The 55,717-nt window shown below is 72.1% G+C and carries 56 protein-coding genes, 1 pseudogene and 1 riboswitch (1 of these 58 cut by a window edge); of the genes and pseudogenes, 25 read left to right on the top strand and 32 right to left on the bottom strand.

The window, feature by feature from the left end:
• Positions 1–14: 14 nt before the first annotated feature.
• The 3 genes from AB0H52_RS14345 to AB0H52_RS14355 all read right to left on the bottom strand — a co-directional run bounded on the left by AB0H52_RS14345 (position 15) and on the right by AB0H52_RS14355 (position 2,933).
• Positions 15–332, bottom strand: coding sequence for a transposase (locus tag AB0H52_RS14345; RefSeq protein WP_357947773.1), 318 nt, complete (start codon positions 330–332; stop codon positions 15–17).
• A gap of 148 nt (positions 333–480) precedes the next feature.
• Positions 481–2,544, bottom strand: coding sequence for a glycogen debranching N-terminal domain-containing protein (locus AB0H52_RS14350; protein WP_357947776.1), 2,064 nt, complete (start codon positions 2,542–2,544; stop codon positions 481–483).
• On the bottom strand, positions 2,541–2,933 hold the full coding sequence (locus tag AB0H52_RS14355; RefSeq protein ID WP_151488772.1) for an SCP2 sterol-binding domain-containing protein: 393 nt from the start codon (positions 2,931–2,933) through the stop codon (positions 2,541–2,543). The genes AB0H52_RS14350 and AB0H52_RS14355 overlap by 4 nt, the downstream gene beginning before the upstream one ends.
• Positions 2,934–3,096: 163 nt before the next feature.
• Here AB0H52_RS14355 and AB0H52_RS14360 point away from each other — a divergent pair, with 163 nt between their 5' ends.
• Positions 3,097–4,143, top strand: a complete 1,047-nt coding sequence (locus AB0H52_RS14360; RefSeq protein ID WP_151488773.1) for an NAD(P)-dependent alcohol dehydrogenase — start codon at positions 3,097–3,099, stop codon at positions 4,141–4,143.
• A gap of 18 nt (positions 4,144–4,161) precedes the next feature.
• Here AB0H52_RS14360 and AB0H52_RS14365 read toward each other — a convergent pair whose 3' ends face one another.
• On the bottom strand, positions 4,162–4,671 hold the full coding sequence (locus AB0H52_RS14365; RefSeq protein ID WP_151488774.1) for a DUF664 domain-containing protein: 510 nt from the start codon (positions 4,669–4,671) through the stop codon (positions 4,162–4,164).
• Between the two features lie 78 nt (positions 4,672–4,749).
• Between AB0H52_RS14365 and AB0H52_RS14370 the strand changes: the two genes are divergently transcribed.
• Positions 4,750–5,265, top strand: a complete 516-nt coding sequence (locus AB0H52_RS14370) for a 2'-5' RNA ligase family protein (protein WP_151488775.1) — start codon at positions 4,750–4,752, stop codon at positions 5,263–5,265.
• An 80-nt stretch (positions 5,266–5,345) separates the two neighbouring features.
• On the opposite strand, the gene AB0H52_RS14375 is transcribed toward AB0H52_RS14370, so the two are convergent.
• Positions 5,346–6,566: an MFS transporter gene (locus AB0H52_RS14375; protein WP_151488776.1), complete on the bottom strand. Its 1,221-nt coding sequence runs from the start codon at positions 6,564–6,566 to the stop codon at positions 5,346–5,348.
• A gap of 228 nt (positions 6,567–6,794) precedes the next feature.
• Between AB0H52_RS14375 and AB0H52_RS14380 the strand changes: the two genes are divergently transcribed.
• Positions 6,795–6,986, top strand: coding sequence for a hypothetical protein (locus tag AB0H52_RS14380; RefSeq protein ID WP_151488777.1), 192 nt, complete (start codon positions 6,795–6,797; stop codon positions 6,984–6,986).
• 16 nt (positions 6,987–7,002) lie between these two features.
• On the opposite strand, the gene corA is transcribed toward AB0H52_RS14380, so the two are convergent.
• Entirely contained in the window at positions 7,003–8,133 is a 1,131-nt protein-coding gene (gene corA, locus AB0H52_RS14385) for a magnesium/cobalt transporter CorA (RefSeq protein ID WP_192580168.1), read from the bottom strand.
• A 195-nt stretch (positions 8,134–8,328) separates the two neighbouring features.
• A riboswitch (SAM riboswitch) is annotated at positions 8,329–8,440 on the top strand.
• Positions 8,441–8,705: 265 nt separating this feature from the next.
• Here corA and AB0H52_RS14390 point away from each other — a divergent pair.
• Genes AB0H52_RS14390 through AB0H52_RS14400 form a run of 3 tightly spaced genes read left to right on the top strand, consistent with a single transcriptional unit; the run spans position 8,706 to position 11,125 of the window.
• A complete protein-coding gene (locus tag AB0H52_RS14390; protein ID WP_151488778.1) occupies positions 8,706–9,575 on the top strand; it encodes an ABC transporter substrate-binding protein in 870 nt (289 codons plus the stop codon).
• 39 nt (positions 9,576–9,614) lie between these two features.
• Positions 9,615–10,397, top strand: a complete 783-nt coding sequence (locus AB0H52_RS14395; protein ID WP_151488779.1) for an amino acid ABC transporter permease — start codon at positions 9,615–9,617, stop codon at positions 10,395–10,397.
• Complete coding sequence (locus AB0H52_RS14400; protein ID WP_151488780.1) at positions 10,394–11,125, top strand: amino acid ABC transporter ATP-binding protein; 732 nt, start codon at positions 10,394–10,396, stop codon at positions 11,123–11,125. Before AB0H52_RS14395 ends, AB0H52_RS14400 begins: the two co-directional genes overlap by 4 nt.
• Before the next feature lie 10 nt (positions 11,126–11,135).
• Here AB0H52_RS14400 and AB0H52_RS14405 read toward each other — a convergent pair whose 3' ends face one another.
• Both AB0H52_RS14405 and AB0H52_RS14410 read right to left on the bottom strand, forming a co-directional pair.
• Positions 11,136–12,431: a hypothetical protein gene (locus AB0H52_RS14405; protein ID WP_357947782.1), complete on the bottom strand. Its 1,296-nt coding sequence runs from the start codon at positions 12,429–12,431 to the stop codon at positions 11,136–11,138.
• Positions 12,432–12,593: 162 nt separating this feature from the next.
• Positions 12,594–14,168, bottom strand: coding sequence for a Na+/H+ antiporter (locus AB0H52_RS14410; RefSeq protein ID WP_357947784.1), 1,575 nt, complete (start codon positions 14,166–14,168; stop codon positions 12,594–12,596).
• 37 nt (positions 14,169–14,205) lie between these two features.
• Here AB0H52_RS14410 and AB0H52_RS14415 point away from each other — a divergent pair, with 37 nt between their 5' ends.
• The 3 genes from AB0H52_RS14415 to AB0H52_RS14425 all read left to right on the top strand — a co-directional run bounded on the left by AB0H52_RS14415 (position 14,206) and on the right by AB0H52_RS14425 (position 15,744).
• Entirely contained in the window at positions 14,206–14,547 is a 342-nt protein-coding gene (locus AB0H52_RS14415; protein WP_357947787.1) for a hypothetical protein, read from the top strand.
• A 355-nt stretch (positions 14,548–14,902) separates the two neighbouring features.
• Positions 14,903–15,352, top strand: coding sequence for a hypothetical protein (locus tag AB0H52_RS14420; RefSeq protein ID WP_192580169.1), 450 nt, complete (start codon positions 14,903–14,905; stop codon positions 15,350–15,352).
• Positions 15,349–15,744, top strand: coding sequence for a hypothetical protein (locus AB0H52_RS14425; protein WP_225854198.1), 396 nt, complete (start codon positions 15,349–15,351; stop codon positions 15,742–15,744). Before AB0H52_RS14420 ends, AB0H52_RS14425 begins: the two co-directional genes overlap by 4 nt.
• A 143-nt stretch (positions 15,745–15,887) precedes the next feature.
• On the opposite strand, the gene AB0H52_RS14430 is transcribed toward AB0H52_RS14425, so the two are convergent.
• From AB0H52_RS14430 to AB0H52_RS14445, 4 genes are all read right to left on the bottom strand, one after another.
• On the bottom strand, positions 15,888–16,655 hold the full coding sequence (locus AB0H52_RS14430; RefSeq protein WP_151488783.1) for a TetR/AcrR family transcriptional regulator: 768 nt from the start codon (positions 16,653–16,655) through the stop codon (positions 15,888–15,890).
• A gap of 61 nt (positions 16,656–16,716) precedes the next feature.
• Complete coding sequence (locus AB0H52_RS14435) at positions 16,717–17,091, bottom strand: hypothetical protein (protein ID WP_225854199.1); 375 nt, start codon at positions 17,089–17,091, stop codon at positions 16,717–16,719.
• A 151-nt stretch (positions 17,092–17,242) separates the two neighbouring features.
• Positions 17,243–18,874: an MFS transporter gene (locus AB0H52_RS14440; protein WP_357947791.1), complete on the bottom strand. Its 1,632-nt coding sequence runs from the start codon at positions 18,872–18,874 to the stop codon at positions 17,243–17,245.
• On the bottom strand, positions 18,871–19,566 hold the full coding sequence (locus AB0H52_RS14445; protein WP_151488785.1) for an SDR family oxidoreductase: 696 nt from the start codon (positions 19,564–19,566) through the stop codon (positions 18,871–18,873). Before AB0H52_RS14445 ends, AB0H52_RS14440 begins: the two co-directional genes overlap by 4 nt.
• A 162-nt stretch (positions 19,567–19,728) precedes the next feature.
• On the opposite strand from AB0H52_RS14445, the gene AB0H52_RS14450 reads away from it, so the two are divergent.
• The 3 genes from AB0H52_RS14450 to AB0H52_RS14460 all read left to right on the top strand — a co-directional run bounded on the left by AB0H52_RS14450 (position 19,729) and on the right by AB0H52_RS14460 (position 22,822).
• Positions 19,729–21,021 carry a sensor domain-containing protein gene (locus AB0H52_RS14450; protein ID WP_357947794.1) on the top strand — a complete coding sequence of 431 codons (1,293 nt, stop codon included), beginning with the start codon at positions 19,729–19,731 and terminating at the stop codon, positions 21,019–21,021.
• Positions 21,009–21,674 (top strand): response regulator transcription factor, encoded by a 666-nt coding sequence (locus AB0H52_RS14455; protein WP_151488787.1) that lies wholly within the window; start codon positions 21,009–21,011, stop codon positions 21,672–21,674. The genes AB0H52_RS14450 and AB0H52_RS14455 overlap by 13 nt, the downstream gene beginning before the upstream one ends.
• 86 nt (positions 21,675–21,760) lie before the next feature.
• Positions 21,761–22,822, top strand: coding sequence for a Gfo/Idh/MocA family oxidoreductase (locus tag AB0H52_RS14460; protein ID WP_151488788.1), 1,062 nt, complete (start codon positions 21,761–21,763; stop codon positions 22,820–22,822).
• Positions 22,823–23,053: 231 nt separating this feature from the next.
• Here AB0H52_RS14460 and AB0H52_RS14465 read toward each other — a convergent pair whose 3' ends face one another.
• Positions 23,054–23,212: a hypothetical protein gene (locus AB0H52_RS14465; protein WP_192580170.1), complete on the bottom strand. Its 159-nt coding sequence runs from the start codon at positions 23,210–23,212 to the stop codon at positions 23,054–23,056.
• A 228-nt stretch (positions 23,213–23,440) separates the two neighbouring features.
• Between AB0H52_RS14465 and AB0H52_RS14470 the strand changes: the two genes are divergently transcribed.
• The gene (locus AB0H52_RS14470; RefSeq protein ID WP_151488789.1) at positions 23,441–23,869 is read left to right on the top strand and encodes a GFA family protein; all 429 of its coding nucleotides are present in this window, start codon (positions 23,441–23,443) and stop codon (positions 23,867–23,869) included.
• 157 nt (positions 23,870–24,026) lie between these two features.
• Here AB0H52_RS14470 and AB0H52_RS14475 read toward each other — a convergent pair whose 3' ends face one another.
• Together AB0H52_RS14475 and AB0H52_RS14480 are read right to left on the bottom strand one after the other, a co-directional pair.
• Positions 24,027–24,191: a hypothetical protein gene (locus tag AB0H52_RS14475; RefSeq protein ID WP_357947798.1), complete on the bottom strand. Its 165-nt coding sequence runs from the start codon at positions 24,189–24,191 to the stop codon at positions 24,027–24,029.
• Between the two features lie 249 nt (positions 24,192–24,440).
• Positions 24,441–25,532: a PIN domain-containing protein gene (locus AB0H52_RS14480; RefSeq protein ID WP_151488791.1), complete on the bottom strand. Its 1,092-nt coding sequence runs from the start codon at positions 25,530–25,532 to the stop codon at positions 24,441–24,443.
• Positions 25,533–25,753: 221 nt separating this feature from the next.
• Here AB0H52_RS14480 and AB0H52_RS14485 point away from each other — a divergent pair, with 221 nt between their 5' ends.
• Positions 25,754–27,790: a glycosyl hydrolase family 28-related protein gene (locus tag AB0H52_RS14485; RefSeq protein ID WP_357947801.1), complete on the top strand. Its 2,037-nt coding sequence runs from the start codon at positions 25,754–25,756 to the stop codon at positions 27,788–27,790.
• Positions 27,791–27,835: 45 nt separating this feature from the next.
• Here the strand turns inward: AB0H52_RS14485 and AB0H52_RS14490 are convergent, their stop codons facing one another.
• From AB0H52_RS14490 to AB0H52_RS14515, 6 genes are all read right to left on the bottom strand, one after another.
• Positions 27,836–28,471 carry a hypothetical protein gene (locus tag AB0H52_RS14490; protein ID WP_151488793.1) on the bottom strand — a complete coding sequence of 212 codons (636 nt, stop codon included), beginning with the start codon at positions 28,469–28,471 and terminating at the stop codon, positions 27,836–27,838.
• A gap of 14 nt (positions 28,472–28,485) precedes the next feature.
• On the bottom strand, positions 28,486–29,556 hold the full coding sequence (locus AB0H52_RS14495) for an SRPBCC family protein (protein ID WP_151488794.1): 1,071 nt from the start codon (positions 29,554–29,556) through the stop codon (positions 28,486–28,488).
• Between the two features lie 61 nt (positions 29,557–29,617).
• On the bottom strand, positions 29,618–30,667 hold the full coding sequence (locus AB0H52_RS14500; RefSeq protein ID WP_357947805.1) for a nitronate monooxygenase: 1,050 nt from the start codon (positions 30,665–30,667) through the stop codon (positions 29,618–29,620).
• Positions 30,668–30,714: 47 nt separating this feature from the next.
• Positions 30,715–31,824 (bottom strand): hypothetical protein, encoded by a 1,110-nt coding sequence (locus AB0H52_RS14505; RefSeq protein WP_225854200.1) that lies wholly within the window; start codon positions 31,822–31,824, stop codon positions 30,715–30,717.
• 118 nt (positions 31,825–31,942) lie between these two features.
• A complete protein-coding gene (locus AB0H52_RS14510; protein WP_225854204.1) occupies positions 31,943–32,161 on the bottom strand; it encodes a ricin-type beta-trefoil lectin domain protein in 219 nt (72 codons plus the stop codon).
• Positions 32,061–32,867 carry an SGNH/GDSL hydrolase family protein gene (locus AB0H52_RS14515; protein WP_225854201.1) on the bottom strand — a complete coding sequence of 269 codons (807 nt, stop codon included), beginning with the start codon at positions 32,865–32,867 and terminating at the stop codon, positions 32,061–32,063. The genes AB0H52_RS14510 and AB0H52_RS14515 overlap by 101 nt, the downstream gene beginning before the upstream one ends.
• On the opposite strand from AB0H52_RS14515, the gene AB0H52_RS14520 reads away from it, so the two are divergent.
• A complete protein-coding gene (locus AB0H52_RS14520; RefSeq protein WP_225854202.1) occupies positions 32,843–33,562 on the top strand; it encodes a hypothetical protein in 720 nt (239 codons plus the stop codon). The two genes, AB0H52_RS14515 and AB0H52_RS14520, sit on opposite strands and share 25 nt — an antisense overlap.
• Positions 33,563–33,633: 71 nt before the next feature.
• On the top strand, positions 33,634–33,906 hold the full coding sequence (locus AB0H52_RS14525; RefSeq protein WP_278123368.1) for a hypothetical protein: 273 nt from the start codon (positions 33,634–33,636) through the stop codon (positions 33,904–33,906).
• Between the two features lie 52 nt (positions 33,907–33,958).
• Here the strand turns inward: AB0H52_RS14525 and AB0H52_RS14530 are convergent, their stop codons facing one another.
• Positions 33,959–35,227, bottom strand: coding sequence for an Nramp family divalent metal transporter (locus AB0H52_RS14530; RefSeq protein WP_357947810.1), 1,269 nt, complete (start codon positions 35,225–35,227; stop codon positions 33,959–33,961).
• Between the two features lie 206 nt (positions 35,228–35,433).
• Here AB0H52_RS14530 and AB0H52_RS14535 point away from each other — a divergent pair, with 206 nt between their 5' ends.
• The 3 genes from AB0H52_RS14535 to AB0H52_RS14545 are packed head-to-tail and all read left to right on the top strand — an operon-like array spanning position 35,434 to position 37,729.
• Positions 35,434–35,841: a GntR family transcriptional regulator gene (locus AB0H52_RS14535; RefSeq protein WP_151488798.1), complete on the top strand. Its 408-nt coding sequence runs from the start codon at positions 35,434–35,436 to the stop codon at positions 35,839–35,841.
• A 20-nt stretch (positions 35,842–35,861) separates the two neighbouring features.
• Positions 35,862–36,752: an ABC transporter ATP-binding protein gene (locus tag AB0H52_RS14540; protein WP_151488799.1), complete on the top strand. Its 891-nt coding sequence runs from the start codon at positions 35,862–35,864 to the stop codon at positions 36,750–36,752.
• Positions 36,749–37,729, top strand: a complete 981-nt coding sequence (locus tag AB0H52_RS14545) for a transporter (RefSeq protein ID WP_151488800.1) — start codon at positions 36,749–36,751, stop codon at positions 37,727–37,729. The genes AB0H52_RS14540 and AB0H52_RS14545 overlap by 4 nt, the downstream gene beginning before the upstream one ends.
• 49 nt (positions 37,730–37,778) lie before the next feature.
• On the opposite strand, the gene AB0H52_RS14550 is transcribed toward AB0H52_RS14545, so the two are convergent.
• From AB0H52_RS14550 to AB0H52_RS14575, 6 genes are all read right to left on the bottom strand, one after another.
• The gene (locus AB0H52_RS14550) at positions 37,779–38,867 is read right to left on the bottom strand and encodes a crosslink repair DNA glycosylase YcaQ family protein (RefSeq protein ID WP_151488801.1); all 1,089 of its coding nucleotides are present in this window, start codon (positions 38,865–38,867) and stop codon (positions 37,779–37,781) included.
• A 150-nt stretch (positions 38,868–39,017) separates the two neighbouring features.
• Positions 39,018–40,223 (bottom strand): ROK family transcriptional regulator, encoded by a 1,206-nt coding sequence (locus AB0H52_RS14555; RefSeq protein WP_225854205.1) that lies wholly within the window; start codon positions 40,221–40,223, stop codon positions 39,018–39,020.
• A 169-nt stretch (positions 40,224–40,392) separates the two neighbouring features.
• Positions 40,393–41,496, bottom strand: coding sequence for a sugar-binding protein (locus AB0H52_RS14560; protein ID WP_151488803.1), 1,104 nt, complete (start codon positions 41,494–41,496; stop codon positions 40,393–40,395).
• 51 nt (positions 41,497–41,547) lie between these two features.
• Positions 41,548–42,846, bottom strand: coding sequence for a multiple monosaccharide ABC transporter permease (mmsB, locus tag AB0H52_RS14565; protein WP_151488804.1), 1,299 nt, complete (start codon positions 42,844–42,846; stop codon positions 41,548–41,550).
• On the bottom strand, positions 42,843–44,390 hold the full coding sequence (mmsA, locus tag AB0H52_RS14570; protein WP_151488805.1) for a multiple monosaccharide ABC transporter ATP-binding protein: 1,548 nt from the start codon (positions 44,388–44,390) through the stop codon (positions 42,843–42,845). The genes mmsB and mmsA overlap by 4 nt, the downstream gene beginning before the upstream one ends.
• A gap of 681 nt (positions 44,391–45,071) precedes the next feature.
• Positions 45,072–45,368 (bottom strand): hypothetical protein, encoded by a 297-nt coding sequence (locus AB0H52_RS14575; RefSeq protein ID WP_151488806.1) that lies wholly within the window; start codon positions 45,366–45,368, stop codon positions 45,072–45,074.
• 86 nt (positions 45,369–45,454) lie between these two features.
• Between AB0H52_RS14575 and AB0H52_RS14580 the strand changes: the two genes are divergently transcribed.
• Positions 45,455–46,912: an aminotransferase class V-fold PLP-dependent enzyme gene (locus AB0H52_RS14580; RefSeq protein ID WP_151488807.1), complete on the top strand. Its 1,458-nt coding sequence runs from the start codon at positions 45,455–45,457 to the stop codon at positions 46,910–46,912.
• 15 nt (positions 46,913–46,927) lie between these two features.
• Here AB0H52_RS14580 and AB0H52_RS14585 read toward each other — a convergent pair whose 3' ends face one another.
• Entirely contained in the window at positions 46,928–47,326 is a 399-nt protein-coding gene (locus tag AB0H52_RS14585; RefSeq protein WP_151488808.1) for a hypothetical protein, read from the bottom strand.
• 277 nt (positions 47,327–47,603) lie between these two features.
• On the opposite strand from AB0H52_RS14585, the pseudogene AB0H52_RS14590 reads away from it, so the two are divergent.
• A pseudogene (locus tag AB0H52_RS14590) lies at positions 47,604–48,856 on the top strand (family 16 glycosylhydrolase).
• 180 nt (positions 48,857–49,036) lie between these two features.
• Positions 49,037–50,059: a DUF4331 family protein gene (locus AB0H52_RS14595; RefSeq protein WP_151487952.1), complete on the top strand. Its 1,023-nt coding sequence runs from the start codon at positions 49,037–49,039 to the stop codon at positions 50,057–50,059.
• An 84-nt stretch (positions 50,060–50,143) separates the two neighbouring features.
• Here the strand turns inward: AB0H52_RS14595 and AB0H52_RS14600 are convergent, their stop codons facing one another.
• A complete protein-coding gene (locus AB0H52_RS14600; protein WP_225854123.1) occupies positions 50,144–50,413 on the bottom strand; it encodes a DUF2188 domain-containing protein in 270 nt (89 codons plus the stop codon).
• Between AB0H52_RS14600 and AB0H52_RS14605 the strand changes: the two genes are divergently transcribed.
• From AB0H52_RS14605 to AB0H52_RS14615, 3 genes are read left to right on the top strand one after another with little or no spacing between them, the layout of a single operon-like run.
• A complete protein-coding gene (locus tag AB0H52_RS14605) occupies positions 50,376–52,778 on the top strand; it encodes a PEP/pyruvate-binding domain-containing protein (protein ID WP_151487951.1) in 2,403 nt (800 codons plus the stop codon). The genes AB0H52_RS14600 and AB0H52_RS14605 overlap by 38 nt on opposite strands.
• Positions 52,779–52,806: 28 nt before the next feature.
• Positions 52,807–53,472, top strand: a complete 666-nt coding sequence (locus tag AB0H52_RS14610; protein ID WP_357947819.1) for a hypothetical protein — start codon at positions 52,807–52,809, stop codon at positions 53,470–53,472.
• A 51-nt stretch (positions 53,473–53,523) separates the two neighbouring features.
• Positions 53,524–54,090, top strand: coding sequence for a TetR family transcriptional regulator C-terminal domain-containing protein (locus tag AB0H52_RS14615; RefSeq protein WP_151487949.1), 567 nt, complete (start codon positions 53,524–53,526; stop codon positions 54,088–54,090).
• A gap of 155 nt (positions 54,091–54,245) precedes the next feature.
• On the opposite strand, the gene AB0H52_RS14620 is transcribed toward AB0H52_RS14615, so the two are convergent.
• Both AB0H52_RS14620 and AB0H52_RS14625 read right to left on the bottom strand, forming a co-directional pair.
• Entirely contained in the window at positions 54,246–55,562 is a 1,317-nt protein-coding gene (locus AB0H52_RS14620) for a hypothetical protein (RefSeq protein WP_151487948.1), read from the bottom strand.
• Between the two features lie 14 nt (positions 55,563–55,576).
• On the bottom strand, positions 55,577–55,717 hold the 3' end of the coding sequence (locus AB0H52_RS14625; RefSeq protein WP_225854122.1) for an alkaline phosphatase D family protein. The gene runs 273 nt beyond the window's last position; only the last 141 of its 414 coding nucleotides appear in the window; its start codon lies beyond the right edge, outside the window; it ends in the stop codon at positions 55,577–55,579.

Here is a 55,717-nt window from a genome sequence, read left to right on the forward strand (position 1 = left end):
GACGAAGTCGACCCTCATCGCGACGGACGGTCCAACTCCGCCGCGAAGAAAGACGCCGCGGACCTCAGGATCTGGTTCGCCCGCCGCAGCTCACGGACCTCCCGTTCCAACGCGGCGAGGCGTTGTGCGTCACTGCTGGTCATGCCCGCACGCTCACCGGCGTCGACCTCGGCCTTCTTCACCCATGTCCGCAACGCCTCCGGATGAACCCCGAGCTGACCCGCGATCCGACGGATCGCACCGACCGCCGACGCCGGATCCCGACGGGCCTCGACCGCCAACCGGGTCGCACGCTCACGCAACTCATCGTTGTACTTCTTCGGTGCAGGCATCGCCGGTGTTCCTCCAGGATTCGATGTCTCCATCTAACCCGGGGCGGAACACCTCCCGGCCACGGCCGACAGATCCCGTTCAAGACCCGAAGTCAGTTAGAGGGCGGGTCAGACCGGACCGGGAGGACTCTCTCGTACATCCTCACTGTTAGTGGAGGCGGGGGCGGGGGCGGGGGTTGGTGGAGCGGTCGCCGGCGTAGGCGTCGGAACGACCCCAGCGGCCCGGGATGTCGAGCAGCTCCAGACGGCCGAAGCCCCGGGGTAGGGCCGGGTTCACCAGCAGGTTGTCTCCGGTGGGTCGCAACCCGAGCATGGTGCCCAGCAGCATCAGCAGCGCGCCCGAGGACCACGACTGGGGGCGGCCGGCCGACGGCAGTTGGACGGGGTACTTCGTGGTGCTGCGGTCGTAACCGGCGATCAGCTCCGGCACCGCCCCGCCGAGGGTCTGGGCCATGTCGAAGATGCCGGCAGCGATCCGCGCCGCGTGGGTGTCGAATCGGTAGTGCCGCAGCCCCGCCGCGATGAGCGCGTTGTCCGACGGCCACACCGCCCCCAGGTGTGAGCCCACCGGGTTGTACGGACGCTGTCCGGTCGCGTAGGTGCGCACACCCCAGCCGCTGAACAGCCGCGGCCCGAGCAGGTGCTCGGCGATCGCCTCCGCGCGGTCGTCCGGCACGATCCCGCTCCACAGCAGGTGCCCGATGTTGGAGGACAGGGCGTCGACGGGTTCGCCGTACGGGTCGAGGGCCAACGCGTAGTACTCGTGCTGCGGCAGCCAGAAGTCCCGGTTGAACCGCTCCTTCAGCGCCGCCGCCTCCCGTTCCAACCGGTCGGCGTACCCGGGATCGTCCCAGAACTGGCGGGCCAGGCGGGCGCCGCGTCGTTTCGCGTCGTACGCGTAGCCCTGCAATTCGCAGGTGGCCCGCGGGAATGCCGGTTGCTGCCCATTCCCGGCGGCGATCGCGTCGCTGGAGTCCTTCCAGGACTGGTTGATCGTGCCGTGCCGCTCGTTGCGCCGCTGGTAGCGCAGGTACCCGTCACCGGTCAGGTCGCCGTACTCGTCGATCCAGTCCAGCGCCATCCGGGCCGGGTGGCGTAACTCGCGGACCAGGTCGGCGTCGCCGGACCAGCGTTCGTACTCGTCGAGCAGGACGACGAAGAGCGGGGTGGTGTCGGCCGCGCCGAAGTAGATGGCGCTCGGCCGCTCGGCGAAGGCCGCCGACTCGCCGTAGCGGAGCTGGGCCAGGATCTTGCCCGGCTCCTCCTCGCGGTCGTCGTCGAGCTGGCCGCCCTGCAACAGCGCCAGCATCCGCAGCGTGGCGGGGGTCAGCTCGGGGGTGAACGCCACCGACTGCAGGCAGGTGATGATGCTGTCGCGCCCGCAGAACGCCATGGCCCACGGCAGGCCACCGACCGGCACCCGCTCGCCGTAGGACAGAGGCCGGTACCGCAGCGCGGCCAGGGTGGCGAGGCTGCCCTGGTACGTCTCCTCCAGACCGGCCCGTTCGGACACCAACTGCGGCGCCCGGTCCAGCCAGGCCGCGAGGTCCTCACGCATCCCACCGCGGACGGCCTTCTGGTGCGATTCCAGGCTGGCGCGCATGTCCTGCCCGCCCTCGCCCCGGATGATCATCGCCAGGTGCAGGTCGGTCTCCCACTGCCCTTCGGGTGGGATGCGGATCCGGAACGTCATCCCCTTCTCGTCCACCTCGACCGGAGCGGTGCTGCTCACGGTGGTCTCGCGGACGAACCGCTGCCGCTCGTAGCGCAGGACGAGTTGGTGGCGTGCGGAGTCGGCCTCGATCCGCACGTCCCGACGTCGGGGGTCCCCGACCTCGACGATGTCGGCGAAGTCGCTGCCCATCTCCACTCGTACGCTGAACTCGGCGTGCTCCGACGAGTGGTTGAGCACGGTGATCTTCTCGTGGAAGCAGTCGTGGACCGAGCGGTGCCGGATGATCGACACGTCCGCGTCGACGTAGTGGCTCGCGGTGCCCGGCACCAGGAAGAACCGGGTCTCGAAGTACGTCATGTCGTCGCGGGAGAGCGCGTTGAGCCGTTCACCGTCGATGCTCAGCACCCAGTGCGACAGGAAGCGCGTGTCGAACGAGAAGAGACCGACGGGAGCGTGCGGGTCGACCTCGATGTCACCCTGGGCGTCGCTGATGGCGAACGCGTTGCCGGCGATGACGTGCACGAGTTCCTGCCTCATGGCCGCCGCCCTTCCCGTGCGGCCAGGGCGGCCCGCCCCAACTCGCGCGGATGACGGGCGCCGCGCGGCCCGGGGAAGATCCGCCTCAGCAGCATCAGCAGCCGGATGTCGCCCTGCACGGTCAGGTCGTTGCGCAGCATCGCGGTACCGGGAGGCAGCTCACCGTTGGCCAACTGGTCGAAGACCGCCCGGTCGGCGCGGACCACCAGGTCGGCGTCGTCGGCCGATCGGGTCACCCGGACGTGCTGGTCGGCGATCGTCAGGTACCAGTGATCGGTGCATCCGTCCCCGCGGATGTCCAGCCGCATCGTCCCGGTGGTCGTCTCCGGCAGGTCGGGACGCCGACCGGTGTCCAGCTCCTGCAGGTACCGCGCCGTCGACGTGCCCATCGCGTCGCCCCTCCCCCCGGTTCTCCGCAGGATCCCCCGGGCCGGGGTGAGCCCGGTTCACCCGGATGGGGTGACCCGGCGGAGGCGGGCCGCGCGGTCGTGCCCGTTTGCCGGCCGGCGAGGTGGGCAGCCACGGGCAGGTGGAGACGGACGGAGGAACCGGATGCGGGCGCTGCGGTTGCGGGAGTGGATGTCGAAGCCGGAACTGGTCGAGGTCGACGAACCGACGGCCGGGCCGGGACAGGTCGTGGTCCGCATCGGCGGCGCCGGCGCCTGCCACTCCGACCTGCACCTGATGGACGAGTTCGAGCCGGGAACCCTGCCCTGGAACCCGCCCTTCACGCTGGGGCACGAGAACGCGGGGTGGGTGCACGCGCTCGGTGACGGGGTGACCGGGCTGTCCGTCGGGCAGCCCGTCGCCGTCTTCGGCGCGTGGGGCTGCGGCACCTGCGCCCGCTGCCGGGTCGGCGTCGACCCCTACTGCGAGAACCCGGCCGGCGCCCCGGTGCCGAGCGGGGGTGGCGGGCTCGGCCTGGACGGCGGCATGGCCGAGTACGAGCTCGTCCCGGACGCCCGGCACGTCGTGCCGCTGCCCGACGGGTTGGACCCGGTGCACGCCGCGCCGCTCACCGACGCCGGGCTCACCCCGTACCACGCCATCCGGCGCTCCTGGCCCAAGCTGCCGCCGGGCAGCACCGCCGTGGTGATCGGTGTCGGCGGCCTCGGGCACGTCGGGATCCAGATCCTCAAGGCCACCACGGCGGCCCGGGTGATCGCGGTGGACACCCGGCCCGAGGCGCTGCGGCTGGCCGAGGAGTGCGGCGCCGACCGCGGCGTGACCGCCGGCCCGCACGCCGCCGAGGAGATCCGGCAGGCCACCGGGGGCCGGGGCGCGGACGTGGTGCTCGACTTCGTGGGTGCCGACGCCACCCTCGCGCTCGGTGTGGCGGTGGCCCGCACCGTGGGAGACCTGACCATCGTGGGGATCGGTGGCGGCACCCTGCCGGTGTCGTTCTTCGGCGTGCCGTACGAGGTGAGCATCGCGACGACCTACTGGGGGAGCCGCCCCGAGCTGGTGGAGGTGTTGGACCTCGGCGCCCGGGGCCTGATCCGGCCGGCCATCACCACATTCGCCCTTGAGGACGCGCTCGACGCGTACCGCCAGATGCGCGACGGCACGCTGGAGGGCCGCGCGGTGATCGTGCCCTGAGCCCGGCGGACGCCGCCGTCAGTCGGTCTCGACGAGACCGCGGAGGTAGGCGGCCTGGCCGACGTGCTGCAGGTCGTCCTCGGCGACGCTGACCAGCCGCACGCCGAGGGTGACCGGCGGATCCCACGACTCGTCCACGACGCGGTCCAGGTCCGCCGGGCCCAATCCGGTCACCAACGATCGGGTACGCGCCGACACCGCCGCGTAGTAGTCGATCAGCGCCTGGGCGCTCTCCGGGCGCACGGCCGCGACCTGCGCGGGTGAGTGCCCGAAGCCGGTGTCGTCGGGGTCCGGGGTGAGCCCGAAACGGCCCGCCCAGTCGCCGCTCACCCAAATCTGCTCGGCGTCGAGCAGGTCGGCGACGTGGTGGTCCTGCACGCGGGTGAGGTGCCAGACCAGCCATCCGATCGAGTTGGCACCCGGTCCGGGCCGGTGGAGCAGCTGGTCGGGGCTGAGGCCGTCGACCGCGGCGCGGACGAGGTCGGGCAGCCGGTCGTACATCTCGGTCAGCAGGTCACTCACATCCACGAGCCACGCCTCCAGATCGGTGTTCGATCAACGTACCGCCGACACGGGCGGTCAAACCCCTGCCGCTACGGTGATCACGTGGTCGCGGCGCTGGAGTTGTATCTGGACCCGGACGCCACCCGTCGGATCCGGGTGCTGTGGGACGCGCTGGAGGCCGAGGGCGTGCAGAGCATGCGCTCGCTGCTGGAGCAGCGCCACCGCCCGCACGTCTCGCTCGCGGTGGCGCCCCGCTTCGACCCGGGGCAGGTCGCCGCGGCGCTGCGGGGGACGGTCGTGGCGGCCCCGCTGCGGCTCGACTTCCAGCACGCCGGGCAGTTCGTCGGCCGGGTGCTGTGGCTCGGCCCGGCGCCCACCCCGGAACTGCTGGCGCATCAGCGGCTGGTGTACGACCGCCTCACCGCCGCCGGCATCCCCCTCGCGGAGCACTACCAGCCGGGCCGCTGGGTGCCGCACTGCACGCTCTCGATGCGGGTGCCGAACGCGCTGATGGCCGCCGCGGTGCGCCGCTGCCTGGAGGTGCTGCCGATGGCCGCGACGGTGGTCGGTGCAGCGCTCACCGACCATGCGCGCGGCATCGCCCACCCGCTGCCCTGACGGTCCGGGAGACCTTCGGCGTCCTCGGTGCACGAGCACGTCGGCGCGGACGCCCCGGGCGGCCAGGCGTGCGGAGCGCGTCATCCCACGCGTCGCCGTCGCGCCACCGTCGCCCCCAGCACTCCCGTGAACGTGAGCACTCCACCGGCCACCAGCAGCAGGCGCGGGCCCAGCGGGGCGAGCACCCCGGCCAGGCCGGTGCCGAGCGAGGCGGCGGCCACCTTGAGCGCCGCCGTCGACACGAACACCTGTGCCCGCACGGCGTCCGGCGCGTACGCCGACCGGGCGGCCAGGGTGGCCGTGAAGAACGGCGCGGTCGCCGCTCCGGCCAGCGCGAAGGCGGCGACCGCCACCGGGAAGCCCGGCACGGCGGCACAGAGCGCGACCGCCACCGCGCCGATCGCCGCCCATCGGACGGTGAGCCGCTCCGGCTCGCCGGTCAGCGGGAACACCGTGACCAGGAGCGCGGCGGCCAGGTTTCCGGCACCGTAGGCGGCGGCCAGCAGCGCACCGGAGACCGCCTCCCGGCCGAGGTCCGCCGCCAGCGCGACGGCGAGCACCGACATCGCCCCGCCGGTGACCGCGGCGACCGTGGTGACCCCCGTGACGCGGCGCAGCGGCCCCCGACCCAGCAGCGCCCGGAGTGCCCCGCGCGCGGCGGGCGCGCGGCCCGGCGGCCCCTGCCGTCTCGGCCCCGCCGTCGGGAGCGTGCCCACCAGAGCCGCCGCGACCAGGGTCGCCGCACCCAACCCGACCAGGCACATCCGAGGCCCGGCAACGGCGGCGAGCACCGCCACGGCGGCCGGGCCGGCGCTGCCACCCACCCCGTACGTCACCGCGTCCCAGCCCTGACCCCGGCGTTGCGCCCGCTCGTCCGCGTCGAGCAGCGCCGCCAGCCGGCTGCTCAGTCCCCCCGTCAGCAGCGGCCCGCAGGCCCCGGCCACGATCAGCAGCGCGGCCGGCACACCAACCGGCACCCGTCCGAGCAGCAACGCGGCCGCCGCGACCGCGACGGCGTACGTGGCGAAGCCGGCAGCCAGCAGGCCCCGGCCGTCCGCGGCCCGGTCCAGCCGCCGGGCGAGCACCGGCCCGAGCAGGTGTGGTGCGGTCAGGCAGGTGGCCAGCAACCCGCCGAGCAGCGCCGGACGGCTGGACCCGACCTCCGGGAGGGTGGCCAGCAGGATCACCCCCACCGCGGCACCGGCGTCGGCACCCCGTGCGAGCGTCGCCGCGACGAGGTAGTGGGGTAACGCTCGGCGTCCGCGAACGGCCGGCGCGACCGTGTCGAGAGAGCTGCTCACCCCTGCGCTGCTACCCGGCCCGGCCCGCGAACCAACATCGGGGCGTGATGTCCGGTTTGGCGGGCGACAGTCGGGAAACCGAAAACAAGCGGTGCGGATGCGGCCGCGCGTGGGATGGTTCGACATGGATGCCGTACCGGTGGTGACCTGCTCGCGCGTGGGGTGACCCGGCCGGTGGCGCGGGCGCACACACCGCGCCGCCCGCGGCGGCTTCGACGACGAGAGGCAGTGCCCATGCAGGCTCAGCGCAGGCCACCGCGCACGGAGCGGAGCCAGACCCGGGACGACCGGACCGGGGGCGGCATGACCGGGGCGGCCACGCCACTGACGATCTGGGCCGCTGCCGTGCTGCTCGGCCGGATCGGGGCGGGCGACGACGACAGTGATGACGAGCGGCACATCCTGCGCGGCATCGAGTGAGCACCGCCTCCCGGGGTCAGAGCCAGCCGCGCCGCTTGAAGACCAGGTAGAGGGTGCCGCAGACCAGCACCATGAGCAGCAGCGCGAACAGGTACCCGAAGCGCCAGTTCAGCTCCGGCATGTGGACGAAGTTCATCCCGTACACGGTGCCGATGAGGGTGGGAGCGAACAGGATCGCGGCCCAGGAGGAGACCTTCTTCAGCTCCTCGTTCTGCGCGTAGCTGGCCGCGGTGAGGCTGCGCATCTCCTCGTTCTGCTGCTGTGAGACGAGGGTGGCGTTGACGGTGAGGATGTTCTGCAACAGGTGCCGGAAACCGTCCACCCGTTCCACCACCTGGGTGAGGTGATCGGTCACGTCCCGCAGGTAGCGGCGCAGTTCCTCGTCGGAACTGCCGGCGCCGTCGGCCAGTGCGCCGAGCACGGTGAGCAGCGGGCGGGCGGCACGCTGGAACTGGATGACCTCCCGGCTGAGCCCGTAGATGCGCCGGCTGGCGTTCGGGTCACCGCCGAACACCTGGGTCTCGATCTCGTCGATGTCGTTCTCCAGACCGGCCACCACCGGCGCGTACCCGTCGACCACCTGGTCGAGGATCGCGTACAGGACGGCCTCCGGGCCGCGGGCGAGCATCGGCGCGTCGGTTTCCATCCGCCGCCGCACGGCGGCCAGGTCCGGGGCCTCGCCGTGCCGGACGGTGACCACGAATCCCGACCCGATGAACAGGTGCAGCTCGGAGAACTCGACCTCCTCCCGCAGGTCGTCGTAGCGGGCGGCGCGCAGCACCACGAACAGGGTGTCGCCGTACCGTTCCAGCTTGGGCCGCTGATGGGCGTTGATCGCGTCCTCGACCGCCAGGTCGTGCAGCCGGAACTCCCGGGCCAGTGAGGTGATCTGGTCGATGTCCGGCCGGTACAGGCCGATCCACGCCATCGCACCGTCCTGCTCCTGCTCCTGCAGGCAGCGGTACGTCTCGGCGAGGCCGGACGGCGACGCGAACCGGTGCCCTCGGATGTAGACGGCGCTGTCCGCCATGCCACCGGAGGGTGGGGCGGCCGGCTCGGCCGGTGGCGGTACGCCGACGCGGGTCTCGTGGACGTCGAGCTGGCGGCCGAAACCACCACCGGGGCGGAAGCGACGGTTGCCGGCCATGACCCGCCCCTCCCCGGTGACGTCCCGCCCGGCGGCCTGCCGACCCGACCGGACAGGTCGGTGCGGGGCGCCGGAGGCGCTGCATCCCCCCTGCCCCCGAGGCGAAACCCGACCTGGCGGTCCGCCCGTCGCGGACGGTGAGCGTGGTCATAACGACTGGACGATGCACCGGTCGCGGCTGCTAGCCTCGGCGCAGGTCATGAGCGCCAGCGCGAAGCCCCGGCTCGCTGGCCGGCAACCCTCCTCCGCGGTGGGGTGCCCCGGGTGAAGACCAGGCACCGGCAGGACGTCGGTGCAAGCGTGGCCTGGCACCCAGGTCAGCACAGACCCGGGAGACCGTATGCGCATCCTCAGCTCCACCCCAGCGGACGACCGCGTCGACCGGCGCTCGCCGGCACTGACCCGGCGTCGGCACGTGGACATGATGCGAATGTGCAGCGCGGCGTGTCGTCGCCGCACCGCGCACTAGCGCGTCCCTCTTCCCGCACCCATTTTCCAGCGGTACGCCCACCGGGCGCACCGTCAACGGCGCGCGTCCGTGCCCGCCGTTGCGTACCCCTTCGGAGACACCTGTGCGATTCCTTCCTGCCCTGACCCGTGCCGCCGCCCTGGGCGCGGCCACCATCCTGGCCGCCACGGCGCTGACCGCCTGCGGCGACGACGCCTCGACCGACGAGGCCGCCAACCCGTACGGCCTGGCCCAGCCGGGCGTGCTGCGGGCCGGCACGCTGACCGACGCCCCGCCGAACGTGTACCTCAAGGACGGTAAGTTCACCGGCTTCGACAACGACCTGCTGACCGCGGTGGCCAACAAGCTCGGTCTCAAGGTCGAGTTCGTCGGCACCGACTTCTCCGCGCTGCTGTCCCAGGTCAACAACCACAAGTTCGACGTGGGCAGCTCCTCGATCACCATCACCGAGGCACGCAAGAAGACCGTCGACTTCGGCAACGGCTACGACTTCGGCTACTTCGGCCTGGACGTCCCCGCCGGTTCGCCGATCACCGGCTTCGACCAGCTCGCCGGCAAGCGGGTCGTGGTGGTCCAGGGCACCGTCCAGGACGACTACGCCACCGGCAAGCAGCTCAACCCGGTGCGGGTGCCGGACTACAACGGCGCGATCAACCAGCTCAAGGCGGGCACCGCCGACGCGTGGATCGCCCCCGCGGAGATCGGCGAGAAGTCGGCCGCCGACAGCAGCGGCAAGATCACTGTTGCGGCCAAGCAGCTCAGCCCGGCACCGACCGCGTACGCCGTGGCCAAGGGCAGCGACAAGCTGCGCGAGGCGCTCAACAAGGGCCTCGACGAGGTGATCGCGGACGGCACCTGGAGCCGGTTGCAGGCGCAGTACTACCCGGGTCGGCCGATCCCGGCGGACTTCAAGCCGGGCAGCGGCACCGTTGCGGCGCCCACGACGTCGGCGTCCGCGTCGGCCGCCTCCTGAACCGGTGACGAGCGAGCGGGGCGGTAGGAGAGGCGACCGATGGATCCGTTGAGCACCCTGTGGGAGACGTTCTTCGACGTCGACGCCATGCGTGAGGCGCTGCCCGAGATGCTGACCGTCGGGTTGCCGAACACGCTGATCCTGGCGGTCTCCGCCGCCCTGCTCGGCTCGGTGCTGGGCCTGCTGCTGGCCGTCGCCGGCATCTCCCGCAGCCGGTGGCTGCGCTGGCCGGCCCGGGTCTACACCGACGTGTTCCGGGGCCTGCCGGCCGCGGCGACGATCCTGCTGATCGGCGTCGGGCTGGCACCGCTGGGCATGCAGGTCTGGGGGCCGGACCCGTACCCGCTGGGCATCCTGGCGCTGTCGTTGATCGCGGCCGCGTACATCGGGGAGATCTTCCGCTCCGGCATCCAGTCGGTGGAGGCCGCGCAACTGGAGGGTGCCCGCGCCCTCGGTTTCTCCTGGTCCGACGCGATGCGGCTGGTGATCATCCCGCAGGGTGTCCGGCGGGTGCTGCCGGCCTGGGTGAACCAGCTCATCGCATTGATCAAGGACTCCAGCCTGGTCTACTTCCTCGGCCTGGTGGCCAGCCAGCGGGAGCTGTTCCGGATCGGGCAGGACTACGCGGCCACCACCGGCAACGAGTCCGCGCTGCTGCTGGCCGGGCTCTTCTACCTGGCCCTGACCGTGCCGCTGACGCACGTCGTCAACTGGATCGACGGGCGGCTGCGCCACGGCCGGCCGGCCACCGCGCCCGCCGACGAGGACGAGGACGACACCGACCCGGCGCTGGCCGGCGCCCCGGAAGGAGACCGGCGATGACCACCTCCGTCAGCCTGGAGGCTCGGGACGTACACCTCGCCTTCGGGCCGAACCGGGTGCTGCGCGGCGTCGACCTCACCGTGCGGCGCGGTGCGACGGCCTGCGTGATCGGGCCGTCCGGGTCGGGCAAGTCCACTCTGCTGCGTACCCTCAACCGCCTGATCGAGCCCGATCGCGGCGACGTGCTGCTGGACGGGCGCAGCGTGCTGGGCGACGACCCGGACGCGCTGCGGCAGCGGATCGGCATGGTGTTCCAGCAGTTCAACCTGTTTCCGCACATGACCGTGCTGCGCAACGTCACCCTGGCGCTGCGCCGGCTGCGCAAGCTCGGCGAGGACGAGGCGGACGCCCTCGCCCGCGCCCAGTTGGAGCTGGTGGGGCTGGCCGGCAAGGCGAACTCCCGGCCGGCCCAGCTCTCCGGCGGCCAGCAGCAGCGCGTGGCGATCGCCCGTGCATTGGCGCTGAAGCCCGAGGTGATGCTCTTCGACGAGGCCACCTCGGCGCTCGACCCCGAGCTGGTCAAGGGGGTGCTCGCGGTGATGGCCGACCTGTCCGCCGCCGGGATGACCATGGTGGTGGTGACCCACGAGATGGGGTTCGCCCGGCGGGTCGCCGACACCGTGGCCTTCATGGACCGGGGTGTGGTCCTGGAGGCCGGCCCGCCCGAGGCGATCTTCGAGCGGGCCGAGCATCCCCGGCTGCGTCGGTTCCTCGCGCAGGTGCTCTGAGCGCGGCGGCTCAGCCGGCCTGGCGGCGCAGGTGCGCGGCGAACGCCGTCGGATCGCCGAGCAGCACGAGGATGGCGTTGCGGTAGGCGACCGACGCCCACAGGTGCAGTTCCTCGTCGTCCAGCCCGCCGAACGCCGTCGACAGGGCCTTGCGTCGCCGCCGGTCGAGCACCTTGTGCGGACGCGCCAGCAGGTCACCCTCCCGGCGCAGCGCCTGCACGTAGGCGGCCACCGCGTCCTGGTAGTGCCGACCGGCGACCCGTTCCAGCAGGGTGAACTCGAAGACGTGCAACGCCGCCTCGGACTCCCAGTAGGCGCTGTCGCGCTCCGGTGCGGCCGCGACGTGCCGGCCCATCGCGTGCCGCGCCTCGTACAGCAGCAGCACGCCCCGGCCGGTGGTGCTCAACGGGCGGCGCGGCGCCGGCAGCCGTAGCGTCCGCACCGGCGCCGCGCCGACCAGGTCCACCGCCCCGGCGTACGACGGCATCCGCTGCGAGCCCGCGCCCAGCTCCGGCACCAGGCACGCCCGTTGCGCGTAGGCCAGCGGACCGCCGGTGGGCAGCGACCGCACCGCCGCGGCGTGCAGCTCGGTCAGCGGGCGGTCGTCCGCGGCCCGATCCGGAGCAACGGTGAGGACGAGACCACCGGCACCGGGCACCGGCACGCCCAAGACGCAGGACGTGCGCAGGAACGCCCAGGTCGCCGCCGCCTCACGGACCCCGCTCGCCACGGCCTGCGCGTCGGCCCGCCAGTCCCGGGCGATGCGCAGCCGCTGCCGCAGGTCCGCCGTCGCGGCGGCGTCGTGCGGGTACAACTCACGCAGCGCCCGGGGCAGTGCTCCGGGGCGCAGATCCAGCAGGTCGCCCGTGGGTGCGGGCACCGCGTGCCGCGCGCAGTCGGCATCGGTGTGCGGGTCACCGTCGACGGCGTGGCAGTCACCGAGCCAGCTCTCCCCCGCCGAGCCCGCCCGTCGGGCGAACGCCAGATGAGGCAGTCGGCCGGTCCGCAGCACCGTCTCGTACTGCGGGCGGGCACGCCCGGCGCGCATGACGTCCAGCGGGAGCACCGGCGCGAGCGCCAGCACCGCCTCGAGGACCAGGCAGTGCGGGCAGGAGTCGCGTACGCGGTAGCGGCGCAGATGGTCGACGCCGGGCTGCTCCCACTGGACGCCGATGACGGCGTCGCCCTGCGCCATCAGGTACAGGAACTCCGTCGCGGTACGCGCACGGGTGACCGAGGTCAGCTCGTCGAGGAACTCCCGTTCGGTCACCACCCGCGGGTCGGCCTCGCTCGCCCCGGTGGTCATGGGCACCCCCTCGCGGATCGTACGCATCGACCGGAGCCGAACTGGTCCCCACCGTACCCGGCGCGGCGACGCCCGAGCGTCCGTAGCCGCGCCGGCCGACTTCCTGCGTTCAACGGCCGTTCGCCGTCGACGACTCCACCCGGCGATGCCGCCGGCATCCGGTCAGTCGCTGGGTCCGCGTCCCAGCAGCCGGATCTCCTCGTTGTCCAGAGCGGCCTGCAACTCCAGGAGCACGAGGTCGTCGATCTCGCGGTTGTCGCGAAGGCGGGTGACCTCCCGCCGTTTGTGGGCGAGGACCCCGAGGCGGAGTTCGCGTTCCAGCCGGCGTTCCTCGGCGGTGCGCCCGCCGGTCTCGTTGACGTCCTCCAGGTGCCGCTGGTATTCGGCCTGCAGCCGGCGTATCGACTCCTCTCCGGCACCGACCTCGGCGGCCACGTGCGGCACCGCGGCCAACCCCACCTGGGTGGCGCGCAGGCGGGCCTGCCGGGCCTCGTCGACACGTTCGGGGTCGCCGGCCAACCCGGCCCAGCGCACCACCAGCGGCAGGGTGGTGCCCTGCAGGATCATGATCAACACGATCACGAGGGCGGTGACGAAGATGATGAGGTCGCGTTCGACCACCGGTCGACCGGCGACCGTCATCGTCGGCACGGCCAGCGCGGCGGCGAGCGAAACCGCGCCTCGGAATCCGGACCAACCGGCCACGGTTCCCACCCGCCAGTTGGGCGGGCCCTGACTCGGGTCCACGACCCGGTGCCGCCGCAGCCTCGCCACCTGCGACGTCAGGTAGACGAAGGCCAGGCGGGTGCTGAGGACGACCAGCGTGACCACTAGCACGATGAACAGAGCCCGCTGCGGCGAGGTGCTGGAGATGCCCCGCACCGCGCGCGGGATCTGGGTGCCGAGCAGGACGAACAGCCCGCCGTTGATGAGGAACGTGGACAGGTCCCAGAACGCGTACGCCAGCACCCGGGACCGGGCGCGGATCACCCGCGGGCCGGCGTAGGCCAGCATCAGGCCGGCGACCACGACCGCCAGCACTCCGCTCGCGTGCACCGATTCGGCGAGCAGGAAGGCGCCAAACGGTGTCAGCACACTGAGCGCCCCCTCGCGCAGCGGATCGTCGAGTCGCTTACGGATCAGCACCACGGCGGCGCCGACCAGCAGACCGGCGACCACACCGCCGACACTGGCCCCGACGAACTCCTCGCCGATGGCGAGCGCCCCGGGTCTCGCGCTCTCGGTGAGCAGACCCACAGCCACCGCGAAGATCACCAGGGCGGTGCCGTCGTTGATCAGGCTCTCCGCGTGCAGCGTGGTGAGGAGCTTTCGGGGCAGCCGTTTGGCCAGGCCGGTGACCGCGGCGGCGTCGGTCGGCGCGAGGACCGCGCCGAGCACCCAGGCGGCGGCGGGGTTCACCCCGAACGCCTGCGCGGTCAGCGACACCGTGACCATGGTGAGCACCACGAGCACCACGGCGAGCAGCCCGATCACCGGCAGGTTGGCCCGGATCTCGCGCAGGCTGATGGTGAGGCTCTCCCGGTACAGGATCGCCGGCAGGAAGATCAGCAACACCAGGTCCGGTTCCAGGGTCAGCTCGGACAGCGGCGGCGCCAGCCCGAGCAGCACCCCGAACGCGATGAGCAGGACCGGCGGCGCGACCCGGTACCGGCCGCCGAGCGTGGTGCCGACCAGGACCGTGACGCCCAGCGCCACGATCAGGACGAGCACCTCCACGGCAAACCCCCCTCGATCCCCGGCCGACGACGCGTCGGTGGTTCCATCTGACCGCAACCGCCGGCCTGTTCCGAGCGAAACCGGCAAGTCGCCGCGGGCCGGGGACGGCGGTCAGCTCGGCGAGGCGGCGGCGCGGGCGCGGGCGGCGCGGGCGCGGGCGGCGCGGCGGCGCGGGCGCGGGCGGCGCGGCGGCGCGGGCGCGGGCGGCGCGGCGGCGCGGGCGCGGGCGGCGCGGCGGTGCTGGGTGACGACGCGGCCGGGGTGTGGCGGGCCTGGGGCACCTGACCTGGCGCACCAGACGGTCACTTGTGGGCACTTCATGGCCGAGGAGGCACCGGCCGAGGTGGTCCGGGCACTGCACGCGCTGCTGGCCCGCTGATCGACCGACGGCCCGAGCGACTCGAATGTCACCCTGAGTTAGATATGTGACACTTTTCGTCACGGCGGATCCGAAGTGGCCGGGCCGCCGCACTCAGCCCCGCCGTTCGCCCGCACAAAAGGCCTTGACCTGCGGATCTGCCACGTTACACCAGGTGGACGCCAACCGGTCACCGGTGATACACAGGCAGATAGCGACAGCCAACGGCGGCAAGTCGGCTACCTCCTCGACCATCGACCGTTCACCCGCAACGCCGCCGACGGGCTCCGCCGCAGGACCGCACACCCGGTCACGACTCGCACGGCACCGGCCCACCGGCCGTTGGCGGACGACGGTCCTCGACCAGGGAGTTGCCGTGGTAAAACTACGAGTCCGGGCCAGGCACCAGCCGTTCGAGGTGGCCGCGCTCGTCACCACGCCCATCTGCGGCGTTCTACTGCTCGTGCTCGACGTTCGGCCGCCGTCGGTGCAGATGTCGATGCCCGAACCCATTCAGGTCGGCTGGGAGATCGCCCTGATCATCGTCGGTCTGGGCGGGCTGCTCGGCATCCTGTGGCCCGGCCAGTTCTCCACCGGCCTCGGCGTCGAACTCGCGTCCGTCCTGGTGCTCGGCACCATCACCGGCATGTACGCGGTGGCGTTGGTGGCGGTCGCCGGCCCGCAGGGTGTCGTCGCCGCGTCGTTGATCGCGGCGGTGCCGGCCGGGTCCTTCTGGCGGGCCGCCCAGATCGCCGTCGACCTGCGCTGCCTGGCCAAGGGCCACCAGTGCGCGACGCACCGACGGGTCGTGGGAGGTGTGACGTGATCACCGCACCGGCGCCCGAGGCACCGCACTGGGTGCAGATGCTGCTCAGCCTGCTCGGCGTTCTCGGCGGCACCACCGGCCTGGCCGCCATCGCCACCGTCGTGTCGCAGCGGGGCAAGTTCAAGGCCGACGCCGCCGACACCCTCACCGAGGCCGCCCTGACCCTGGTCCAACCGCTACAGGTGCGGATCACCGAGTTGGAGGGCGAGGCTTTGCACGCCCGATCGGAGCTGGGGACGCTGCGCGAGCAGGTCAACCAGTTGCAGTTCCTCGTCCGGGTGCTGAGCCGCACGCTCGACCGGTGGCGTACCGCGGTGCACGCCCCCGACGCCACCCTGCGCAAGATCCGCGCGGTGGTCGCGGAGTCCGAGCGGCTGTCGGAGGACCGGTGACGGTCACTTGAATCCGTCATACGCTCAGGCGCCACCCGGGCCACACCTACGGGGGCAGCCGCAGCACCGCGAGGGCCAGCAACGCCGAGCCATGGCTGTGCCCGGACACCAGATCGGGACAGGTGACACCGGGCAGCGCTCGGCTATCCGCCGGTCGCCCGTTCCGCGACCACCACCGAGATCCCGTCGAGGACGCGTTGCAGGCCGAACTCGAAGGCGTACTCCGGCCCGTACGCGGCGCCGTGCTGCTGCCCGGCCGCCGTGCCGACCCGGGATGCGGTCGGGTAGCTGTCGGGCGTCAGGAACGTCTCCAGCCAGGGCGCGTGCGACTGCCACCACTGGCCGTCGGTCATGCCGGTCTCCCGCTCCAGGTCGACCACCTCGGACGCGGCGCGCGCGGAACTCTTCACGTGCCCGAGGACGAGGGTGAGCACCGCGTCCATCTCGACGTCGGTGAGCCCGATGTCGGCGACCGCGCCGAGCTCGTAGTCGTACTTGGCCACCAGGTGCGGCCCGAGCACCGGACGGGTCGTCTCGGCCCGCAGCATCCACCGGTGACGCTGGTAGAGCGCCAGATTGTCGCGGGCGATCCGCTCCAGCCGTACCCGCCAGTCCCCCTCGACGACGGGACGCGGCATCTCGCCGTACACGGTGTCGATCATGACGTCGACGAGTTCGGCCTTGCCCGGCACGTAGGTGTAGACCGACATCGTGCCCACACCCAGCGCCTCACCGACCCGGCGCATGGTCAGCGCGTCGAGGCCCTCGGCGTCGGCGACGTCGATCGCGGCGCGGACGATCCGCTCGACGCTGAGCCCCTGCCCGGCACTGCGGCTGGTCGGCTCCCGGGTGCGCCACAGGATGGCCAGGCTGCGGGCCGGGTCCGCGGTCGCCTTGCGCTCACTCGCCATGGTGCGGCCATCCTACCAACGCGGGCGTACGACGTACGCCGCGCGCCGGCCGGGCACCCGGTCACTCGGTCGGCGGGGCGAGCGACCGCAGCCAGCGGTAACCGGCCCCGAGCGTGGCCGCGAAGGCGATCACCACGGCGTACGACCAGGCGTCCGTGCCGGCGGTCAGGTCACCGAAGCGGTGCGCGAGGAAGCCGACGAAGGTGGCCATGCCCAGCCCCGTCACCGCGGCGACCGCCCGCAGATCGGCCACCACCGCCGCGTACGCCCCGGCGGCGACGGACATGACCAGCGTCCGGGCCGGCAACTCCGCCGGGGCGAAGAGCACGCCCGCGAGCAGCGCGGCGCCGATCATCACCGCCCATCCGATCGCCACGCTCACCCCGGTGGGCGTCGGCTCCCCGACCACCGCGGTCCTCTGCTCCCGATCGACCACCACAGCACGCCTCCGGCGAGGGCGACGGCCCGTACCTCGGACCCGCCGACGGCCATACCAACGCGGGGACGCCGGCTCCGGCGAGGGTTTTCACGGGTCCACTACGCCGATCGGCGCGATTGTGACGCCACGTTCACGCACCCGGGTGGGGTCAGAGCCCCTCGCGGTCGTCGGACAGCGCCGGGCCGGCGGCAGCGGGCACCAGGTGCCGCACCTCGGGTTCGCCGTCGGTGCACTCCCGGGCCCGTTCCTCGGCGGCACGGTCCTCGCCGGTGAGCCGGCCGCCGTGCTGGCGCAGGTGCTCGTCCCAGGACGGCACCAGGTACACCTCGACGAACCGGTCCGTGGTCTCGGCCGGGCGGAACAGGCCCCAGCGCATCGCGCCGGTCCGCTGACGGGCGCCGCGGACCAGGTCCATGGCCGCCAGGAACGACTGTGTGCGCTCCGGTCGGACGGTGTACTGCACCGTCACCAGCACCGGCCCCACCCCCGGGTCCGGTTCGTGCGCCAGGTGCAGTTGCGGCCAGTAGGCGGCCGGTTCCCGGTTCACCGACCGCAGGTCCGGCAGCGGCCAGATCCGGCTCGTCACGGTGCCGATCAGCATCACCCCGGCCGCCGCGAGGTACGCGAGGACCAGCCCGGCCATGTCGGCCGCCAGACCCCACAGCAGGGCGCCGACGGCCTGCCCACCGGCGAAGCACACCTGGTAGACGGCCAGACCCCGGGCGCGTACCCAGGTCGGGAGGAAGAGCTGCATCTCGGCGTTGACGTTGGCCAGCACGGTCACCCAGGCCATCCCGGCGGGCAGCAGCGCGAGGAGCACCAGCGGCACCGCCCGCACGGTGCCGACCACGGTCAGCGCGACGGTGAACACCGCGCCGGCGGCCAGCAGGAGCTGGTTGGCCGACAGCCGGGTACGGATCACGGCCAGCAGCACGCCACCCGCGATGGCCCCCACCCCGAGGGCGGCCAGCAGCAGCCCGTACCCGCCGGAACCCAGCCCCAGCCGGCGGTTCGCCACCAGTGGCAGCAGTGCCCACAGCGCGCTGGCCGGGATCACGAAGACCAGCGCCCGGCGCAGCAACCGACGCACGGTCGGCGAGTGCCGGACGTAGCGGGAACCGGCGCGCAGCGCGGCGGTGAACCGTTCGGGCACGTCGACCGCGCGGGCGTTGCCGGGCCGCCAACGCCACAGCGCGTACGTGAAGATCCCGAACGCGACGGCGTTGAGCGCGAAGACCGGGGCGACACCGGTACGGGCGATCAGCACACCGGCCACCGCCGGCCCGACGGCCCGGGCCACGTTCACGCTGATCGAACCGAGTGCCGAGGCCGACCGGAGCTGCTCCTGGGGCACCAGCTCCGGGATCACCGCCGCCCAGGCCGGCAGGGTGAGCGCCTGACCGACGCCGAACGCGAAGGTGAGGGTGAGCAGCAGCGCCGGCGGCATCCGGTTGGTCAGGGTGAGCAGCGTCAACGCGACCGCCACCGCCACCAGGAACAGCTGCACGGCGATCAGCAGGTGCCGGCGGTCGAAACTGTCGGCGAGCACCCCGGCGGGCAGCGCCAGCAGCAGCACCGGCAGCAGACTGGCGGTCTGGACCAGCGCGACCAGCGTGGAGGCGTTGGAGTGGTGGATCAGCAGCCACTGCGCGCCGACCGTCTGCATCCAGGTGCCGATGTTGGCGGCGAGCAGGGCCAGCCACAGGTTGCGGTAGACCGCGGTCCGCAGCGGTGCCCAGGCGGAGGCCGGACGGTCGGCGGGTCCGGCTGCGGCCGTCACCACCGCCCGTCCGCGCGCAGCACGCGCTCGCCGGAGACGTAGAGGTCGTCGGGTTCGAGCAGCAGCAGCCGGACGACCTCGGTGGCGACCTGCTCCGGCAGGGCGTACACCTCGTCGAGGAATTCGGCGCCGACCCGTTCCTGCAGGCGGGTCGGCATCGGCCCGGGATGCAGCTGCATCACCTTGACCTGGTTGCTGTGCTGGGCCTCGGCCACCGAGTCGACGAGGCTGCTGCCGTAGCTCTTGGTGGCCCGGTACAACGGGATGCCCGGCCGGGGCGCGGCCAGCGCCATCGCGCCGATGTACACGACGTTGCCGTGGCCCTGCCGGTGCATATGCTCCAGCGCCTCCCGCAGCAGGTACGTGACGCCCAGAACGTTGATCTCCACGGCCCGCCGGATGTGCTCCACCGGGAGGTCCATCAGGTCGCCGCCCGCCCACATCGACGCGCAGGCCGCCACCCCGTCGATCGTGCCGTGGCGTCCCACCACCTCGGCGAACCCGTCGCGGACCTGCTCGTACGAGGAGATGTCGCAGACCGCCCCGTCACAGCCCAGCTGGTCGGTCGTCGCGGCGACCTCGGCCGGCACGTTGCCGAAGACCACCACCCGGTGCTCGTCCACCAGCAGCCGGGCCACCGCGAGGCCGAGCCCGCTGGTACCGCCGACCACCACGAAGGTTCTGGCACCCATGTCTCTCCCGCCGCCGCGAGCACACCTCACGCCGGACGCGTGATGGCGCGTCGTTCCCGTTTACGTGCCCTCCACACCCGTTGGGCCGGTAGTGCTGGGCCTACCCCAAGAGTGGATCTGGACGGCTGGGGTGGCCGGTCGTCCGCGATTAGCGTCTGCGGCATGACCCCCGAACACCCTTCTCGGCTGGCCGAGGCGCTGCGTCGCCACGACTGGCTGCTCTCCGCCTGGCCCTGGCGGGCGCTGGCCTACCTGGTCAGCACCGTCCCGATCGCCGGCGTGCTCAGCATCGGGCTGCTCGTCATCGTCGGACCCCTGCTGGCCGCCGTCAACGCGCTCCGGCTGCACGGCCGGCCGCCGAGCCTCGCGCTGATGCTGTTCCTGGCGACCAGCAGCCTCATCCTGCTGGCGTTGGCTCCGATCGTGAGCTTCCCGGTCGCCGCCGTCGAACGATGGCGGCTCAGACTCGTGGACGGCCGGCCGCTGCCCTCGCCGTCGTGGCCGGGCCTGGCCGCGCGCTACCGCAGCGCGGGGACCTGGCGGGAGGTGGCCTACCTGTTCGGGCTGGGCGGTGTGGCACCCATCGCGTACTGGGTGTTCCTCGTGCTGGTGCTGCTCGACCTCGGGATGATCACCAGCCCCTGGCTCGCCGGCGATCCCACCGAATCGGTCGTGATCCTGGGCCGGGTCGAGAGCACCGGCGAAGCCGTTCCGTACGCGATCGTGGGTGTGCTGCTCCTGCCGGTCTTCTGCTACGCGGGCGGCCTGCTCGCGGCCGTGCAGGCCGCCGTGGCCCGGTGGGCACTGGCCTGGCCGGTCGACACCGCGGCGCTGCGTGAGGTCGCCCGCTCCCGCACCCGCCTGGTCGGCGCGTACGAGGCCGAACGGCGCCGCATCGAACGGGACCTGCATGACGGCGCGCAGCCACGGCTGACCAGCCTCACCCTCCAGCTGGGCCTGGCCCGGCTGGACGTACCCGAGGACTCCCCCGCCGCCCGACCCCTCGCGGTGGCGCACGACCAGGCCCGGGGCCTGATGGTGATGCTGCGACAGCTGGTGCACGGCATCCGGCCGCAGAGCCTCACCGACCTCGGTCTCGCCGGCGCGGTACGCGAGCTGGCCGACGCGGCCACCGTCGCGGTGACCGTGCACGCGGACGTCGACGGCGAGCTGCCCGAGATCGTGGAGACCACCGCGTACTTCGTGGTGTCCGAGGCCCTGGGCAACGTGGCCCGGCACGCCGGGGCGACCCGCGCCGACGTGCGCCTCACCCGGGTCGGCGGTGACCTCGTGGTCGAGGTGTCCGACGACGGCGGCGGCGGCGCCGACCCGTCCCGGGGCACCGGCCTGACCGGCCTCGCCGATCGGGTCGCCGCCGTGGACGGTCGGCTGCTGCTCTCCAGCCCTCCCGGCGGGCCTACCCTGGTCCGCGTGGAGCTGCCGTGTCGCCGGTGACCCGGGTGGTGCTCGCCGAGGACGAGGTGCTGCTGCGGGAGGGCCTGGTCGCGCTGCTGACCCGCTTCGACTTCACGGTGTGCGCCGCCGTCGGCTCCGCGCCCGCCCTGCTGGACGCGGCCCGCGACCACCAGCCGGACCTGGTGCTGACCGACATCCGGATGCCTCCCGGCCGGCGCGACGACGGGCTGCGCGCGGCCGTCGCGCTGCGCGCCGAACGGCCCGGGCTCCCGGTCGTGGTGCTCAGCCAGTACGTGCAGACCGGGTACGCGGCGGCGCTGCTGGACAGCGGCGACGGCCAGCGGGTGGGCTACCTGCTCAAGGACCGGGTCGCCGAGGTCGCCGAGTTCGTCGACACGCTGCGCCGGGTCACCGCTGGCGGCACCGCCATCGACCCGGACGTGGTCCGGCAACTCCTGCACCGCCCGCGTGATCCGCTCGCCGCGCTGTCCGCCCGGGAACGGGAGGTGCTGGCGCTGCTGGCCGAGGGCCGCTCGAACGCGTCGATCGCCGCCCGGCTGCACGTCACCGAGGCGGCGGTCGGCAAGCACGTCGGCAACATTCTGCTGAAGCTCGACCTGCCACCCAGCGACGACACCAATCGGCGGGTGCTCGCGGTGCTCACCTACCTTCGCAGCGACCCGGCGGGCTGACCAGCGCCGGGCTGAGGTCGGGGCGTAGATTCGACCAGCGGTACCGGTGCCACCAGGGGCGCGGGCCGGCGAGACGGGGGTGTGGCATGGCGGAGGCGCTGCGGGTTGGCCTGCTGGGGTACGGGCTGGCGGGCCGGGTGTTCCACGCACCGCTGATCGCCGCGACGCCCGGGTTGCGGCTCGACGCCATCGTGACCCGCGATCCGCAGCGACGCGAGCAGGCCCGGCAACACTTCCCGGACGCCCGCCTGGTCGAGGACGCCGACGAGTTGTGGCGTACCCCGGAGGCTCTGGACCTGGTCGTGGTGGCGACGCCGAACCGGCAGCACGTGCCGATGGCGCGGGCGGCGCTCGCCGCCGGCCTGCCGGTCGTCGTGGACAAGCCCCTCGCGGCGACGGCGGCGGAGGGCCGCGCGCTGGTCGACGAGGCGACCGAGCGTGGGGTGCCGCTGACGGTGTTCCAGAACCGGCGCTGGGACGGCGACTTCCTGACCGTCCGCCGCCTCGTGGAGCAGGGCGAGTTGGGGCGGGTGCTGCGCTTCGAGTCCCGTTTCGAACGGTTCCGTCCGACGATCAAGCCGGGCTGGCGGGAGCTCGCCGGTCCCGAGGAGGCCGGCGGTGCCCTCTTCGACCTCGGCGCGCACCTCATAGACCAGGCGGTGCAGCTGTTCGGCCCGGTCGACCGCGTCTACGCGGAGGTGGACCGTCGCCGCGCGGGTGCGGCCGTCGACGACGACGCGTTCGTGGCGTTGACCCACGCGGGCGGGGTGCACTCGCACCTGTGGATGGGCGCGGTGACCGCTCAGCTCGGGCCGCGCCTGCGGGTGCTCGGCGACCGGGCCGGCTACACGACGTACGGGCTGGACGTGCAGGAGGCGGCGCTGCACGACGGCGGCCGACCGGACCAGCCGGGCTGGGGCGAGGTCCCGTCCGAGCGGTACGGCATGCTCGGTGTCGACGGCGACCTGCGACCGGTGCCGACCGTGCCCGGCGCGTACCAGAGCTTCTACCAGCAGGTGGCGGCGGCGCTGCGGGACGGCACGCCCATGCCGGTGGACCCCCGCGACTCGGTCGCCACCGTCGAGCTGATCGAGCTGGCGCACCGGTCCGCGGCCGAGGGCGTGGTGCTGCCGGTCCCGGCCTCCTGAGGCCACACCTCAACCAGTGGGTGCCGTCGCTGACGCCACTCACCACCCTGCCGCGGGAACACGTCGTCTGGGCAACAGCGTGTGCCGGTCCACCTGCCTGTTGAATCGCTGACAGCGTTTCGTCTGTGCTGAATACTGGTGCTGAGATGCACTGGGGAGGCATCTCAGAGGGCGGCACACAGCCAGCCGGCAGACGCCCGACCGGACGTCGTCGCCGCCTCCGTCAACCGGCTAGGTGGCGTCCCGTTCGGAGGGGGCGTCGTCCGGCACCCGCGCGTCATCGTCGGTCAGCGCGTCATCGGACGAGTTGGCCAGGTTGGCGAGCTGGCGCTCAGCCTCCCGGATCTCCTCGGCGAGCCTCGGGTTCTCCTCGGCGGATCCCTGCGACATGGCGACCTCCATCACGGATTCCGGACGGATACCCGACCTGACGGCGGAGACACGGGGCAGATCCGGACACCGTGGCGGCGGTGGCCGTCGTGGACAGGAACCCGTGTTGATCCATTGGACGGTAAGGTGCCGTCCAGTCCGCTCGGATGTGATCACAATCGTCATGTCGGAGAAGCGATCCCCGTTGATCCGCGGCAACAGAGCCCTTACCTGGAGATGGAGCAAGAGATGAGCAAGAGATTCAACGGCAGTTGCGCCTGCGGCGCCGTGACGTACGGGTTCGACAATGAGCCCACCTTCGTGGCGAACTGTCACTGCACGGACTGCAAGCGTGCCTCTGGTGGAGAGATGGCGACCTTCGCGCTGGTGTCCGACTCGGATTTCACCGTGTTCGGTGGCGAAACCAAAGGCTTCCCGTACCCCGCGAACCCGCAGACCTGCGCAGGCAACGGCCTGACCCGGGTATTCTGCGTCAACTGCGGCTCCCGGGTGTTCACCAACGAACTGGCTGACTTCCCGGGCGGGGTATTCGTTCAGGAGGGCACCCTCGACAACCTCACCGACTGGTTTGCGCCACAGGCGGAGATCTACACGTGGAGCCGCCAGCCGTGGATGCCGGCTCTCGACGTCCCGCAGCACGATCACGGCGTCAGCTGACGTTTCCGGTGTGACAAACGAGTGAGGAACCCATCTTCCCGAACTGACACGTTCTCCGGCGCCTGAGACGTCACAGCCACTCAGTCGAGCACCGGACCGGACCGGCGAGCGCGCCAGGCTGAGCCCGGAAGCGTCGCCGGCCCGGCCCGGTGCCGGATCAGCGCTGCTTTAACTCCTGCCAGGATGGGTGGGTGCCGCGCCAGGCGTCGGCGAGGATGGCCGCCGAGGCCCTGCTGGGGCACTGCTGCACCCGCTCACGACCCGACGCCCCACCGATCTGGGCGCGGACCTCCCAACCCTGCCCGTCAGTACGGATATACACGTCCCTGCGCCCGCGCGGGGTCGTGTCTCCGTTCCACCAGTGCTCCTCCACCTTCATTCGCCGACCGTATAGCAATTCCCGCGCCGAGGGTACGGCGCAGGTGTGCCCAGAGCGGGGCAAGAGCCGCAATTCAGACGTATTTCGGGCCAAGCGTTGGCAGTTCAAAACCATATCGGCGGATCTCCCCCTCCTGAGTTGCAGATCAGGAACGTCTCCGAACCCGCAGGAGAAGACACCGAGGGCCGGCGGTCAGGGCTGGGTTGTCAGCAGGTAGTCGTCGGCCTCGGGGCTCCACCGAAGGTCGAGGACGCCGGCGGTCGCGGCGGCCTTGCAGAACTGGAGGAAGCTGCGGTAGCCGAGCTTCTTCTCGCTGAAGTCGGGCCGGGCCCGGCGTACCTGGTTCTTCAGCCCGGACAACGCCACCGGGTTGCCGCCGCTACCGAGGTCCGCCACGACGCCTCGGAGCAGGCCGAACGCCACCTCCCGGTCGCCGTGCTCGGGCAGGGAGACCTCGGGGTCACCCTTCGCGGGGCCTTCGGCCAGCTCGATCACGTTGCGTTCGGCGAGGTGGCGCAGCAGTTCACCGAAGGTCCGGAAGCCGTAGTCGGATTCACTGAACGTCGGGTCCTTGCGCAGCAGGGTGCGCTTGAGCCGGGAGGCGGTGACCTCGCCGTTGGCGCTGCCCTGCAAGCCGGCCACCGTCTGGGCGACCTGCACGGCGAGCGAGTCCACGTCCCGGCCGGGCTCCTCCCCCGCCGGCCGGTGGTCGATCTCCGCCTCGCGCTCCGGCTCGGGTGGTCGCTGGTCCGGACCGGCCTGCCGGGTGGCGGCGGGACGAGCGCGACGGCCGCGGGCCGGCGGGATGTCCACGCCCTCCAGCCGGTCGTAGTAGAGGAACTCGTCGCAGGCCGGCGGGAGCAGCGCCGACGTCGACCCCTCGACGCCGACTCCGATGACCCGCTTGTTCAGCTCGCGCAGCTTGTGCACCAGCGGCGTGAAGTCACTGTCGCCGCTACAGATGACGAAGGTGGAGATGTAGTCGCGCTCGAACGCCAACTCGATCGCGTCGACGGCCATCTTGATGTCGGCCGCGTTCTTGCGGGAGGCGCCCATCCGCTGGGGAATCTCGATCAGCTCGACGTGCGAGCGGGTGAGCATCCGGCGGTCCTCGTCGAAGTACGACCAGTCGGCGTACGCCCGGCGCACCACCACCCGGCCCCGCTCGGCCAGCGCGTCGGCGATGGGTCGGAAGTCGAAGTCCGCGCCGCCACGGTGGTCGCGCGCCCCCAGCGCGAGGTTCTCGTAGTCGAGGAACAGGGCGATCCGGTCTTCTTGATCCACGCGGCCCAGCGTACGCCCGCCGTGGGCGCTGCGGGCGCTGGCGAAAGCGCGACACATCAACTCTCCGACCGTCCATTTCTTGCGGCCTGATAGTCGCATCTTTTCGCTATTTCATTGTCGTCTTGCAGCAGGCTGTTCGGTGCTGCATCATGACGATCAATGTCGGGCGTTGGGGCAGCGCCGGGCGGACCTCCACCACCACCCACCCAGGAGGGTCACCGATGTTTCGCAGCCTCATGCCGGCGCGGGGACGCCCAGGCCGGCCGGCCGCCACCGCCGTCGCGCTCGCGACCGGCCTCGCCGTTCTGGTCGCCGGACCCACCGTGGCCGCCGCCGGTCCGTCCACATCCGCCGGAGCAGAGCCGGTGGTCACCCGCGCCGCCCTCGACCCGGCGCTGGTCGCCGGACGTGGCGCCGACGTCGACTTCGTCGAACAGGAGGCGGAGAACGCGCGCACCAACGGCGAGGTGATCGGCCCGGACCGGTCCGCCTACACGCTGCCCGCGGAGGCGTCCGGCCGCCGGGCGGTCCGGCTCACCCCCGGTGAGTACGTGGCGTTCGTCCTGCCCAGCGCGGCCAACGGGATCACCGTGCGGTACAGCATCCCGGACGCCCCGCAGGGTGGCGGGATCACCGCGCCGCTGCGGGTCGCGGTCAACGGCAAGCACGTCCGCACCATGACGTTGACCTCGCAGTACTCCTGGCTCTACAACCAGTACCCGTTCTCCAACGACCCCCAGGCCGGGCTGCTGCACCCGGACTGGTGGATCACCGAGTGCCAATGCGTGCCGTCGGCCACCACGCCGTACCCGAGCATCAGCACGCCGTTTAGGCCCACCCACTTCTACGACGAGCAGCGACTCCTGCTGGGTCGCACCTACCGGGCCGGTGACACGATCCGGCTCACCGCGCCGCCCGGCAGCGCCGCCGCCTGGACCATCATCGACCTGCTCGACTCCGAACTGGTCGCGCCGCCGCGCGTCCGTCTGCTCGCGGCGAACGTGCTCGCGTTCGGCGCCGATCCCACCGGCCGGCGGGACTCCGCCGACGCCCTGGACCGGGCCATCGCCTTCGCCCGGCGCACCCACCTGAAGGTCTACGTCCCGCCGGGCACCTACCAGGTCAACCGGCACATCATCGTCGACGACGTGACCATCGAGGGCGCCGGCAACTGGTACACCACCTTCAAGGGCCGCGAGGTCGCCCTGCCGACGCCCGCGCCGGACGGCTCGGTGCACACCGGCGTCGGCTTCTACGGCCGCGACGCCGACGACGGCGGGAGCCGCAACGTCCACCTGTCCGGCTTCGCCATCGAGGGTGACGTGCGGGAGCGCATCGACACCGACCAGGTCAACGCGATCGGTGGGGCGATGAGCGACTCCACCGTCGACGGGCTCCACCTGCGGCACACCAAGGCCGGCCTGTGGTTCGACGGTCCGATGCGCAACGTCCGCGTCAGCAACACCATCATCGTCGACCAGATCGCGGACGCGCTCAACTTCCACACCGGCGTGACCGACTCCCTCGTCGCGCACAACTTCGTCCGCAACACCGGCGACGACGGCCTGGCGATGTGGTCGGAGAAGACGGCGAACGCGCGCAACACGTTCGACCACAACACCGTGCAGTCACCGACCCTCGCCAACGGCATCGCCATCTACGGCGGCACGGACACCACCGTCTCGCACAACCTCGTCGCCGACCCGGTACGCGAGGGCAGCGGTCTGCACGCCGGATCCCGCTTCGGAGCGGAACCGTTCACCGGGTACCTGCGGTTCACCGGCAACACCACCGCGCGCGCCGGCACGTACGAGCTGAACTGGAACATCGGGCTGGGCGCGATCTGGATCTTCGCCCTGGACCGCAGCATCGACGCGGCCATCGAGGTGACCGGCGACGCGTACCTCGACAACACGTACAACGCGATCATGCTGGTCAGCGACTGGCCGGTGAAGGATCTCTACTCGATCACCGACGTACGCTTCCGCGACGTCCGGGTCGACGGCACCGGCACCTCGGTGGTCAGCGCCCGCTCGGCCGGGTCGGCCTCGTTCGCCAACGTGGACGCCCGCAACGTGGGTGCCGTGGGCGTCAACAACTGCGGGTCGTTCCACTTCACCCCGGCCGGCTCGGAGTTCACTCTGCACGACCTCGGCGGCAACGACGGCGGCTGGCTCGCCCCGTGGCTGCTGCCCAACACCATCACCTGCGACGACCGGCCCCCGGTGTCGCCGCCCCCGCCTCCGGCGCAGTGGTGAGACGCGGTGGGGAGGTCCGGCTGACCGGGCCTCCCCACCGCTCACTCAGCGCACTCGGGCGTACGCCAGCGGCACGCTCGTCGGCTGCCCATCCCAGCTGCCACTGAGGACGGCACCCACTCCCCCGTCGCCCCCGACACCGGGCCGGCGGACGACGACGAGCTCCACGGAGTCGGTGCCGATGACCGTGCGGTCATCGTCGGCCACGCTCCGGACGGCACCGACCGGGGGCACGTCGGTGAGCCCACCGTCGCTGGCGACGACCGTCACGCTCGGCTCGCGCAGCTCACGCCGACCGTCCACCTCGAAGTACTGCTCCGCCTGGCCGGCACCGGCCAGGATGGCGTGCGCCAGCGCGGCGGCGTACACCGGGTCGGCGCAGCCGTCGTACACCCAGCGGGTGCCGAGCACCGAATGTTCGGTGGTGCCGACCAGCCAGTCCTCGGCACCGTTGAGCGGTGCGTCACGGTAGGTCAGCGGGACGTGGTGGACCGGACCGTCGGCGGCACCGACCAGGATCGTCTCGATGCCGACCGCGCCGGCCGGGTCGTCGAAGCGGTAGGCGCCCCGGCTCACCAGGTCGGCGTCGGCCGACCCCCGGTACCAGGGTCGGCCGGGCAGCCAGGTCGCCAGCAGGTCGATCTTCGTGGGGCGCAGGGTCGCGCGGTGCAGCAGTGCCATGCCGGCAGCCTAGGTCACACGCCCGCGCAGGGTTTCCCGCCGATCACGCAGCTCTCCGGTTCCCGTGCCTTCGGACGGCTGTCGCGCACGTCGAAGCGGAACGTCTGCGACCCTCCGGCCGGCACGGCCGGCCCGGTGAAGGTGATCGCCCGGCCGTCCTGCCGCCAGGTCGCGTCGTCGACGTCGTCGACGGTGGTGCCCTCAGCGAGGGTGACCACCACGGCCCAGTCCGCCACCGGCGCGCCGCCCGGGTTGTCGACCACGATCTCGCCGGTGTAGCCGAACAGCCGGCTGGAGTCGGTCTCGTAGCGGGCCACCACCGGCGGCGGAGCTGGCGGGGCCGGCGTGGGCGTGGGCGACGGCTTCGCCGACGGGGAGCGGCTCGGTCGGGTGGTCGGCGACGCGGTGGTCCGCGAGGGCCGCACCGAGGGCGTCGTGGTCGGCGCGGTCATGGTCGCCTCCGTCGTCGGTGTCGGTGTGGCCGCCGGCGCCGGCGTGGCGACGGGATTCGACTCGGGGGGCAGCGCGATCCACGCCGCCGTCCCCACCACCAGCACGGCCCCGCCGACCAGGCCCAGCACCACGCGACGTCGACGGCGGGGCCGGCCGCGTACGCCGATCAGCGGCAGCTCGGCGGTCATCCCGGCCTCACCGCGGCGTAGGTCGACCTGTTGAAAGGCGAGCCAGTCGAGGATGGCCGGCAGTCGCACGGTCAGCGCCTGCCGGAGCTGCTGCGCACGCGATTCGTGCTGCTCGGCGGACCAGGCACCGTGCGTGGTGACCTCCCGCACCGCGAGCCGGCAGCCCTGCTTCGTGGCGGTGACGGCGCAGGTCAGCTCGGTGAGCCGGCCGGCCTCGTCGCAGCGCAACGCGAGCAGTTCGGGCATCTTTCGCTCGGTCACCTCGACCTCGACGTCGGCGTCGAAGCCCGGCACGCCGGCCGTGTGCAGCAGCAGCCGGTCCGGCACGCCCTCCACCGTCTCGGCCTCGACGAACCAGCGGCCGAGCAGCTCCAGATCCGTCAGGGCGAGCCAGACCCGGTCGGGCGGGTGGGACAGGTCGACCTGCGCGTCGATCTCGATCACGGCGAGACTCTAACGGGTTTCCCACCCGACGCCGCCCGCCCCCCGATGGTCACCGCGCTGGTCAGCCCCAGCGGGTCGACCGCTCGGCCACCACCGCCAGCGCCGCGCGGGCATCGGCGCTCAGCTCGGCGAGCAGTTCGGCCGCCGGCACCTCCCGGGCCAGGGGGTGCGCCTGACCGGCCCACAGGTTGGCGACCGACGCGTCCCCGTCGCGGCGGGCGGCGGCGAGCAGCGGCCGGGTCAGGTGCAGCACCTGCGGGTAGCCGGTGGGAGCCGCCGCGTCGTGCCGGCGCAGGAAGTCGTTGACCACGCCCCGGGCCCGCTTGCCGGTGAACGCCCGGGTCAGCGCGGTCGGTCCGGTGCCGGCCACCGCGGCCCGATGCAGGGGCGAGCTGCCCGCCTCCGGGCACCGCAGGAAAGCCGTACCGAGTTGAACGGCGGCGGCGCCGGCGGCCAACGCGGCGGCGATCCCGGGACCGTCGGCGATGCCGCCCGCGGCCACCAGCGGCCGAGCACACCGGGAGGCGGACAACCGGAGCAGCGGCAACAGCGCGTAGTCATCGTCGTCCGGCATGCCGCCGCGATGCCCGCCGGCCTCGGTGCCCTGCACCACGACCGCGTCCACACCCAGCTCGGCGGCGGCCGTGGCCGCGTCCGGCCGGGTGACGGTGGCCCACACCTCGGTGCCCCGCTCGCGCAGGGCGGCCACCGCCGCCCGGTCCGGCAGCCCGAACGCGAAGGACACCACCGGGACCGGGTCCGCGAGCAGCGCGGCCAGCTTCCCGGGGTACGCGTCGTCGCCGCCCACCGGCTCGCCGAGGCGCACCCCGCGCTGGTCGGCCTGCGGGGCGAGCCGCTGCGCGTACGCCTCGATGGCGGCCTCGTCGACCGGGCCGGAGCCGGGCAGGAAGACGTTGACCCCGAACGGCCGGTCGGTGCGGGCGCGGACCTCGGCGACGTCGGCGACCAGCCGGCCGGTGTCGATCATCCCGGCGGCCAGGAAGCCCAGGCCACCGGCGGCGGACACGGCCGCCACGAGCGCCGGTGTGGACGGGCCGCCGGCCATCGGGGCGGCGACGATCGGGTGGCGCAACGTGGACAGCACGGACATCCGCCCATCCTGCCGCACCGGGTCCGGGCCGGTCGGTGACCCGTCGGTCACCGGCGGTCGGTGTGCCGCCGCCACAGCACTCCGGCGACCGCGAGGAGCGCCAACAGCGTCCCGGCGCCGGCCGCGAGCGGCCAGATCGGGCCGCCGACGTCGCCGGTGTGCTCGGCCGCGGGAAGGGCCGCCGTGGTCGCGGGCGGGGCCGCGGCGGTGGACTCCGCCGGATGCGAGCCGGTGGCGGTCGCCGTCGGGGCCGCGTACCGCAGGATCGTCGGGCGGGCGCCCGGCGCCTGGTCGGCGGACTCGGAGACGGTGAGCAGCGACTGGCCGTCCCGGCTGTAGGTGATCGACTCGCCCTGCGGCTCGTCCGGCAGCGGGACGGTCCGCGGGGTGCCGCTGGTCAGCGCGGCGACCACGTCACCGTCGGGTACGTCGTACTCGATCGCGTCGGCGTAGGTGCGCAGCACCACGCGGCGCCCGTCCGGTGCGTTCGCCGCGCCGGTGACCACCCGCCGACCGAGGAACGAGTACGGGTTGGCGGTGGTGCTGGGCGGCAGGACCACCTGGCCGACCGAGGCCAGCGGCGTCTTCGCGCCCGGCCGGAGCGCGGCGGTCGGCGCGTAGAGGACGGCGGTGCCGCTGCCGTCCTTGGTGATGACCAGCGGCCGGCCGTCGGCGTCGAGCAGCAGCGCCTCCGCGTCGTGCGGGCGATCCGGGTACGTCATCCGGTGCAGCACGGGCTCGTCCGCGCCCGGTGCGAGCCGCCACAGGGCGACCGTCTCCCGCGTGCGGTCGTTGTCCCCGATGTCGGCGACCCAGAGGGTGCCGTCCCGGCTCATCGCCAGGTCCTCGGTGTCGCGGGGACGGGAGGGGTAGCTGACCGTCCGCGTCACGGCGCAGCCCCGGTCGAGGAAGAAGATCCGGCTTCGGGCCTCGTCGTCGGCACCGTCGTTGACCACCACGTACCCGTCGTCCGTGGCGACCATCCCGGAGATCTCGGTGAGCCGGTCGTCCCGTACCTGGCAGACCTGCGCCGGGCTCGCCGCGACGGCCACGCCCGGCGTCAGCAGCGCGGCCGGCACGGCACCGACCGCCAGCGCGGTCAGCGCCGCTGTCGCGCGGGCACGCCGCCCCCGGGTCAGCCACCCGCGTACCCGCATCGCCCGCCTCCTCGTCGCGGCCGTGTCCCGGCCGTCCCGACCATCCTGGCGGATCCCACCCACCGGCGGTGGTCATCTCCGGGGGACGCGTCGGCGCGCGTTGCCGATGTCCTGTCCGCTACCGCGTGGACCAGCGTTGTACGCCGGTGCCGTTGCACGTCCAGAGCTGCACCCTGGTGCCGTCCGCGCTCGCCCCGCCGTTCACGTCCAGGCACCGGTCGCCGTAGACCCGCAGCTCACCGGCGGCGGTGCGGGTCCAGCGCTGGTTGGTGCCACCGTGGCAGTCCCAGATGATCGTGAGGGCGCCGGCGGTGGTGCTGGCGCCGGAGACGTCCAGGCACCGCCCGGAGGCGGGGTTGACCAGGCCGACCGGGGTGCCCACCGGTGGGCCGCCCGCCGGGGACGAGACTGCCGGGCACCGAGCGCAGCGCGTCGTACCAGCGGACCGCCATCTTGTCGTACCCGCCGGCGTTGGGGTGGACGCCGTCGGCGAGGTCGGCGGTGGTGAGCGCGGCGTGCATGTCGACCAGGTGCGCCCGGCTGCCCTTCTGCGCCACGACGCCGGGGATCGCCGCGTTGTACGCCCGGACCCTCGCCTCCAGGTTCGGGTCGGACTCGGGGGTGATGGTGGCGACGAAGAGCTCGACCTCCGGCACCGTCGACCTGATCTTGTCGATGGGGCCGGAGAGCCGGGCCGGCGCGTTGGCCAGGTCGTAGTTCTGGTTCACGTCGTTGGTGCCGATGTGCAGCAGCACGGTCCGCGGGTCGGTGGCCCGCAGCCAGGTGACGATGTTGGCGTCGAGCTGGTCGATGCGCCAGCCGGAGTGCCCCTCGTGGTCGTGGTCGCCGAGGCTGGCGGGGCCGTTGAATCCCGAGCCGACGAAGTCGACCGTGTAGCCGCCGCCGGCCAGCCGCTGCCACAGGTTGATCCGGTACCCGCCGGGCACGTTGAACCCGTCGGTGATCGAGTCACCGAGCGGCATCACCCGGACGCCGCCGTTCGATTCGGCCTGGGCGGGTGCGACCTGGGCCAGCGCCAGCACGGCGCCGAGGACGAGCCCGAAGCCGCCTCGACGGCGACGGGTGGCACAACTACTACGGCTGGCCCACGGATGCCCGTTCGCCGTTCCTGTTCACCGCCACCGGCACCGACGTGGACGGCCTGGTCTACGGCAACCTCGGCTCGGGCGGCCTGTCGGTGTCCCCGTTCGCCGAGCGGTCCCCCGGGTACGGCCGGCACACGATCGAGTACCGGGGCATCGACGCGGTGGGCAACATCGGGGCGGCCGGCGCGTTCGTGGCCACGCTGATCCCGCCGCCACCGGCCTGCACCAGCGTGGTCACCGGCCGGCACGCCGGCCCGCTGGTGCTCGCCGCCGGCGTCACCTGCCTGCGGGGGGCCACCGTCACCGGCCCGGTCACCGTCGCACCCGGTGCCGCCCTGGTCGCCGAGGGGTCCTCGATCGCCGGGAGCCTGGCGTCGTCCGGTGCCACCGCCGTCGAACTGCTGACCGCCGAGGTCCGCGGTGCGGTCGCGCTGACCGGCACCACCGGCCACGTCACGGTGGTCGGGACGCGGGTGGCCGGCCCGCTGGCGCTCACCGGCACCGCGTCGGCGCCGATCCTCGCCGGCGGTCAGGTGGGCGCGCTGGTCTGCTCGGGCGGCCCGGCCCCGGTCGATCTCGGGGCACCCACGGCGGTACGAACCGGACGACCGGGCGGAGACTGCGGGGCGTGATGCCTGAGTGTGGCGGTACGGGGTAGGCAGCGGCCCGGCGGCCTGTCGACGACCGCCGCGAGGAGGCTGCGATGAGCACGTACCGGGACGACCAGAGCGCTCCGATCCCTCCCCCGGAGGCGGATGCCGTCGAGCAACGGCAGGACGCGTTCGACGTCGGGCCGCCGGACCGGGTGTCGGGTGACGTCGACCCGGAGGCGTCCGAGGCCGACCTCGCCGAGCAGGGGGCGCTGCCGGCGGGCACGCTGGAAGAGGTGACGTCGTTGCCGGCCGACGCCAACCCGGCGGACGCCCTCGAACAGCGTCAGGAGATCCCGGCCCGCGACGAGGGCCGCCGGACCTGACCGCACCGGGCCGGGTCCGGCCCGCCCAGCGTGTCCTGCCGACCCGGCCCGCTCAGCCGATGGCGACCTGCCAGAGCAGGAAGGCGTTGAGCGCGACCACCAGCACCGCCACCAGCGACGCGGCGGCGGTGGTGAGCGGGTGGTTGACCAGGTTTCCCATCAGGTCGCGGCGGCGGGTGAAGGCGACCACCGGGATCAGCGCGAACGGGATACCGAAGCTGAGGATGACCTGGGACAGCACCAGCGCCCGGGTGGGGTCGAGGCCGATGGCGAGCACGGCGAGCGCGGGCAGCAGGGTGACCAGACGGCGCAGCAGCAACGGCACCCGCCGCCGCAGGAAACCCTCCATGATCACCTCGCCGGCGTAGGTGCCGACGCTGGTGGACGCGAGCCCGGAGACCAGCAGCGCGATGGCGAAGGCGAACGCGGCGGCGGTGCCGATGGTCTGTCCGAGGCCGGCGTGCACTCCCTCCAGGCTGTCCGCCCCGGCGGGACCACCACCGCGGAAGCTGGCCGCGGCGATCAGCAGCATGGCGAGATTGACCGCTCCGGCGGCGGTCAGCGCGAGCAGCACGTCGGTGCGCTGGCCGCGAAAGAGCGTACGGCGTTCGCTGTCGTCGGCGGCGGGGATGCGGTCGCGGGTCAGCGCGGAGTGCACGTAGATGACGTGCGGCATGACGGTGGCGCCGAGGATGCCGGCGGCCAGCAGCACGCTGTCGGTGCCCTGGAGCCGGGGCACCAGGCCGGCGACGGCGGAGCCGGGGTCGGAACCGGAGGCGAGCAGGTTGCCCGCGAAGGCCAACACGATGACGCCGAGCAGCACGGCGATGCCGATCTCGAACGCGCGGAACCCGCGTGAGCGCAGGGCGAGCACGGCGAACGCCGCGGTGCCGATGATGATCCCGCCGGGCAGCAGGGGGATGCCGAGGAGCAGGTAGAGGGCGACCGCGCCGCCGATCACCTCGGCCAGGTCGGTGGCCATGGCGACCAGTTCGGCCTGCACCCACATCATCCGGTTCACCGGCCTTGGCAGGCGCTCCCGGCACAGCTCGGGCAGGCTGCGCCCGGCGGCGAGGCCCAGCTTGGCGGTGAGCGTCTGCACCAGCATGGCCATCAGGTTGGCCACCACCACGACCCAGACCAGCAGGTAGCCGTAGCGGGTGCCGGCCGCCGAGTTGGTCGCGAAGTTGCCGGGGTCGACGTACGCGACGGCGGCCACGAACGCCGGGCCGAGCAGGATCAGCCGTCCGCGTACCCGACCCCGGGCTCGGGCCGTCTGTAGCGGTGTCGCCGTCGACGCCGTGAGCTGCCTGGTGACCATCGACCACCTCCGTTCGCGCGGATCGCCTGCCGGCCCCTTCCCGATCCGCTGGCCCGTCGGTGCCAACCTCTGGCCCGCCGGTGTCACCCACCGCCGCCGCGCCGTGTTTTCCACGGCACGCCGGGTCGTGCTTGACAGGTGGGGTTCCCCCGGTGAAGCTGTCTATTAGTCCTACTGTCGTAGGACAACAGGAAGGATCATCTCGAGTGATCGAGTTCGTGCTGGACAGCCGGTCGAAGGTGAACACCTACATGCAGCTCGTGCAGCAGGTGAAACAGGCGCTGCGGGTGGGTCTGCTCTCGCCGGGCGACCAGTTGCCGAAGGTCCGGGACGTCGCGCAGTCACTGGCGATCAACCCGAACACGGTGCTGAAGGCGTACCGGGAGTTGGAGATCGAGGGTCTGGTCGGCGGCCGACCCGGGGTGGGCACGTTCGTCCAGCGCACCCTCGCCGGCGCGTCCCTGCCCAACCAGGCCGAGCTTCGCGACGACCTGGTCGCCTGGCTGCACCGCGCGCAGGCCGCCGGTCTCACGGCCGAGGACGTCATCGCCCTCGTGGAGACGACGCTGCGCGCCACCCTCGCCGACGACGCCCCGCAGAGAGAACCCGCATGAGCGCAACGAGAGGACAACGGATGGACATGGTCTTAGAGGCGGACCGGCTGGGCAAGCGGTACGGCAGCACCTGGGCGTTACGGGACTGCTCGCTGCACCTGCCGGCCGGCCGGATCGCCGCGCTGGTCGGGCCGAACGGCGCGGGCAAGAGCACGCTGTTGCACCTGGCCGTCGGGCTGCTCAAGCCCGACTCGGGCGCGGTACGGGTGTTCGGCCGTTCGCCCTACGGCGACACCGAGGGCCTCTCCGACATCGGGTTCGTCGCCCAGGACACCCCGCTGTACCGGGACTTCACCGCCGCCGAGCTGGTGATCGCCGGCGGCAAGCTGAACAAGCGGTGGGACGCGGGGTTGGCCCGCCAGCGACTGGCGCAGCTCGGCATTCCGCCGGACCGCCCGGTCGGCAAGCTCTCCGGCGGGCAACGGGCCCAGGTGGCGCTCGCCCTGGCGCTGGCCAAGCAGCCCCGGCTGCTGCTGCTCGACGAACCGGTCGCCAGCCTCGACCCGCTCGCCCGCCGGGAGTTCCTCCAGTCGCTGATGGGCAGCGTGGCGGAATCCGGCACCACCGTGCTGCTCTCCTCGCACCTGCTGGCCGACCTGGAACGGGTCTGCGACTTCCTGATCGTGCTCAACGCCTCCCAGGTGCAGCTCACCGGGGCCGTCGACGACCTGGTCGCCGAGCACCGCCAACTGGTCGGTCCCCGGCACGACGGCGGCGTGATCGGGGGCGTCGCCGCCGTGGTCCGGGCCAGCCACACCGACCGGCAGTCCACCCTGCTGGTCCGCACCGACGGCCCGGTCACCGACCCGGCCTGGACGGTCCGTGACGTCAGCCTGGAGGACGTCGTGCTGGCCTACCTGGCCGACGGCACCACGCAGACCAGTCACAGCGAGTGGGGAGTGGCGGCATGATCTGGTTGACCTGGCGGCAGCACCGCAAGCTGGCGCTCTACACCCTCCTGGGGTTCGCGGTGCTCGCCGCCGTGCTGGTGCCGATCGGCCTGTCGATGCGGCACACCTTCGCCGACCTCGGGCTGGCCGAGTGCCTACGCCCGTCCGCCCTCAGCGAGGCGGCCGCGCAGACCTGCGACGTGGGCCTCCGCCGGTTCAGCGACCGGTACGACAGTCTGAACCTGGTTGCGGTGCTGCTGATCAGCCTGCCGGTGCTGGTCGGCCTGTTCTGGGGCGCACCGCTGGTCGCTCGCGAGGTGGAGCAGGGTACGCACCGGTTCGTCTGGACCCAGGGCGTCGGCCGCACCCGCTGGGCGCTGGTGAAGTTCGGGCTGGTCGGCGGGGCCGTCGTGCTCCTCTCGGTCGGCTATGGACTGGGCATGTCGTGGTGGGTCGCACCGCTCACCCAGGCCGCACACGAGGGCCGACTCGGCGTGATCGTCTTCGATCTGCAGGGCATCGTGCCGATCGGCTACACCCTCTTCGCCGTGGCGCTGGGCATCTTCGCCGGCACCGTGTGGAAGCGGATGCTGCCCGCCATGGGCATCACCCTGGCCGGGTTCATCGGCGTACGGGCAGCCGTCGAGATGCTGGCCCGACCGCACTACCAGCCCGCGCGCACCCAGACCTTCCCGATCGAGGGGAACGGGATTCCGGAGGGAGACCGGGGCAACTGGATCCTCGCCGCGGGCATCCGGAACCCCGACGGGACGATGGTCGCGGAGAACGCCCGGATCCAGTGTCCGCCGGGCGGAAAGGGCCCAGACGGCCGGGCCTGCGGTGCCGAGCTGGGCCTTCAACCGGGCGCGTACAACTGGGAGCTGTACCAGCCGGCGGACCGGTTCTGGCTGTTCCAGGGCATCGAGACGGGCATCTTCGTCGCCCTGGCGGTGCTGCTGCTCTACCTCGCGGTGCGTCGGGTCCGCCGGATCGCGTAGGCCGGTCAACGGGTGCTCGTCGGGGTGCGGGGGCCTCGGCGAGCACCCGTCAGCGCAGGCCCTCGACGGTCAGCGTGAGCCAGGACGCCAGGTCGTGCAGCTCGTCGTGCACGGCCCGGGTCAGCTCCGGAGTGAACGGCACATCCTCGTGGACGGCGTGCACGGTGAACGCGCCGCGCCTGCGGTCGGCGGTGGCGTCGACCTTTCCGACCAGCCGGTCGCCGTGCAGGATCGGCAACGCGAAGTAGCCCCACCGCCGGCTGGCCTTCGGCTTGTACATCTCCAGCACGTACTCGTAGTCGAACAGCTCGGCCAGGCGGACCCGGTCGTGCACCAGCCGGTCGAAGGGCGACAACACCGCGGTACGACCGGTGAAGGGCTGCCCGAGCGCGGCCGGGTCCACCCGCCACACGCCTGCGACGCCCTCGACGACCGCGGGCTCACCGGCGTCACCGACCTCGGCCGGTTCGCCGGGGACGACCACCGTCTTCTCCCGGGCGATGCCCAACGCCCGCAGCCGGCGCTCGTTGCGGAGCCGGTGCGCCTGCTCCACAGGGACGACGGGCGTACCGGCCGGGTAGACCCGCTCCGCCACGTCCCAGAGTCGCTGCCGCCCCCGGCGGCCGGCGATCCCGACCTCGCCACGCAGGACCAGGAACTCCAGCATCTGGGTGACGTTGCGGTTGTTGGTCCACCCCGACGACGGCCACGGCACCACGCAGGTGTCCGGGATGTCGCGGGAGAGCAGCGGACCGTTGGAGCGGAGCAGGTCGAGCACGTCGCGGCGGAACGAGTCGTTGGCACGCAACCACTCGCGCTGCCGCCCGTGGGCGGGCGCCTGCGCCATCGCGGCGAGATGGAGCCCCAGGTCCTCCATCGGACGCACCATCGCGTGGTGCTCGAAGAGCGTCCGGTCCCGTTCCAGCGCCCGCCGCAGGTGCTCCGGCTGGTACGACGAGCCGAGCCGGCTCCAGCACACCAGGTCGGCGCTCGGCGCGACGGCGGCCGTCGGGTCGATCTGCACCAGGGTCAGCTGGCGTACCACCGTCAGCAGGTCGGGCGGGCGCGGAGCGGCCAGCAGTTGCGCACGGACGGCGATCCGCCGCGCCTGAGCCCGATCGATCTGGTGGACGACCACGTCGCCGACCCTAACGGCGAGCACCGACACCGCGCCGGTCGGCGGCTCAGCCGGCGAGCCGCCGGTACCGGGCGACCGAGAGCGGCCCGAAGACGGCGACCAGCACGATCGGCCAGGCCACGGCCAGCACTGCCCGACGTCGCGGGCGGGTTACGCCGGGGTGGCGGTCTCGGTCTGGCCCGCCACACCCACGTTGAGCGGATCGGCCAGGAGCTTGTCGAAGGCCAGCTCGGCGGCACCGATCAGGACGGCGTCGCGGCCGAGCGCGGCCGCGCGCAACCGCAGGTGCTCCCGGGCTCCCGGCAGCGGCATGGTGTCCAGCCGACGGCGGACCGTGTCCGCCCCGGCGGTGAAGATGTCGCGCAGCGAGCCACCGAACACCACCGCGTCCGGGTTGACCACGTTGACCAGGTTGGCCACGCCGAAGCCGAGCCACTCGGCGACCTGCTCGACCGCCGCCCGTGCGGTCGAGTCGCCATCTGCGGCGGCGCGCAGCACCTCGGCCACCGCCGCACGGTCGCCGGGGTCCCGGCCGGCATGCCGCAGCAGCGCGGCCTCCCCGATCTCGGTCTCCCAGCAGCCCCGCGAGCCGCAGCCGCAGGGCAGGCCGTTCGGGTTGACGACCATGTGGCCGACCTTGCCGCTGTGGCCACGGTGGCCGGCCATCAGCCGGCCGCCGACGATGATGCCGGCGCTGATCCCGACGTCGCCGTGCAGGTAGATGAGGTCGTCGACGCCGGCGGCCACGCCCCGTACGTGCTCGGCCAGGCCGGCGATGTCGGCCAGGTCGCCGGCCACGAAGCCCGGGCAGGCGGTCAGCTCGGCCTCGAGCGCGGCCCCGAGGGTCGCCTCGACGCTCGCGACCCTGATCCTGCCGTCGGGGGTGCGGGTGGTGTCGGTCACCGCGACCGCGCCGCCCACCAGCAGCGCGTCGGGGGCCACCGAGCGTTCCATGTCGCGGACCAGGTCGGCGAGCGGCCGGACGGCGTCGACGGCCGACATGCCGCCGGGCCGGGCGACCTCGCGCAGATCGAGGATGCGTCCGCCGAGGCCGACCCGGGCGGCCCGCAGCCGGTCCGCGTCGATGCTCAGGGCGTGTGCGTAGACCCGGTCGGAGCGCGGGCTGACCACCAGCGAGGGGCGGCCGGCGCGACGGGCGGTGGTGGGTACGTCCTCGGTGACCAGGCCACCGGCGACCAGGTCGGCGGCGAGGGCGCCGATGGTGCTGCGGTTGAGGCCGAGTCGGCTGGTCAGCTCGGCCCGGGACGTCGGCCCGTGCAGGTGCACGTAACGCAGCACGGCGCCGAGGTTCTGCCGCCGGATCTCCTCCTGGCTCGCGCCGGGGACCGGTGGCAGTGGGGATTCGGGGTTACGGCCGACGCCGGCTGGCCTGGACCGGATGGGTGCCCCCACGGTCAGACCTCCTTCCGGGTCGCTGCCGGGTGGTGCGGGTGCGACAGGACGACGATGGGTCCCGGAAGAGGAGATCCGGGACCCATCGGCGTTGCTGCCTACCGTGCGGTGATTACTTGGTGAGCGGCGCGAGCTTCGGGTCGTTGGCGTACGCCTCAGCCGCGTTCGCCTTGGTGACGGCGACCGGCGGGAGCAGGTACGTGTCGACGACCTTGCTGCCGTTGTTGTAGGACTTGGTGTCGTTCACCTGCGGGGCGTTACCGGCCTGGAGAGCCTTGACCATGTTGATGGTCTCCTTCACCAGGTTGCGGGTGTCCTTGTTGATCGTCATGTACTGCTCGCCAGCGACGATCGACTTGACCGACTCAACCTCGGAGTCCTGACCGGTGACGACCGGGGTCGGCTTGCCAGCACCCTTGACCGAGGTCAGGATGGCGCGGGCCAGCGTGTCGTTCGGGGAGAGGACGCCGTCCAGCTCCTTGCTGCCGTAGGTCGAGGTCAGCAGCTGGTCCATGCGGGCCTGCGCACCCTCGGCCTTCCAGCCCTGGATAGCGGTCTGCTTGACGTCCTTCTGACCCGAGGCGACAACGACGTTGCCCTTGTCGATCTCCGGCTTGAGCACGCTCATCGCGCCGTTGAAGAAGACACCGGCGTTGTTGTCGTCCGGCGAGCCGGAGAACAGCTCGATGTTGTACGGGCCGTTCGGCTTCTTGGCCTTCATGCCGTCCAGCAGGGCCTGGCCCTGGAGCTGGCCGACCTTGAAGTTGTCGAACGCGACGTAGTAGTCGAGGTCCGGCGTGTTGGTGATGAGCCGGTCGTACGCGATCACCTTGACACCGGCGGCGTGCGCGGCGGCGACCTGGGTCGACAGCTGCGCGGCGTCGGTCGCGCCGATGACGATGACCTTGGCGCCCTTGGTGGTCATGGCGGTGATCTGGGCCTGCTGGTCGGCGACCGTGGTCGACGCGCCGGCGTACTGCACGTCAGCCTGGAAACCGGCCTCCTTGAGACCGTTGGTGAACAGGTCACCGGCGAGGACCCAGTTCTCCGAGGTCTTGGCCGGGAGGGCGACACCGATCAGGGAGTTCGCCGCGAAGCCCTTGGCGGCCTCGCCGCCGGAGCCGGAGTCGCCGTCACGGCCGGAGCCGCAGCCGGCGAGGGCCAGCATGGCGGCGGCGCTGATGGCCACCACCGACGTGCCGAAGAATTTACGCATGGTGAGGACTTGCCTTTCTTGATGTGAGACGGGTGGAGAGGTCGGTGGCCGTCAGCCGGACACCGCTGCCTTGGCGGGCTCGCGCTCCGCGTCCGGCGGTGAGGCAGGTGGGGCGGAGTCCTCGCGGCGGAACGGCCGCATCAGGCTCCCGATGACGGAGAAGCGCCCCTGGCTCTTGTTGTAGACGTCGATCGCGACGGCCAGCAGCAGGACCAGACCCTTGATGATTTGGACGCGGTCGGTGCCGACGCCCATCAGCTGCAGGCCGTTGTTGAGCACGGCCATGACGAGACCACCGACGATCGAGCCGCTGATGGTGCCGATACCGCCGGAGACGGCCGCACCACCGATGAAGACCGCGGCGATGGCGTCCAGCTCCCAGCCGTTGCCGTCCTGCGGGCCGGAGGCCGCCGAACGGGCCACGAAGATCATGCCGGCCAGCGCGGCCAGGACGGACATGTTCATCATGACGAAGAAGTTGACCCGCTTGAGCTTCACGCCGGACAGCTCGGCCGCCCGGGAGTTGCCGCCCACCGCGTAGATGTGCCGGCCACCGGCCGTGTTGCGGGTGTAGAAGGAGTACGCGATCACCAGGACCAGCAGGATGATGCCGGAGATCGGGAAGCTGGTGCCGACGCGACCGCTGGCGAAGCGCAGCGAGGCGAAGGCGATGACCCCGACCATGATGGCCATCCGCAGGATCGAGATCCACATGGGTGCCGGGTCGGCGTCCATCGCCCGACGGGTCTTGCGGGCCTGGATCTCGCGCCACACCACCGCCACCGCGGCGGCCAGACCGAGCAGCAGCGTCGCGTTGTTGTAGCCGGTGTTCGGACCGAACTCGGGCAGGAAGCCGGAGCCGATCTCCCGGAAGCCCTCCGGCACCGGGATCGTGTTGGCGTTACCGATGAACTGGTTGCCACCACGGAACAGCAGCATGCCGGCCAGGGTGACGATGAACGCCGGCACCCCGATGTACGCCACCCAGAAGCCCTGCCAGGCGCCGATGATCGCGCCGATCGCGAGGCCGAACAGGATGGCGACGGGCCAGGGCAGGTCCCACTCGGCCATCGACTTGGCCACCAGGATGCCCGCGAAGGCGGCGACGGAGCCGACCGACAGGTCGATGTGCCCGGCGACGATCACCATGAGCATGCCGATGGCCAGAATCAGAATGTACGAATTCTGCTGGAACAGCGCGATCAGGTTGTCCGACCGCAGGGTCAGGCCATCGGTCAGGATCTGGAACAGGACGACGATCGCCACCAGGGTGAAGATCATCCCGAACTGGCGAGCGTTGGAGGTGGTGCCTCCGAACAGGTTCTTCTGAAGGTCCTTCAATCGGCTCATTTTGTCAGCATCTTCTTCGTCGAGGTCATCTGCTTCATGAGGTTTTCCGGGGTCGCGTCCGCCCGGGCGATCTCGCCCGTGATGGCACCTTCGAACACGGTGTAGATGCGGTCGCACAGCCCGATCAGCTCAGGCAGCTCCGAGGAGATGACGATGACGCCCTTCCCCTGATCGGCGAGCCGCTGGATGATGCCGTAGATCTCGTACTTGGCACCCACGTCGATGCCGCGCGTCGGCTCGTCGAGGATCAGCAGGTCCGGGTCGGTGAACATCCACTTCGCCAGGACGACCTTCTGCTGGTTTCCGCCGGAGAGCTTGGAGACGCTCTCGTCGACCGTCGGGGCCTTGGTCCGCAACTCCTTGCGGTACGCCTCGGCCGCCTGGTACTCCTCGACCTCGCTGAGGACGCCGCGGTGCGAGATCTTGGACAACTTGGCCGCCACCGTCGACGACTTGATGTCGTCGAGGAGGTTGAGGCCGATCGCCTTGCGGTCCTCGCTGACGTACGCGAGCCCGTTGTCGATCGCGTCCGCGACCGACTTCAGGACGATCTCCTTGCCGTCCTTGATGATCGTGCCCGACTCGTACACCCCGTAGGAGCGGCCGAAGACACTCATCGCGAGTTCCGTACGGCCCGCGCCCATGAGACCGGCGAAGCCGACGATCTCGCCGCGGCGCACCACGAAGCTCTCGTTCTTGCAGACCTGCCGCTCGGCGGAGATCGGGTGGCGCACGTTCCAGTTGCGGACCTCGAAGAAGACGTCGCCGATCTTCGGGGTGTGGTCCGGGAACCGGCTGCTCAGCTCACGGCCGACCATGCCCCGCACGATCCGGTCCTCGTCGACCCCGTCCGCCTTGACGTCGAGGGTCTCCACGGTCCGGCCGTCGCGCAGGATGGTGATCTGGTCGGCGATCGCCTCGATCTCGTTCAGCTTGTGCGAGATCATGATCGAGGTGATGCCGCGGGAGCGGAAGCCGCGCAGCAGGTCCAGCAGGTGCTTGGAGTCGGCCTCGTTCAGAGCCGCGGTCGGCTCGTCCAGGATGAGCAGCTTCACGTCCTTGGCGAACGCCTTGGCGATCTCCACGAGCTGCTGCTTGCCGACCCCGATGTCCTTGATCAGGGTGTCCGGGTCCTCCTGGAGACCGACCCGGGCCATCAGGTCCAGCGCCATCCGGTTCGCGGCCTTCCAGTCGATCGCGCCCCGCTTGCGCGGTTCGTTGCCGAGGAAGATGTTCTCGGCGATCGACATGCCCGGGATGAGCGCGAGCTCCTGGTGGATGATCACGATTCCGGCGTTCTCGCTGGCCCGGATGTCGGAGAACTTGCTCTCCGACCCCTGGTAGACGATCTGGCCGTCGTAGCTGCCGTACGGGTAGACCCCGCTGAGGACCTTCATCAGCGTGGACTTGCCCGCACCGTTCTCGCCGCAGATGGCATGGATCTCGCCGGCGCGAACCACCAGGTTGACGTCGGAGAGGGCCTTGACTCCGGGGAACTCCTTGGTGATGGAGCGCATCTCAAGGAGGATCGGCACGTCGCTCATAGCTCGTACCACCTCGCCAACGTCATCGGTTGCCTCCGGAAGGTTGAACCTTCACTTGGTTTTGTTGTTGACGGCAACGTATTGCGGTGGAGAGGCCATCCGCAAGGCGAGGGACTGTTGAAAATGTAACAATCCGGCAATATAGACGTAGCGCAGTGTTCGCACGCCACAGCGGCCCCGGCGGCCCCTCCCGGTACCCCGGATCGGCTCGCCACACTCCCGCCGGGCCCGACGGCCCACGTGATCGACATCGGTCGTTGATCGCAGGCCCGCCACCAGGCACGATCTCCGCCGGCCGGTCGCCGGGCAGCATAGCCCGCCGTCCGCCGACATCGAACGGCCTGGTCAGACGCCCACCACACCACCCGTCACGGCCACCGATAAACGCCGATGTGATCAACGCCTCTGACGGAGGCGGACATCGGCGAGGGCCGTTCGGCCACACCGACGCCTCCGGCGTCCCTGCCGTGCCCCGCTGTCCCGAAATGAGCGGATCCGCGTGATCCACTCGCTCTCCTTGATATCGCGGTCTCCCCGCGCCCGGGACACACCGGATTCCAGGACCCCACCCACCTCGCTCGCCCACCCCGCTCGCCCGCCGTGCGCGGAGTGCGAGCGGTGGCAGGCACGCGACACCTCAGTCTGCGTACCCCGGTGAAGGCCGGCCGGGTTCGGTCCCGGTCAGCGGGTCAGCCGGCCGCGCAGGGTCGCGACGCCGCCGCCGGAGAGTTCGTCGAGAGCGACGGGGCGGCCGGTCAGCGCGAGCAGCAACGGCTCGGCCGGGCCGGCGACGGTCGGCCCCTCCCCCGACGCCCAGCCCAGATCGGTCGCCTCGAACCGCAGGCCGGTGGGGAGCCCCCGGGGCACGAAGAAGCCGACGGTGCGAGGGCCGGTCAGGAAGTCCAGCGAGGCGCGCAGCCGCTCGGGACGCAGGTCGTGCGCCAGCCCGAGCGGACGGCGGATGTCCTGCCCATGCACCTGGGTGAACTGGCTGGTGCTCGGCGCGTTCGTGCTGCTCTTCCTCGCCGCGACCTGGGCGGTGCTGGTGCGTCGAGAGTCCCGCCGTGGGCACTGAGCACACCCCTCCCACCTCGCCGGCCGCGCTGCCGGGGTACGCCGGCACCGCCCGGATCGACGAACTGCGTGCCACCGAGTACCAGCATCTCGACCGGCACGGCCAGGTCTACCTCGACTACGCCGGGGCCGGGGTGGCCGCCCAGGCGCAGGTGCGGGCGCACCACGACCGGCTGTTGGCGGGTCTGTACGGCAACCCGCACTCGGAGAGCCCCACCAGTGCGGCGGCCGGTTCGCTGGTGGAGTCGACCCGGCGTGCCGTGCTCGACTTCTTCCACGCCGACCCGGCCGAGTACGCGGTCGTGTTCACCGCGAACGCCAGCGGCGCCTGCCGTCTGGTCGGCGAGGCGTACGACTTCGGCGGTGCGGCGCCGCTCGTGCTGACCTGGGACAACCACAACTCGGTGAACGGCATCCGCGAGTACGCCCGGGCGGCCGGGGCGTCGGTGCGCTACGTGCCGCTGAGCGGCCCGGAGCTGCGCGTCGCCGAGTCCGACCTGGGCACGGTGCTGGAGGCCGCCCGGGGCCGGCGGTGGGGACGGGCCCAGGGCCGAGGGCTGTTCGGGTACCCCGCGCAGAGCAACTTCTCCGGCGTGCAGCACCCGCTGGACTGGGTGGACCTGGCCCACCGGCACGGGTACGACGTGCTGCTCGACGCGGCCGCGTTCACACCCACGAACCGGCTGGACCTCCGCACGGTGCGGCCGGACTTCGTCTGCCTGAGCTGGTACAAGCTGTTCGGATACCCCACCGGCATCGGCGCGTTGCTGGCCCGCCGCGAGGCGCTGGCCCGCCTGCGCCGCCCGTGGTTCGCCGGCGGCACGATCCGCGCGGTCAGTGTGCAGGGCGACTGGCACCGTTCGATGGACGACGAGTCGGCGTTCGAGGACGGCACCCTCAATTTCCTGAGCATCCCGGACGTGTTGTTCGGGCTGCGGTGGCTCGACGGGATCGGCGTGGACCTCGTGCACAGCCGCGTCGGCCTGCTCACCGAGTGGCTGCTGGGCCGCCTGACCGCGCTGCGGCACCGCACCGGTCAACCGGTGGTGCGGGTGTACGGGCCGACGACGGGCGAGGGCCGGGGCGCGACCGTGACGTTCAACGTCCTGCGCCCGGACGGGTCCCTGGTCGACGAGCGGCTCATCGCCCGGGAATCCGCGTCGGCCGGTTTCTCCCTGCGCACCGGCTGTTTCTGCAACCCGGGTGCCGGGGAGGGCGCGTTCGGGATCAGCGGGACCTCGCTGCGGCGGCGCCTGCTGGCCCGGGTCGACACGATCGACCAGTACCTCGGCGCGCTGCGGTTGCCGACCGGTGGCGCGGCCCGGGTCTCGTTCGGTCTGGCCTCCAACGCGGCCGACGCGGAACGCTTCCTCGCCTTCGTCGAGGCGTCCTACCTGGACCGCGACGTCACCGTCGGGCCGCCGTTGCCGCCCCGGCTGCGCTGCTGACCCAGCCGCGGCCGGCTAACCGACCTGGGCCACTGGCGCGGGCCGGTGCTTGTTCTCCTCCATGAAGGGGAACCGGGCGGTCAGTTCGGCGATCGTCAGCCCGGCCCGCCAGGCGGCGGCGACCTGGGCGACCCGGAGGAGGTCCATGACGTCGCCGCGCGCCAGCACCTCGCCCGAAACCCGTAGGTCGATCATGAAGTATCGGGCCTGCGAGCCCAACCCGACGCAGGCGACGCCCTGGTCGGAGTGCAGCTCGGCGCAGGTGAACCGGCTTCGCCCCTGCTCGGGGGCGGTCACCCGGCCGATGTCGAGCTGGTGGTGTGCGGCGGTCTCGATGAGCGCGGGGGCCAGACCACCCCGCTCGACCAGATCCGGGTAGAGGCGCACACCCAGCGCCGTCGACGCGTCGCTCATGACTGACTCCCACTTCCTTGTGACAGAGACCAGCAGCGCGCAGGTTACGGGGAGGTTTCCTGCGAACCTCGTCATCCTGTCCCGGGTGGACGCTCCACGGCAATAGGAAGGGTCGATTCGACCGCTATCGAGGGGTGCGATCGGGCGGTAACGGACGGTCGTCGTATTGGAAACACTCTTGACAGAAAGACATGATATCGACATGCTTCGCTTTAGAGAGCGCTCTCCACCTCTCCGGCGCGCAGCCTCCGCCACCCCCCTCGCTGAGGAGCCTCCCGTGTTCACAGCCCGCCCCGCACCCCGCCTCCGACCCTTCGTCCTCGCGGCGGTCGCCCTCGTCACCACCGCCGCCGCCCTGATCGTCCCGGCGCAGTCCGACCGCGCCGAGGCCGCCATCGGGCCGATCACCTGGCAGGACGAGTTCAACGCCCCAGCCGGCACACCCGTCGATCAGAGCAAGTGGCGCTTCGACATCGGCGGCAGCGGCTGGGGCAACAACGAGCGGCAGTACTACACCAACAGCACGAGCAACGCCGTGCACGACGGCCAGGGCAACCTCGTCATCACCGCCCGCCGGGAAAACCCCGCCAACTACCAGTGCCACTACGGGCGCTGCGAGTACACCTCGGCCCGGCTGCTGACGGCGGCGACCTTCACCCAGACGTACGGTCGCTTCGAGGCCAACATCAAGATTCCACGCGGTCAGGGCATCTGGCCGGCGTTCTGGATGCTCGGCACCGGTGGCGGCTGGCCCGACGCCGGCGAGATCGACGTCATGGAGAACATCGGCCGGGAACCCAACACCGTCTACGGCACGGTGCACGGCCCCGGCTACTCCGGCGGCGGCGGCATCACCGGCAGCCGCACCCTCGGCGGTCCGCTCGCCGACGGTTTCCACACCTACCGGGTGGACTGGGAGCCGAACGCGATCACCTGGTACCTGGACGGCAGTACCACCGGGTCGACCCCGCCCGACTCGGCGGCAACCGGTGGGTCTTCGACCACCCGTTCTTCATGATCCTCAACGTGGCGGTCGGCGGCAACTGGCCCGGCTACCCGGACGGCTCCACCCAGTTCCCACAGCAGATGCTCGTCAACTACGTGCGGGTGTCCAGTTACACGTCCGGCGGAGGCGACCCGGCCCCCGGCACCAGCAGGATCAGGGGAGCACAGAGCGGGCGCTGCATCGACATCCCGAGCGCCAACCCGGTGGAGGGCGCCAAGCTCCAGATCTGGGACTGCAACACCACCGCGGCGCAGGCGTGGACCTTCGCCTCCGACGGGACCGTGCGGGCGATGGGCAAGTGCATGGATCCGGCCTGGGCCGGCACCGCCAACGGCACCGAGGTCAACCTGGTCAGTTGCAACGGCAATCCGGCCCAGCGCTTCACCCTCAACAGCGCGGGCGATCTGGTCAACCTCAGCGCCAACAAGTGCGTGGACGTGCGGGAGGCCAACCCCAACAACGGCGGCAAGCTGCACCTGTGGGACTGCCTCGGCGCATCCAACCAGAAGTGGTCCCGCTTCTGACGAGGCCAGCGAGCGGCCGGGCCGTCCGAGAAGAAATCGGGCGGCCCGACCGTTTCCCCATGCCGTCCTTCGTCGCGAGGCAGGCGGGTGGATCGGATTCGGGCGATGCGGCAGGCGACGCACTCATGCCCGCTATGTTCGGATTAGTCCAAGTAACTCAGCTGTCTCGGGAGCACGTCCATGTCGCATCACCTCGACACGCCCCTCGCCGCCCAGAGCGGGCAGCTCTTCATCGACGACCTGTATGTCTTCGACGGCGACCGCGCCACCGTGTTCGTCATGGACGTCAACAGCTCAGTGACGAAGGCCGACATCAAGCGCGGATTCCACGCCGAGGCCCGCTACGAGTTCAAGATTCACTTCAACGGCGCGGGGATGGAGGAGCTGACCTACCGCTTCGCCTTCGGCGAGCCGGACGGCGACGCCAGGCAGACCTTCCAGCTGTACGAACTCGCCGGCGCCGACGCCCGTGACGACGCCGCCATGGGCACTCCGATCGCGCAGGGCAGGACCGGCGAGGTGACCATCGGGCAGAACGTCCGGATCTGGGCGGGCCGGATCACCGACCCGTTCTATGTCGATCTCGACCAGCTCGCGACCATCAACGGCGCGGTCACGAACGGCGCGCAGGTGGATCGGTCGAAGTGGCGGATCGACCAGGCCAGCAACAGCTTCGCCGGCACCACCGTCGAGTCCATCGTCTTCGAGGTCTCCCATGACGAGCCGCTGCTGCGCGCCGGTACCGAGATCGGCGTCTGGTGTCGCACCCTGCTGGCCACCGACGCCGGTGGATGGCGGCAGATCAACCGCGCGGGTCACCCCATGATGTGGCCCATTTTCTGGCCCCACGACACGGACTTCTCCAACCCGGCCAATGTCCGGCACCCCGGTCAGGACCTCGCCGAGGACGGCGAGGAGATCGCCAACGCCGTCGCCGGGGTCGTCGCGGCGATGGGCACCGCACCCGACCCCCAGGCGTACGGTCGCAGCGTCGCCCAGCAGCTCTACCCCGACGTGCTGTCGTACACGGTCGGCACCCCCGCGAACTACGGCTTCGCGGTCCGCAACGGCCGCACCATGGCGGACAACGCGCCGGAGGTGATGTTCTCCCTGGTCCTCAACACCGGCACGACCTCCGGCCTCAACCCGCAGGTCACGAAGGCCGCCCGCGCGGACACCTTCCCCTACGTCGTGCCGGCCTGAGTCATGCCGGCCTGATTGGCTCGCGAAACGTGACTGACCTCGCCGGGCACGCCGACGAGGTCAGTCGGAGGGGACCGGGGGCGGTCAGCCCTCGATGTCTCGCGGGTCGCGGCTGCGCGGGTAGGTGTTCTTCTCCCCGATCGTGCCGTCCTGCTTCTTGATCACGTGCTCGACGCCCCGGTCGGCTGCCATCTCGCGACCCTGCGCCTGCGCGTCGGCCTTGGAGTGGCGGCCACATCCGTTGACATTGCAGTTGCATCGTGAAAGCGCTACGGTGGATGCAATGCACTCGCATTGCGTTGAGAGGGGCGCCCAGATGCACGTGATCGCGTTGTCCGAGGCGACCACCGACATGATCGACCTGGTTGGCGGCAAGGCGGCCGGCCTGGGCGAGTTGATCCGGCGCGGCGAACGCGTCCCCGAAGGCTTCTGCGTCACCGCCGACGCCCACCGGCTCGGCGTCATCCCCGAGGCGGAGATCCTCGCCGCGTACCAGCGGCTCGGGGCGGGCCCGGTGGCGGTGCGCTCCAGCGCCACCGCCGAGGACCTGCCGGACGCGAGCTTCGCCGGACAGCAGGACACCGTCCTCAACGTCACGGGCGGCGCGGAGCTGATCGCCGCGATCGGAAAGTGCTGGGCCTCGCTGCGCGCCGACCGCGCGACCGCGTACCGCGACGCCCGTCAGATCGACCAGGACGAGGTGTGGATGGCGGTCGTCGTGCAACGCATGGTCACGCCCACCGTGGCGGGGGTGCTGTTCACCGCCAACCCGGTGACCGGCCGCCGCGACGAGATGGCGGTCGACGCCGCGCCGGGTCTCGGCACCGCCGTGGTGGACGGCGCGACGAGAGTGGACCACTACGTCCTCGACGGCGTCGCGCGCGACGACACGGGATGCCTGAGCCCCGCCCACCTGGCGCGACTGCGTACCACCGGTGAGCGGTTGCAGGATCACTTCGGCTGCCCGCAGGACGTGGAGTGGGCGATCGACGCGGACGACGTGCTCTGGTTGCTGCAGTCGCGGCCGATCACCACTCTGTTCCCCCTCCCGCCGGCCACCGACGGGCCCCTCCCCCGCGTCTACCTGGAGTTCGGCCACGTCCAGGGCATGCTGCAACCGGTCACCCCGATGGGCATGGCGACCCTGCGGGCGCAGATCACGGCGATGCTCGCCTCGCTCGGCGTCCGGGTCGAGATCGTCGACATCGGTGGCCGCCTCTACGGGGACCTGACCGACCTGGCCCGGAGCAGGTCGTCGCGCAGGCGACTGGTCAAGCTCATGGCCGTCGACTTCGGCCCCCGGGCGCAGGCGGTGATGCGGCACGTCCTGGCGGACCCGCGGTTCGCCCCGACCGGCGGCGGCACCGGGCGCGGCGCCGCGCAGGGGGCGGCGTCGCTCCGCACGGCCGGTCGCGCGGTGGTGGGGATCGTGCGCGCACTGGCCCGGCCCGAGACGGCACGGATCTCGATGGTCGAGGCGGTCGAGCAGATCAGGGTACGGTCCATGCCCCCCGACGACCTGCGGACCGCCGCCGACCGTCTGCGCTTCGTGCAGGCGCGCGACGCCGACGACAGCGCCGACGCGATCATGTGGCCGATCGTCGCCGGGATGCTCGCCGCCGCGCTGCCGGCCGCGCTGCTCAAGGGTGTCGCCGGGCCGGACGAGATCCACGCCGTGCTGGCCGGGATGCCGCACAACGTCACCATCGAGATGGATCTGGCCCTGTGGCGGCTCGCCCAGGGCGTGGGTGAACACCGTCAACTCCTGCTCGACACCCCACCGGACGAGCTGACCACGCGGTACCTGGGCGGAACGCTACCCGACATCGGCCTGGCCGCCTTCCTGGACGCGTACGGCCATCGGGGCGTCGCGGAGGTCGACCTCGGCGTGCCACGGTGGGCCGAGGATCCGACACCGGTCTTCGCGGCGCTCGCCAACTACCTGCGCGTCACCGATCCGGCGCAGGGCCCCGACCAGCGCTTCCACCGTGCCGCCGCGGCGGCGGAGACGGCGCTGGAGGAGCTGGTGACGCGGGTGCGCCGGCGGCGGCCGGTGCGCGGCCGGATCGCCGGGTTCCTGCTGCGCCGGGCCCGCTCGTTGGCCGGCCTTCGCGAGGCCGGCAAGTTCGCCGGGCTGTACCCGCTACGGGAGACGCGTCGGCAGCTGCTGCTCATCGGCGCCGACCTGCACGGCTCCGGGCTGCTGGAGCAGGCCGACGACGTCATGTTCCTGACCCTCGACGAGGTGCACACCGCCGTACACCAAGGGGTTGATCATCGCGACGTGGTCGCCTCCCGGCGGGCCGTGCACCGTCGGGAGCTGCGACGCCGATCGGTGCCGGTGGCCTTGCTGTCCGACGGCACGGACGTCGAGACCATCCTGCCGGCAGCGCCCCCCGGCGACGGGACACGCACCGGCGTGGGCGCGTCCGCGGGCCGGGTCACCGGGCCCGCCCGGGTGGTCCACGACCCGGGCACCGCCCACGTCGAACCCGGTGACGTCCTGATCGCGGCGACCACGGATCCCGGCTGGACTCCGCTCTTCCTCACCGCCGCGGCGCTGGTCACCGAGACCGGCGCGATCATGGCCCACGGCCCGACCGTGGCCCGGGAGTACGGCATTCCCGCCGTCATCTGCGTGCCGGACGCGACCCGGACGATCGTCACGGGACAGCTCGTCACGGTCGACGGCGCCGCCGGAACCGTCACCGTCCACTGACCGCCGATCCCCCACCCCGAGGACGACGATGACCGACACGAAGACGCCGACCAGGGCGACCGTGGGACCGCTGCTGCGCCGGGCGGCCGTTACCGAGGCCGCGATGTGGCGCAGCCTGTACGTGTGGGCGCGGCGTCGCCCCCTGCCGCTCGGGCCCGGCGACGAGCCGTTCGGCTACCTGGGCGTGGTCAAGCCGATCCTCGGCATCTTCATCGGCCTGTCGGTCGTCGAGATCCCGATCTTCGACCTCATCGTCACCCACGTCGTGCCGTGGCGGCCCGCCCGCTGGATCGTGCTCGCCCTGGGCGTCTGGGGTGTGCTCTGGATGGTGGGCCTCTTCGCCAGCATGACCATCCACCCCCACGTCGTGGGTGACCGGGGCCTGCGGGTGCGGCTCAACTCGGGCATCGACATCTGGATCCCGTGGACGGACGTCGAGGCGTTGCGCAAGCGCCACCGGTCGCTGCCGTCGAGCCGGTCGGTGCAGGTCGAGCAGGAGGGCGACCGTCGGGTGCTGTCCATCTCGGTCGGCAGCCAGACGAGCATCGACGTCCTGCTGCGCCGGCCGACGACCTTCGACCTGCCGAAGACCGGCTCCATGCCGATGAACGAGCTGCGCCTGTACGCCGACGACCCGGACGGCCTGCTGCGCAGCGCGCGGGGCACCCCCGCGAGCACCACCGTCAGCCGGTGACGCCGCCGCTGGCGGAGTGTCCGGGTCACCCACTGTGAAACGATCGAGGCCATGCCCAAGAAGGTCGATCACCAGGAGCGACGCACCCTCATCGCGGACGCGCTGATGCGGGTCGCCGCCGATCAGGGCCTGGAGGCCGTCAGCCTCCGACACGTGGCTGCCGCGGCCGGCGTGTCCGCCGGGATGGTCCAGCACTACTTCCGGACCAAGGACGAGATGATGACGTTCGCGCTGAGCGTGGTCCGCGAGCGCAGCCAGATCCGGGTCACCGAGGCGGTGGCCCGGCTCGGCGAGACCCCGTCGCCTCGGCTGCTGCTGCGGACGATGCTCGCCGCGCTGCTGCCGCTCGACGACCGCACCCGCGACGACGGGCGGGTGGCGCTCGCGTTCCTCGCCTACACGGCGGTACGACCGTCGGCTGCGCCCGGCCTGCACGAGGACACCGCGCGGTTCACCGGCTTCATTGCCAGCGTCCTGCCCGACGGCCACGGTGCCGCCGCCGCAGCCGGCCTGCTGGCGCTGATGGAGGGGCTGGGCGTCTACCTGCTGGGCGGGCAGTACACCGCCGAACAGGCACTGGGCGCGCTGGACGCCCACCTCGACCTGCTCTTCGGCTGATCGGTCGCGGGTAACCGCGTTGCCGCCCGGCCGGGGCGGGAGTCGCAGGGCCCGCTGACCCGGATCGGCTGAGCACATCGCGGTTTCGCCGAAGTCGCGGTGTCCCGCTGCCGGGGACACCGCGACTTCACCGAACCGAGTGGATCACGCCCCGCTCAGCGGGTCGTCAAGCCCGCCCGCGCCTTGCGGCGGCGCAGCTCGTCGGCGGAGATGAGCCAGGTGGAGTTCGTCGCCCCGAGGCCGAGGAGCACCTGGTCGAAGGCGTTACCGTCGTTGTCGTCGGTGTAGCAGAGGCTCACCTCGCCCCACGGGGACGCGGCGACGGCGAAGTGCTCCTGCCGGCCCGTCGTGGTCTGGCTCAGTGCCTGCGCGGCCAGCCGGCCGTCGAACGTGCCGTCGGGGTTGAGGCCCCGCGCCCAGACGTCCGGGTTGGTGCCGGACACCGTCCAGCCCACCACGACGTTGTCCTCGTCGTCGATGCCGACGCTGGGCGCGACGGCCCCGGTGCCGGTCGACACCGGGACCTCGCCGTGCCGGGCGGTACCGGCGGCGGTGAACGACCGGGCCCAGACGCCCCGGGTGCCGGTGTGGTCGGATTCCCAGCCGACGGTGAAGTCACCGGCGAAGGTCGCCGCGACCGAGGCCCGCTGCTGCTGTCCGCCGTTCTGCGCGTTGGCCGTCCGCCGGGACAGCACCACCGCGCCGTTGGACCGGGCCAGCCGGGTCAGACCGATGTTGTACGAGCCGTTCGCGTCGGCGTCCTCGTCCCACACCACCAGCGCCTCGCCGGACGCCGACACCGCCACGTCGGGGCGGTGGTGCGCGCCGGTCGTCTGCGAGGCCGTCACCTCGTACCCCTTGGTGGTCGCGGCGGTGAAGCCGGCGGCCTTGATGGTGGCGGGAGCGGTGCCCTGCACGTCCTCCCAGACCACGGTGAAGCCGACCGCGGCGGCGTTGGTGGGCGCGCCGTCCGGGTCGACCGCCACCTTCGGCCAGATCTGCTGCCCCGCGTCGGAGGCGTTGGCCTGCCCCGAGCCGAGCACCGTGCCGGTGGGCGACACCACCCGGTACTGGATGTTGTAGACGCCGTTGCCGTCGCCGTCGGCGGCCCAGACCACCACGGCGTTGCCCTTGTCGTCGAGCCCCACGTCGGGGCTGATGTGCCGCCACGCGGCTCCGCTGGTGCCTCCGGTGGACAGCTTCAGCTCGTAGCTGGGCGTGCCGTCGCGGAACAGGCGCAGGTAGACCTCGGTGTGGGTGTCGTCCGCCGGGGCGGTGCTGTCCCGGTCGTCCTCCCACACCACCGCGACGTGACCGTTGCGGTTCATGGCGATGGCGGGCAGATCCTGGTCGCCGGTGGCGACGCTGTTCGCCGTGGTCCAGGTGATCGCCTCGGCGGTGACGGCGATCGGGGCCGGCACCACGTTCGGGACGAGCAGGGACGCGGCGAGCAGTGACGTGAGTGCGGTCATGGGTGGCTCTCCTTCTACCCGGCCTGCAGGCCGGGCTGGCCGTCGAGGATGACGAACGACCGCACCGTGGACGCCGCCGCGCCGTGCTCGGTCACCGTGTTCACCGCGCGGAAGTCCGCGCGGACCTGGCTGCGGCTGATCGTGGTACGGACGTA

The organism is Micromonospora sp. NPDC050695 (genome assembly GCF_040654415.1).
Lineage (GTDB): Bacteria > Actinomycetota > Actinomycetes > Mycobacteriales > Micromonosporaceae > Micromonospora.

Excerpts from the sequence above, each read along its gene's own strand:
- AB0H52_RS14345 (WP_357947773.1), bottom strand. The coding sequence starts at position 332 with ATGCCTGCACCGAAGAAGTACAACGATGAGTTGCGTGAGCGTGCGACC.
- AB0H52_RS14350 (WP_357947776.1), bottom strand. The coding sequence starts at position 2,544 with ATGAGGCAGGAACTCGTGCACGTCATCGCCGGCAACGCGTTCGCCATC.
- AB0H52_RS14355 (WP_151488772.1), bottom strand. The coding sequence starts at position 2,933 with ATGGGCACGTCGACGGCGCGGTACCTGCAGGAGCTGGACACCGGTCGG.
- AB0H52_RS14360 (WP_151488773.1), top strand. The coding sequence starts at position 3,097 with ATGCGGGCGCTGCGGTTGCGGGAGTGGATGTCGAAGCCGGAACTGGTC.
- corA (WP_192580168.1), bottom strand. The coding sequence starts at position 8,133 with ATGGCCGGCAACCGTCGCTTCCGCCCCGGTGGTGGTTTCGGCCGCCAG.
- AB0H52_RS14395 (WP_151488779.1), top strand. The coding sequence starts at position 9,615 with ATGGATCCGTTGAGCACCCTGTGGGAGACGTTCTTCGACGTCGACGCC.
- AB0H52_RS14400 (WP_151488780.1), top strand. The coding sequence starts at position 10,394 with ATGACCACCTCCGTCAGCCTGGAGGCTCGGGACGTACACCTCGCCTTC.
- AB0H52_RS14405 (WP_357947782.1), bottom strand. The coding sequence starts at position 12,431 with ATGACCACCGGGGCGAGCGAGGCCGACCCGCGGGTGGTGACCGAACGG.
- AB0H52_RS14430 (WP_151488783.1), bottom strand. The coding sequence starts at position 16,655 with ATGGCGAGTGAGCGCAAGGCGACCGCGGACCCGGCCCGCAGCCTGGCC.
- AB0H52_RS14445 (WP_151488785.1), bottom strand. The coding sequence starts at position 19,566 with ATGGGTGCCAGAACCTTCGTGGTGGTCGGCGGTACCAGCGGGCTCGGC.
- AB0H52_RS14450 (WP_357947794.1), top strand. The coding sequence starts at position 19,729 with ATGACCCCCGAACACCCTTCTCGGCTGGCCGAGGCGCTGCGTCGCCAC.
- AB0H52_RS14460 (WP_151488788.1), top strand. The coding sequence starts at position 21,761 with ATGGCGGAGGCGCTGCGGGTTGGCCTGCTGGGGTACGGGCTGGCGGGC.
- AB0H52_RS14465 (WP_192580170.1), bottom strand. The coding sequence starts at position 23,212 with ATGTCGCAGGGATCCGCCGAGGAGAACCCGAGGCTCGCCGAGGAGATC.
- AB0H52_RS14470 (WP_151488789.1), top strand. The coding sequence starts at position 23,441 with ATGAGCAAGAGATTCAACGGCAGTTGCGCCTGCGGCGCCGTGACGTAC.
- AB0H52_RS14485 (WP_357947801.1), top strand. The coding sequence starts at position 25,754 with ATGTTTCGCAGCCTCATGCCGGCGCGGGGACGCCCAGGCCGGCCGGCC.
- AB0H52_RS14490 (WP_151488793.1), bottom strand. The coding sequence starts at position 28,471 with ATGGCACTGCTGCACCGCGCGACCCTGCGCCCCACGAAGATCGACCTG.
- AB0H52_RS14500 (WP_357947805.1), bottom strand. The coding sequence starts at position 30,667 with ATGTCCGTGCTGTCCACGTTGCGCCACCCGATCGTCGCCGCCCCGATG.
- AB0H52_RS14505 (WP_225854200.1), bottom strand. The coding sequence starts at position 31,824 with ATGCGGGTACGCGGGTGGCTGACCCGGGGGCGGCGTGCCCGCGCGACA.
- AB0H52_RS14525 (WP_278123368.1), top strand. The coding sequence starts at position 33,634 with ATGAGCACGTACCGGGACGACCAGAGCGCTCCGATCCCTCCCCCGGAG.
- AB0H52_RS14530 (WP_357947810.1), bottom strand. The coding sequence starts at position 35,227 with ATGGTCACCAGGCAGCTCACGGCGTCGACGGCGACACCGCTACAGACG.
- AB0H52_RS14540 (WP_151488799.1), top strand. The coding sequence starts at position 35,862 with ATGGACATGGTCTTAGAGGCGGACCGGCTGGGCAAGCGGTACGGCAGC.
- AB0H52_RS14545 (WP_151488800.1), top strand. The coding sequence starts at position 36,749 with ATGATCTGGTTGACCTGGCGGCAGCACCGCAAGCTGGCGCTCTACACC.
- AB0H52_RS14560 (WP_151488803.1), bottom strand. The coding sequence starts at position 41,496 with ATGCGTAAATTCTTCGGCACGTCGGTGGTGGCCATCAGCGCCGCCGCC.
- mmsB (WP_151488804.1), bottom strand. The coding sequence starts at position 42,846 with ATGAGCCGATTGAAGGACCTTCAGAAGAACCTGTTCGGAGGCACCACC.
- mmsA (WP_151488805.1), bottom strand. The coding sequence starts at position 44,390 with ATGAGCGACGTGCCGATCCTCCTTGAGATGCGCTCCATCACCAAGGAG.
- AB0H52_RS14585 (WP_151488808.1), bottom strand. The coding sequence starts at position 47,326 with ATGAGCGACGCGTCGACGGCGCTGGGTGTGCGCCTCTACCCGGATCTG.
- AB0H52_RS14595 (WP_151487952.1), top strand. The coding sequence starts at position 49,037 with ATGTCGCATCACCTCGACACGCCCCTCGCCGCCCAGAGCGGGCAGCTC.
- AB0H52_RS14605 (WP_151487951.1), top strand. The coding sequence starts at position 50,376 with ATGCACGTGATCGCGTTGTCCGAGGCGACCACCGACATGATCGACCTG.
- AB0H52_RS14600 (WP_225854123.1), bottom strand. The coding sequence starts at position 50,413 with ATGTCGGTGGTCGCCTCGGACAACGCGATCACGTGCATCTGGGCGCCC.
- AB0H52_RS14610 (WP_357947819.1), top strand. The coding sequence starts at position 52,807 with ATGACCGACACGAAGACGCCGACCAGGGCGACCGTGGGACCGCTGCTG.
- AB0H52_RS14615 (WP_151487949.1), top strand. The coding sequence starts at position 53,524 with ATGCCCAAGAAGGTCGATCACCAGGAGCGACGCACCCTCATCGCGGAC.
- AB0H52_RS14620 (WP_151487948.1), bottom strand. The coding sequence starts at position 55,562 with ATGACCGCACTCACGTCACTGCTCGCCGCGTCCCTGCTCGTCCCGAAC.